Raw genomic sequence first — 57,671 nt, 5'->3', positions numbered from 1 at the left:
GTGAAGATCTCCCGGTGGACGGGGAGGATGTCGTAACTGAGCCCCTGCAAGACCAATTCAGACTTTTCCCGGTTTATCAGGATTGCAGTTGCCTCGGTGAAATGGGCGGGGTCGTTGCGGTACAGGCCGAAGGTCTGCGGGTCGACTCCGGCGAGGATGTCCCCGACCGTGTGCCGGGTGAGGCCGGTCGTCTCCGTGATCTCGCCGATCAGGTCCCGGGTCTCGCCGCAGATCGGATATGTCCGTACTTGTTGACCGGCCTGCACCGCGATCCGCAGTGGATCGACACGCAGCGAGGCATCGAGAGCGGCGACACAGCGGGCGATCAGCTCGGTGGAGTCGAAATCGACCCGGTAGACGGCCCGACGGCTGATCCGCTCCACCGCCGCCTGGAACTCCGGCCGGTGGAAGTTGGCGTTGCGCGCGAGCCGGGTGAGACGACGGCCGTCGGTCACGGCCCCGAAACCGGCCTCCTTCTGCAGTCCGGCCACGAAGGACGCGTAGGACTCGTCGGTCACCACGGTCAGCTCGTTGATCTCGTGCACGACGGCCGGATCGTCCATCCGCTCGCCGTCGCGGTCCACCGCGAGCCGCAACCCCCGGCCCACCTCCTGCCGCCGGGACACGATGTTGTCGCTGCTCTTGAGCATGCCCATGACGAAGACGTTCGGGTTGTCCCACCCTTCACGCAGGGCGGAGTGGGAGAAGATGAACCGGACCGGCTCCTCCGGCGACAGCAGCCGCTCCCGATCCCGCAAGATCAGACTATATGCGTCTATATCGGTTGACGTCGGGTCGACCCAGCGCCGGGTGCGCCGGTCGATCGCGAAGTAGCCCTGGTGGGTCCGCTCCACCGGGATCGACGCCAGGTGGCGCCGGTAGTCGCCGTCCGGCTCGGCCGCGACCAGATCCTGATACTCCTCGACGAAGATCCGGGCGTACTCCCCCAGCTCGTCGTCGGCCGAGTAGTCCCGGTACCGGCTGACCCGGTCGATGAAGAGCAGGGACAGCACCTTGATCCCGCGCGCCCAGAGCTCCCGCTCCTTGTCCAGGTGGGCCCGGATCACCTCACGGATCTGCACCCGCCGGATCGCGGCGACCGGCGCCGACGACGGCGACTCCAGCCCGATCACGGTGATCTTTTTGACAAGCCTTTCCCGGTACGCCTCCCGCGCGTCCAGCCGGTGCACCAGATCGTGGGTGACCCGGTGGGTGGCCGAGTACCGCAGCACCATCAGCGGGTCGAACCGGCTCAGTGACGCGAGCGACCGCGCCGAGCCGATCCGCTGCGGCTCGTCGATGATCACGACCGGTCGCGCCGCGCTGATCACGTCGATCGGCCGCCGGGACCGGAACGCGTCCAGCTCGTCGTAGATGCGCCGGTTGTCACGGGCCGCCGAGTTGAACGCCTGAACGTTGATGATCATCACCTGTACGCCGGCGCCGTCCCGGAACCGTTCCAGTTCGTGCAGCTCCGCGGAGTCGTACACGAAATGCCGCGGCCGCGTGCCGTACGCCTGCCGGAAGTGCTCGCCGGTGACCTCGAACGACCGGCGCACCCCCTCGCGGATCGCCACCCCGGGCACCACCACGATGAACTTCGCCCAGCCGTACCGCCGGTTCAGTTCCATGATCGTCTTGATGTAGACGTAGGTCTTGCCGGTGCCCGTCTCCATCTCGACATCCAGGTTCGGGGTGCCGTCCGGGGCCGCGTCGCTGCGGGCCGGCGCCGTGGAGAGCGGCAGCCCGGCCCGCCTCTGCACGGCCCGGATGTTCGCCAGCAGCCGCTCCGGGTCCAGCCGCAGCGGCGCGTTGCGGTTGCCCGGATCCCGTCGCGGCTGCCCGGCGAAGCAGTCCACCACGGCGGCCACCGCCTCGCTCTGGTACGCCTGCACCTTGAACTGGAGCCGCACCGCTCACAGGACCTTCACGTCGGTGGCCGGCGACACCTCGGCGAACACCTGGCCGGCGTTGATCCGGTCGGCGTCCCCGGCGAACGCCGAGTCCCGGAAGACCGCCCACCGCGGCCGCCGCTCGGCGACCGCCCGGACCGCCGCCGGGCTGACCGTGGCGGCGAAACAGGCGACCAGCTCACCGGCGACCAGGATCTCGCGCCCGTCGGCCGTCGCCACCGTGATCGGCGTGGCCGGGTCCAGACCCCAGTCCAGCTGCACCTGGAGCAGCAGGTCCTCCCCGGTGCGCCCGGGCCGGATCCGGTCCGTGTGCGCGACCAGGCCGGCCTGGTCGAGCGTGTCCGGCGGCACCCGGGCGTCGGCGAGACCCGAGGTGTCCCAGCGCAGCACCCGGAACCCGAGGTCCAGGGCCGTGCCGGGGTGCCGGGCGCGGATCTCGGCGGCCACGTTGCGGACCCGGGTCAGGCCGATCTCGAAGATGGACGCCAGCCCGGCCTCGGCGACCGGCAGCGGCTCCGGGATCTGCACGCCGATGAAGCGCCGGTTGCCGCCGTCCGCCAGGTTCTGTTCCAGGACGGCGTGCGCGGTGGTGCCGCTGCCGCTGAAGAAGTCGAGCACGATGTCGCCGTCACCCGGTTCGCCGGCCAGCTGGAGGATGCGCCGGACCAGCTCGACCGGCTTGACCGAGTTGAGAACGTTCGCCGTGTTCTCGAACGGGACGTAGCGCAGCAGTGCCCGTTTGGCGTCCTGGGTGTGCCCGACCTCGTCGTACGGCCACAGCGTCTGCGGGGTGCGCCCGGCCGCCACCTCGGAGAGGAACCGCTTGACCGCGGGCACGTTGTCGCCGTCCGCGCCCCACCAGATCCGCCCGTCCGCGTCCAGCTCGTCGAACCGCTGCCGGGAGATGCGCCAGTAGCTGCCCCGGGGCGGCCCGTCGATGACCCGGCCGGACGGCGCGGTGATCGGGTAGACACCGGCGTCGTACCGGTTGCGGGCCGACATGTTCTCGGCCTTCCACGGGCCGCGCGGGTCGTCGTCGGGGTTGCGGTAGCGCGCCTCCATGGCCTCGGTCCGGGCCAGCGGCCGGGGCTGCCAGCGCTCCCGGTTCCGCGCGAAGACCAGGATGTAGTCGTGGTCCTCGGAGAACCAGCGGGCCGAGTTCTTCGGGGCGTACACCTTCTGCCAGATGATCTGCGCGACGAAGTTCTGCTCACCGAAGATCTCCGTACCGATCTTCTTGAGGTTGTCGATCTCGTGGTCGTCGATCGAGATGAAGATGACCCCGTCGTCGGCCAGCAGGTTCCGGGCCAGGGCCAGCCGCGGGTACATCATGGTCAGCCAGTTCGAGTGGAACCGCCCGCCCCACTCGGGATTGGCGACCAGCGGCACCCCACCCGCGCCGACCTGCCCGGATCCGGTCAGATACCCGGACCGGGTCTGCGAGAAGTCGTCGTCGTAGATGAAGTCGTTGCCGGTGTTGTAAGGCGGGTCGATGTAGATCAGCTTGATCCGCCCGAGGTACGGCTCCTGCAACAGCCGCAGCACGTCGAGGTTGTCGCCCTCGATGAACAGGTTGCCGGTGGTGTCGAAATCCACCGACTCGGAGCGGACGGGACGCAATGTCCCGAATGCCGGTTCACGCGCCTCGCGTTGCGCCCGCCGCTTGCCCGGCCAGTCCAGCCGGTAACGCTCCCGGTCGCCCTCGACCACGTGGTCACCGAGCCGCCGCCGCAGCTGATCGAAGTCGATGGCCCTGGTCGCCCGGCCGTCCGCGCCGATCACCTCGGTGACGGCCATGGGAAACAGCTCGGCGAGCCGGTCGGCGTCGCGCGCCGCCGGGTCCACGCTGTCCCGCCTCAGGCTGTCCACAGGACCCGGAGCCTACTCGCCCAAGCGGTAAAAACCGGACCTTACACCGCCATTTTCGGTACGCGGGGGACAAAGCCCATCAGGAGGGCGATAACCCGGGGACATCGATACCGTTCCGTTCTATGCGATGATCTTTGAACTCTTCTTTCATTCACGGGGTTGATGGATGTTCACTCTCCTTTCTCGATCTTTGATCACCACGGCCGTCTCCGCGGCCGTCCTCGTCAGCACGGCCGGTTCCGCGGTCGCGGCCACGAACACACTGACCGTCACCGCGATCAACCGCTCCGGCGCCAAGGTGAGCATCGCGGCCACCGTGATCAACGTCAGCTCGAACCGTTCGTACACGATCCGTACCGGGAAGGCGAAGAAGCTGCCGAAAGGCACTTACGCCGTGCTGGCCGCGATCCCGACCGGCTACACCACCACCCTCGGCGGCAAGCCGGTGAAGGTGTCCGGCTCGAGCAGGCTGACCCTCGACGCCCGCTACGGCAAGCCGGTCAACCTGGGTCTCAGCCCCGCGGTCACCGGGCTGGCGAAGTCGACGCAGGCGAGGCTCTGCGTCGACGACTTCCAAAGCTCGGCGGTCGAGGCGTACGGCTCCGACGGCAGCCCGGTGTACGTCATCCCCACCGCCTCGAAGAAGATCCAGTTCGCCGCCATGGGCACCTGGAGCAACGGGATCGGCGCCGGGGACAGCTACGCGGTCGTGCACCGGAGCAACGGCGTTCCGAGCACCCCGTCCCGCGCCTTCAAGCGGACGTCGCTCGGCACGGTCACGATCGACTCCCGGCGCGGCACCGGCCTCGCGAACGACAACGGCATCGCCGTGCAGCCGCAGGAGGGGTGCGCCAACGACCTGTACTCGAACCTGTTCAACAGCGAGGCGCCGACCTACTCGAAGGTCCACCTGACCCCGGGTAAGTGGCACGTGCGCAGCGACAGCCACGCGACCGCCACGAGCGGCGAGAGCTGGAACGTCGACAGCCTGTTCGCGCTGCGCACCGTCAAAGCCGGCAAGTCCGCGTTCGTCCGCTTCAACGGGGCGGTCAAGGGGCCGGGCTACGAGCTGCCGACGGTGATCCGGGGACGGCTGGACTACCCCCTCTACGACATGTTCAACGATCCGGCGTTCCGGGATTACGGCGACCCGGCCAAGGTCGTCGCCACCCTCAAGACCGGCGGCAAGACGGTGAAGACCCGGAAGCTGTCCACCTACGGCGCGTACTCGCCGGTGCTCAGCTACTGGGTCAAGAAGCCGGGCTGGTACACCCTCACCGCCAACGCCACCCGGTACTACCCGGGCATCACCCTGCCGAGCGGGATGCTCTCCACCGCATCCGGCGTCGTCTTCCGCTTCCACGCGAAGCCGAACACCAGCGTGCTGCCCGCGCTCTTCTCCGTGCAGCACTTCCCGTCCGGCCTGAACAACTGGAACCGCGCCAAGGCCGGCAGCACCACCAACGTCGCGATCAGCCTCACCCGGGCCGCTCACGACACCGACGCCAAGAGGATCGCGAACCCGAAGCTCAAGTCGCTGACCACGAAGATCTCCTCCGACGGCGGGCGGACCTGGCGTTCCGTCCCGATTCGGAAGATCAACGGCGTCTGGCACGCGATCGTCCCGAACCCGGCGTCCGGCGCGGTCTCGCTGCGCACCCGGGCCATCTACACCAACGGTGGTTACACCGAGGCGACCGTCTTCCGGGCGTACGCGATCGGTTGACGAAGCCGGCGGCCCGGTCTCACCGGCCGGGCCGCCGCACCACGATCCGGATCAGCGCTCCGATGGCGTAGCCGAGGAGCAGCACCCCGATGCCGGAGGCGGTCACCCGCGCCGGCGGCACGTCCGAGACCAGCCCGGCGATCAGGCCGGCCAGCGCGGCCAGACAGACCGCGCCACCGAGCACCCGCAGCGCGGGATCCCGCAGCACCGGCGCGAGCGGCACAAAGTGCAGCCCGACGACCGCACCGACCAGGACCGGGATGTACTCGGACTGATGGACGACGGCGAGCAGCACGGCTCCGAAACCGGCCGCCGCCAGCTCTCCCGCGAAGATCACCAGATACCGGCGGTCGGTGGTCGTGTTCCGTTCCACCGGGCCCTCCCGGTGGGCCCGCAGCACCACCAGCGCGCCGATGCCGGCCACCAGGATCGAGGTCAGGCTGCCCACCACGAGGTAGGTGCCCAGAGGCGGCCGGCTGTCCGGCACGCTGAACCAGATCATTCCGAAGACACCCAGGTAGAGCGCGGTCAAACCGGCCTGTCGCCGCTCGGCCAGCGATGCCTTCACAGTGGTTCCCCTCCACGGACCGGGACAGCCACCGGTCGGCGGCCCATGGCATCTTACGAACGGGGTCGTCATCCGGTTCGCCGGTGGCTGATGTGGAGGACCGGCGCTCGTCCGAACGTCGATGTTTCACTACCCGTCCGGGTGTGAATTGATGGTGATCTCGATGTGGAACGTGAATGGCCGGGAACCTGTCCGCCAGACAGGGTCATGGCCCAGTACTTCGATTTAGTCATCCGTTGCCCGGCGTGCATCGCCGACGGGCGGGACGGCGGATTGCCCGGTTACTGGTATCACCATCAGTGCGGCGGTGGACTCCAGATCGGCGACGACGCCAACTACCAATGCAAGAGCTGCTTTCAGCGCCACCATGTGCGTAATTGGCGGTATGCCTGCCAGCAGCACGAATCGGATTTCCGGGCGACCACCTCCGCCCATCTGGCCAACGCCGTGTCGACCGCCGGCCAGCTCACCAGCGTCGCCGGTCGCCGCTGGCTGATGACCTTCCTGGAAAACCTCGGCGACTGGTGATCACTTATCACCGCCTCTACTTCCGGTGCCCGGCATGCGTCGGCAGCGGGATGCGAAGCACCGTGGCCAGTTACTGGTACCACGACTGCGGCGGGCCACTGGAGCTCGGCAGCAATGCGTCGATCCGCTGTACGAGCTGCTGGGAGGAGAGCCATGTGTCGAATTGGCGCTATTCGTGCAGCAACCACAGTGGTGACTACCGCGCCACCAATTCAGCGCTGTTCGCCGGCTCGATGAGCATGTCCGCCGCCCTCGTACAGGCCGGCGGCCGCCGCTGGCTGATGAGCGTGCTGACCAACCTCGCGGACTGGTGAGGGCGTACCGAAAGGGGAAATGCATTGCGAGTGGCCCAACCCGGCGTCGTCCTGACCGCCGTGCCGGAGGAGCCGCGGCATCGCGGCATGCATCTGGCCGTGGTGGCGGCCGACGTCGCCCCGCGACTCGGCGTCTCCGGCGGGCACGACGACCGCGCACCCCGGTACGTCCGGCTGGTGAACCCGTCCACCGGAGCGGCCGGATACGCCCGCCTGCACACCGGCGAGCACCTCGCGCCGGGCATCGTGGCGGTGCAGGGATACATCATGGACAACGCCGGGATCACCGCCGGTGAGAGCGTCCGGGTGGAGCGGTGGGATCCGGAGCGGGACGCCCGGCCCGCGACCGAGGTGACGCTGGCCCGGGTCGCCGGTCTCCCGGCCGGGCGGGTGCAGGCCGGTGGGGTACGGGTGCGCCTCACCGACTCCGGGCTCACCTTCCTGCCCGGCCACCGGTTCTCGCTGCCGGCCGGCGGGGCGGACCTGACCTTCGAGGTGGTCGCCGCCGACCCGCCCGATGTGCCGGTCCGGTGCACCCCGGAGACCGTGGTGACCCTCCAGGACGCCACCGGCCCGGACACCGCCGACCGCACCACCGGCCGCCCGGAGGCCGCGGAGGACGTCTTCGCGGACATCGGCGGCCTGGACGCGCCGATCCGGCGGATCACCGAGCTGGTCATCTGGCCGGCCGAGCAGCCGGAGCTGTTCACCCGGCTCGGCATCGGCGCGGCCCGCGGCATCATCCTGCACGGCCCGCCGGGCACCGGTAAGACGCTGCTCGCCCGGGCCGTGGCCAAGCGGATGGGCGCCCACTTCTTCCTGATCAACGGCCCCGAGGTGATGTCCAAGTTCTACGGCGAGGCCGAGCGCAAGCTTCGGGAGGTGTTCGCCGAGGCGGCCGAGAAGCAGCCGAGCGTGGTCTTCATCGACGAGCTGGACTCGATCGCGCCGTCCCGGGACCGGGTCTCCGGCGACCTGGAGGTCCGCCTGGTCAGTCAGCTGCTCACGCTGCTGGACGGGTTGCACGGCCGCGGCCAGGTGGTGGTCATCGGCGCCACCAACCGGCCGGCGGCGATCGACCCGGCCCTGCGCCGCCCGGGCCGCTTCGACCACGAGGTGGAGATCGCCGCACCGGATCAGGCCGGGCGCCGCGACATCCTGCGGGTGCACAGCCGTGGCACCCCGCTGGCCGCCGGCGTGGACCTCGACGACCTGGCCGAACGGACCGTCGGGTTCGTCGGCGCCGACCTGGCCAGCCTGGTGCAGGAGGCGGCGTTCGCGGCGGCCCGGCGCCTGATGGGCAGCGGTCTGGATCCGGCCTCGCTGAGCCGCGCCGAGGTGGGCCCGGACGACTTCGCCGAAGGGCTGCGGACCGTGCAGCCGTCGGCGTTCCGTGAGTTGCGCCCGGCGCTCAGCGGACCGGACTGGGACGATCTGACCGGCCTGGAGGCGGCGAAACAGGCCCTGCTCCAGCTCGTCGACTGGCCGCTCACCCGACGGGAACGGCTGGCCGGGCTGGGCGTGGCCCGGCCCGGCGCGCTGCTGCTCACCGGACCGCCGCTCGGCGGCAAGACCTGCCTGGTCGGGGCGCTGGCCCGGCGGATGTCGGCGACGCTCCTGCGCCTGCCGGCGATCGAGCTGCTCAGCCCGTGGGCGGGTGAGGCCGAGCGGATGATCCGCGACACCTTCGTGAAGGCCCGGCAGACGTCGCCGAGCATTGTGCTGATCGACGACCTCGACCGGCTCACCGCCGGCGATGCCGACCTGGTCCGCCGCCTGCTCGCCCAGGTGGACAACGAGATGACCCAGCTGACGTACGCCACCGCGGCCTCGGTGATCGTCACCGCCCGCACCGGGGGCCTGCCTCCGGCGGTCCGGCACGACCCGCTCTTCTCCGACGTCGTCGAGCTGGGCCCGCCGTCGTCCACGGAGATCCGTACGGTCGTGCAGCGCCGCCTCGCCCCGTACCTGGACGGTGAGGTGACCGCCGACGAGCTGGCCGCCGAACTCCGCGACCGTTCGATCGGCGAGGCGCTGCGGGTCTGCGACGACGCGCTGACCGGCGCGCTGTGGGACGAACCGGATCACCCGGTCGTCCGGAAACAACACCTCATCACGGCTCTCGACCGTGCCACACACACCCGTACCACCAGTCCGGAGGAGGACGAGCTCAGTGTCTGACATCCCCAACGGAGGTCGCCGTCAAGCCGTGCCACGGCAGACCATGGAATCGCCGAAGCAGGTGACCCTCCAGTTCCTCGACGACACCTGGGAGCGGCTGCTCAACTCGCTGGAGCGGCTCGAGCAGGTGAGCGAGGGCTACCGCAATCTGACCGCCACCCGGCTCGACCAGCACCCGGACCGGGACCGGATCACCGAGTCGGAGCTGGACGTCCGGTGGGAGGTCCACCTCCAGATCAAGAGCCTCGAACGGATCGTCAAACCGGTCATCGGGGACGCGCAGTGGATGATCGACGACTTTCTGCGCTGGTTCGGCGGCCGGGCCCGGCGGCCGCTCGCGGTCACCGACGAGTACGCCGTACCGGTGCTGCACTGCATCATGGACCACCCGTACGAGCTGCCGGATCTCGACGAGGTCGTGCCCACCGAGACGGACATCCTGGACGCCGCCGAAGCGCTCGGCCGTGGCCTGCACGAGTCCGACAAGATCGAGGAACGGTTCCTCGCCGACTCCCGGCTGGAGGCCAGCCGGCACCTCCACACCCGCGCCCGCAGCCGGAGCAGCGGTCTGGTCCGGCTCAGCGAACTCAACCGGAAGCTGGCCGTGCACCTGGCCTATCTGATCGACCACCCCCAGCCCGCGAAGGAGGAACCGAGATGAGTCAGTACGACACCCAGGTTCCGGAAGCCGAGTGGTTCAGCCTGGTGATGCGCTGCCCGGCCTGCCTGTCCGAACAGAAGGAGCCCGGCCCGGCGGCGCAGTGGTTCCACGCCTCCGACGACGGGTTCGTGCAGGTGGGCAGCAGTGCCCAGTACCGCTGCACGAGCTGCCGGTGCGTCGAGCACGTGAAGAGCTGGCGGTACGCGTGCGAGGCGCACCAGACCGACTTCCGCCCCACCTCGTCCGCGCACCTGGCGAACGCGCTGTCCACCGCCGGGCAGATCACCAGCGTGGCCGGCCGGCAGTGGATGCAGCGGTTCCTGGAGAACCTGGGCGAGTGGTGAGACCGGCGGAGGAGCCGGGGCAGGGTACGCCACCGGCTCCTTCGTCATCAGAGCACCTGATGAAAGATCACTTGGTGAAGGATCACTTGGTGAAGGTGAAGTAGCCGTACGTCGTGTAGTTGGCGCTGTCGCCGGAGGTGCCCTTGAGGTACGCGGCACGAACCCGGAACTTGACGCCGACCCGGTGCGTGCCGGTGAAGGCGGCGACCGACTTCCCGTCCGCTTTCACCGCGACGAAGCTCTTGCTCCAGGCACGCCACTTCCCGCCCGACCAGTACTCGACGGTGACCTGCTGGCGACGGCCGGGGTAGGCGGTCATCGTGGTGGTGAACTTCGGGGTCGCCTTCTTGTGGAAGTAGAAGTAGGAGACCGAGCCCTTCTTAGCGGTCTTGTAGTGCTTCGAGACCGCGGTGGCGACCGCGACCCGGGTCTGCACGGTGGACGTCACGGTGCGTGCGCCGTACCGCTCGTCGCCGGCGAATGCCGCGGTCAGCGTGGTGTTGCGGGTCACCTTGAGGCTCGCGGTGAGGTAGCCGGAGCTGTTCACCGTTCCCCGCTCGAGCAGCCGGTTCGCCTCCGGCCCGTACGGGTCGGCCCAGATCTCCACGACCCGGTTGGTGTGGGTGGCGCCCAGGCGCGCCGTGAAGTTCACCGTGGTGCCGTACCCGAAGATCCCGCCGTTGCCGTTGAGGGCCAGCGCTGGGGTCTGCTTGACGATCGGGTCCGCCGGGGCGTTGAGCACCCAGAGCCGGAACGCCCTGTCGTACTTCGCGACGGCGAACAGCCGCGGGCCGCCCGGCTGCCACGCGATACCCCGGTCCTGCACACCGTCCCTGACCAGCTCACCGGAGCCCGGTTCGGCCTCGCCACCGGCCTCGGGGAGCCGGATGGTCTGCATGGCGGTGGTGCCCGCGCCCTCGAAGACGTAGATGTCGTCACCGGTCGTCTGGTTGGCGACGGAGACGGCGATCCGGCCGTCGGTGGCGACGTCGACGCCGTTGGCCCGGGCCAGGGCCGGGTAGGTCACGACGGTGGACAGGTCGCTGACCCGGATCTGCTCCCCGAACAGGTCGGCGACGCGCACCAGACCCGTCCCGTCGGCGGTGAAGGCGGTCTCCTTGGCCGCCGTCCCCTCGGCGGAACCCCGAACCTTCTCCACCGCGGTCCCGGAGGAGACGTCATACACCGTGATGCTGCCCTCGCGGGCGAACTGGTCGCCGGACACCACGATCGTTCCGGGCGCGGCGGGGCTGCCGTAGACATACGGCTGGCTGTCGGAGAACCCGTCCTCCTTCGACGGCGGGTCGAGCCAGACGGTGGAGTCCGCCGGATCGACCGACCCGAAACTGCCCCGGTCGTCGCGGCCGTAGCCGAACCACAGCTTGCCGCCGGCCGGCACCACATCGCCCGGGTAGACGGTGTCGCCCAGCGGGTACCGCTTCGCCTCGGCCAGGGTGCCGGTGTCCACCTCGACGATCGCGTGCGACGCCCCGAAGTAGAGCCGGCCGGAGTCGGCGGAGAGGGCCAGGTCGCCGACGTACCCGTAGCCCTCCAACTCGTCGATCGACCAGCATCGAATCAACCGAGGGGACGATCCGGGGCCGACGCGTCGTGAAACTGGGCACGGATGCCCGCCTTCATCGAGATCGCTTCGGGCACGCCTAGACTGTGCCGGCGCCCGAAGACCGATTGACCAGGGGAGATCCGCAGTGAAGCTGGCCAGTGAGGTCTCCGCCGACAAGCTGCGGGGCGGCTTCTACTCACCGGCCGGGCTCGTCCAGGTGTGCCTGGAGCGGGTCTCCGCGCTGGTGACCGACACCGATGCCCTCCGGGTGCTGGAGCCCAGCGCCGGCGACGGGGCGTTCCTGCGCGGCATCGCCGGGCACCCGCTCCGCGAGCGGGTCGGCGACGTGGTGGCGGTCGAGATCCTGGAACCCGAGGCGGCCGCGTGCCGGGACAGCGGCGTGGCCCTCGGCGAAAACCTGCACGTGCATCACGGCAGTTTTCTGGACGACTACGTCCGGTTGGCGCCGGCCTTCGACGTGGTGGTGGGCAATCCGCCCTTCGTCCGCTTCCAGTTCGTCGACGCCGACGAGCGGCGCAAGGCGGAGGCGGTCGCCACACAACTCGGCGTCACCCTCAAGGGCGTCTCCAACCTGTGGATCCCGATCCTGCTGAAGGCCATCTCCTGCCTGCGTACGGGCGGGGTGTTCGCCTTCATCCTGCCCGCCGAGTTCCTCACCGGGATCTCCGCCTCGATGGTCCGGGACTGGCTGCTCACCCACACCACCGAACTGCAGATCGACCTCTTCCCGCCGAATTCCTTCCCGGGGGTGCTACAGGAGGTCGTGGTACTCAGCGGGCGACGGTTGGACGCCTCCGCCGAGACGGCGAGCCTCACGGTCTTCGACCACAGTGGGGAGCGGCCGGCCTGGAGCCATCAGGTTCGCCCGGGCGCGCCCACGTGGACGAACTTCCTGCTGACCCCGGCCCAGGCGGACGCGTACACCGGGGCCTCGCAGTTGCCGGGCTGCATCGGCCTCGGTAACGCGGTGCGGTTCAGCGTCGCCACGGTGACCGGCGCGAACGACTTCTTCTCGGTGGACGAGGCGACCGTCGAGAGGTACGAACTCGCCCCCTGGGCCAGGCCGCTGCTGCCCCGCATCCGCAACGCCCCCGGGCTGGTCTTCACCCAGGAGGATCACGACCTGATCCGCAGCGGTGGCAGCAAGGGCCACCTTCTGGACTTCTCCGGCACGGCACCGGACCCGATGGCGGCATCCGGCCCCACCGACTATCTCGGCCTGGGTGAGCAGGATCTGCTGCACGAGCGGTACAAGTGCCGGATCCGTAGCCCGTGGTATCGGGTGCCCGTGGTCGCGCCCGCCGAGCTGATGCTCTCCAAGCGCTCGCACCTGTTCCCGCGGGTCGTCCTCAACACCGTGTCGGCGATCACCACGGACACGATCTACCAGGGCCGGCTCACCGCGGCGTACGCCCAGCGGGGCCGGGCGGTGGCGGCGTCGTTCCACAACTCGCTGACCATCTTGAGCGCCGAGATCGAGGGCCGCAGCTTCGGTGGTGGGGTGCTGGAGCTGGTGCCCAGCGAGGTGGCCCGCCTGCGGATCTTCGTGGCCGACGAACTCGCCGAGGATCTGGACAAACTGGACGGCATCGCCCGGTCCACCGATCCGGACAAGGACAGCCTGCTGGTCGAGGAGACGGATCGGCGGCTGGCGAAGGTGGTGGACGGCCTGGACGACTCGGTTCTCGCCACTCTCGCCGATGCACGTCGTACGCTGCTCCAGCGCCGCCTCGACCGGAACCGGTCAGTCGCGATCTGAGCCCCGGGAGGTCCGTTGACCGAGCTGCCGTCGGACGCCCTGCGTTCCCTCGTCGACACCTTCACGATCGGCGAACCCCAGTACGTCTCACCCCGGCAGAGGTACCTGGAATCGGACGCGCGCAGCGAGTTCATCGACCCGCTGCTACGCGAGCTGGGCTGGGATGTGGAGAACCGGGCCGGCCTGGCCCCGTCCGTCAAGGACGTCGTCCGGGAGCAGAGCCGCCAGTCCGCCACCGGCAAGCCCGACTACACGCTGCGACGGAAGGGGACAGGCGTCCTCTACGTGGAGGCGAAGAAGCCGTCGGTGGACATCACGGCGGACATGGCGAGCGTCTTCCAAGCGCGGGCGTACGGCTACACGGCCGGCCACCCGATCGTGGTGCTGACCAACTTCCGTGACCTCGTCGTCTACGACACCACCGTGCCGGCCGCGGAGACCGACGGCCCGACCGTGTGCCGGCTGCACCACTGGCGTCACCTCGACTTCGTCGACGACTGGGTCGGCATCCGTTCGGTCCTGAGTCGCGACGCGGTGCTGGACCCGACGTGGTCGACCCGGTTCGGCGTCGCCGGCGCCCAGCGGGTGCCCGCGGACGAGGCGTTCGTGGACCAGCTGAACCGGTGGCGTGTCGCCCTCGGTGACGACATCGTCAGCCGCCGTCCGGACATCACGGTCCCGCTCCTGAACGATCTGGTGCAGCGCCTGCTGAACCGGCTGATCTTCGTGCGCATGTGCGAGGACCGCGGCATCGAGGGCGCCGAGGTCCTGCGGACGGCGTTCAGCGGGCAGCAGACCGATATCGCCCAGCTGTTCAGCAGGCTGGACAAGCGATACAACACGGGCCTGTTCCAGCCCTCGCCGGCGGACCGGGATCCTTCCCTCCAGGTCGACAGTGGCCTGCTGCGCGCCATCGTCGAGAACCTGTACGCGCCGTACTCACCGTTCAGCTTCGCCGTGCTGGACGCGACTTTCCTCGGCCTGGTCTACGAGGCGTCACTGGCCGAGCACCTGACGATCGACCGGACCGGCGCCCCGCGCGTCACACTGAACAAGAAACTGGAGTACGCGCGGCGCGAGGTGGTCACCACCCCCGAGGACGTGGTCGCCACGGTCGTCCGGGACGCGGTCGCCGGGCTACCGCCGGAGAACACCGAGCCGAAGGTCCTGGATTTCGCCACCGGATCGGGCCGGTTCCTGCTGCACGCCTTCGACGTCCTGGCCGACCGGCATGCCCGGCGGCTGGCCGAGGCCCGTTCGACGAAGGTCTACAAGACCGGCGACGACGAGTGGCGTCTGCACTTCACCGAGAAGCGGCGCTTCCTCGCGGAGAACTTCTACGGCATCGACGTCGACTACAACGCCGTCGAAATCGCCCGGTTCGGTCTGCTGGTGCGCCTGCTGGAGGACGAGTCCAGTGCCTCGCTTCCCTCCGGCGACCGGATACTGCCTGACCTGACCGGCAACATCGTGCACGGCAACACGCTGGTCCGGGAGCTGCCCGGCGCCACCGAGGAGCAGCTGGCGCACACCCGGCCGCTCAACCTCGGGGACCACCGGCTGCCGGCCGCGTTCGACCTGATCGTCGGCAACCCTCCGTACATGAAGACGGAGGACATGCGCGCCTTCGATCGGCCGGAGTTCGAGTACCTACGGCTCAACTATCGCCTGCTGCACAAGCAGTTCGACAAGTACTTCGCCTTCGTCGAGTTCGGGCTGGACCGGCTGCGCCCGGGCGGCTGCCTGGGCGTGGTGATCCCGAACAAGTGGATGACCCTGGTGACCGGGGAGAAGCTGCGGGAACGCCTGCGGGACGACGTTCGCCCGGTCCGGCTGGCCAATTTCCGCAACGCGCAGATCTTCCCTGGTAAGTCGATCTACGTGTGCGCCCTGGTCGCGCGGCGCGGCCACCGGGACGGCTTCGTCTACAGCGAGCCCGGCTCGCTCGGGGAGTACGCGGGACCGTCCCCGAACGGCATCCTGGTCACCGACAGTCTGCTGCCGGCCGACCCGTGCGCCGCGTGGGTGCTGCCCGCGGACGAACGGGAGGCTCGCGTGCTGGCCGCGCTCCGGGGCCGGTCGAGGCCGCTCGCCGAGCTGGCCGACGCCCGCAACGGCGTGCAGACCAGCCGGAACAAGGTGTACGTGCTGGACCGCCCGGTGGTGAAGAACGACCTGGTGAGCTTCATCAAGGACGGCCGGACCTGGACGGTCGAGGTCGGCATCACCCGCCCCTACCTGGAGGACTCGCGCACCGTCCGGTCCTACCACGCGGTGCGCTCCGACGCCCGGATCATCTTCCCGTACCGGGGGCTCGACCTCATCCCGGTCGCGGAGATGCGGTCCGTGTACCCGTTGGCCTGGGAGTATCTGTCGGCGCAGAGCGAGAGCATGCGCGGGCGGGACATGGACGAGCGCACCCGTCAGCAGTCCTTCTACGCGTACGGCCGTAAACAGGCCACCGACTACTGCACCCAGTCCCCGAAGATCATCTATTCGGTGAACCAGAAGGGCGACAAGTACGGGCTGGACGAGACCGGTGTCGTCTACTCCTCGGGCGGCACGGCCGGCGAGGTGGCCCTCTATCCGCGGGACACCGGTGTCTCGCTGGACTTCCTCCTCGCCTTGCTCGATCAGCCGCCGGTCGAGTTCTTCCTGCGTAAGCGTGGCAGCCCGTTCCGTGGCGGCTATTTCGCCCGGGGCACCGACGTGATCCCGGACGTACCGGTCCCGGCTCTGGACCTGACCGATCCGGCGGATCGCGCCTTCCACGACTCGGTGACGGCCGAGATGGCCCATCTCCGGAAACTGCATCGCGAGCTGGCCGAGTCCGACGATCGCGAGCGCACCGCGATCATCGGGAGGATCGCCGCCGGCAAACGCCGGATGGATCAGTTCTTCCTGGCCCGATGGGGTCTGACCGAGGCGGACGTCACCTGATCCTTCCGGCGGGAGACCGGGTACCGGTCTCCCGCCGGGACGAGATCAGGCCCTGGCCCACTTCTGGTTGGCGGTGCCGCCGCAGTCCCAGAGCGAGAGCTGGGCGCCGTTGGCGTTGTTCCATCCGGTGATGTCGACGCACCGGTTCGCCGAGATGTTCACCAGGTCGCCGGCGGCCGACAGGGTGAACCGCTGGACCGGATTGCCGTTGCAGGTGACCAGCTGGATCGGGGTGCCGTTGGCCAGCGCGCCGCCGGCCGGGTCCATGCACTTGCCCATGGCGCGCAGGGTGCCGTCACTCGCGAAGGTCCACTGCTGGGCGGCGGAGCCGTTGCAGTCGTACATCTGGAGCCGCGCGCCGTCGACGGCGTTGGCGCCGGGGATGTCGATGCAGCGGCCGTTGAAGTTGCTCTTCAGCGCGTTGCCGGTGGCCGGCGGCGGCGTGGTCGAGTCGTTCCAGGCCGAGACGCGCACGTAGTCGACCAGCATGGTCTGCGGGAACGAGGTGCTCGCGTCCGGGCTGCCCGGCCAGTTACCGCCGACCGCGACGTTCAGGATCATGAAGAACGGGTGGTCGAAGACCCACTGGCGGCCGCCGAGCGAGGCCGGGGTGACGCGGAAGTACTCGGCGCCGTCCAGGTACCAGACGATCAGATTCGGAGACCATTCGACCGCGTACGAGTGGAAGGCGTCGCCGAGCGGGGCGCCCAGGGTGCGGCTGCCCCCGATGGCGGCGCCGCCGGAGTAGCCGGGCCCGTGGACGGTGCCGTAGAGCTTGTTCGGCTCCTTGCCGACGTTCTCCATGATGTCGATCTCGCCGGACTGCGGCCAGCCGACGCTGCCCAGGTTGTCGCCGAGCATCCAGAACGCGGGCCAGATGCCCTGCCCCTTCGGGACCTTGATGCCGGCCTCGAACCGGCCGTATTTCTGTGTGAACTTTCCGGACGTGAGGATCCGGCCCGACGTGTACTGACAGGTGCCGTACCAGCACTGGTAGTTGGCCGGGTTCTCCTTACGCGCGGTGATCGCCAGGTGACCCTGGCCGTCCTGGCGGACGTTGCTGGTGGAGTTGGTGTAGTACTGCAACTCGCTGTTGCCGAAACCGCCACCGCCGACGTCGAAGTTCCACTTCGATCCGTCGATCGCCGCGCCGGCCGCGCCGTTGAACTCATCTGACCAGGTCACCGGGCCGATGGCGGCGTCCGCCGTGTCTCCGCGTGACGTGATGGTCAGCGTTCCGGCGAGGGTGAGCGCGACGGTCGCCGCGCCGAGGAGGGCTCGTAACTTTTGCATGGGGATCCTCCGGGGGAGAGGGAACCTGAACCTTATTTGTAACAATCTTTAAAGTTCGATAGCCGCCAGTCAATGACGACGGGTTCCGGAACCGCCGGATAACAGGAAACGCACAGCGACCTTCGGTGAACCATCGACCGGCCCGTGCCGTGGAATCTCTCAGATAAGGTGTCACCCGCCGCATCGCCCACATCGAGGTTGGAGACAGGGTTGCCAAAGTCCGCGAAGCGCCGCACACCCCTGTGGGCGCGGCTGTGCGCCAGTGCCGGCTGCGCACTCATGGTCGTCAGCGGAGGGACCATGGTCGGCGGCCAGGCCCTGGTCGCCAAGTACACCGGTGGTATCACCAACAACGACCTGCTCGACAACGGTGCGGCGCAGGCGGCGCCGGCCGACAAGGAGATCAAGGGCCCGCTGACGATCCTGCTGGTCGGCATCGACCCGCGGAAGTCCTCGACGCCGCCGCTGTCCGACTCGATCCTGATCGCGCACATCCCCGCGGACATGAGCACGGCCTACCTGTTCTCCATGCCCCGCGACCTGTACGTGGACATCCCGGGCGACTCGAAGTCCGGCGTCCGCGCGCACAGCGGGAAGATCAACTCGGCGATGGCGCTGGGCAGCCAGGTGAACGGCAAGATCGACGTCGTGAACGGCTTCCAGCTGCTCTCCAAGACGGTCCGCAACTACACCGGCATCGACAAGTTCGACGCCGCGGCGATCATCAACTTCGGCGGCTTCAAGAAGATGGTCGAGGCGCTCGGCGGCGTCTCCATGGTCATCGACATGGACGTGAAGTCGGAGCACCTGACGCCCGAGGGCAAGCAGCGGCCGCGCAAGTCGAGCTGCCCGGTCACCAGTGACTGCCCGCACCCGTACACGGGACCGCAGGCGTACTACAAGAAGAGCACCAAGCCGGTCCGGCTCCAGCCGTGGCAGGCGCTCGACTACGTGCGGCAGCGCTACCCCAACGCCGGCGTCCCGATGAGCGACTACGACCGGCAGCGTCACCAGCAGCAGTTCATCAAGGCCATGGCCAAGGAGGCGATGAGCAAGAGCGTCATCACCGACGTCAAGAAGCTCACCAAGATCCTGGACGCGGCCGGCGAATCGCTGACCTTCGCGGGCGGCGGCAGCGACCCGCTCGAGTGGGCGTTCGCGCTCAAGGGCCTCAACGTCGACGACATGACCACGATCAAGCTGCCCGGTGGCGGCAAGTTCGAGTCCGACGGCGACTACCTGGGCGAGGAGTTCCGGCCGGCGACGACCGCCGAGGACTTCTTCAAGGCCGTCCGGGAGGACCGGGTCGCCTCGTTCCTGCTGGACAACCCCGGCCTGGTGAACAAGGACAGCTGACCCACGGCCACCAATTGCATCGATATGTTTCCCTGTGTGATGCCGGGGTACGGCTATCACGAGGTGAACCCTATGCGACGATCCACCAGATTTGGAACCGTCCTCTTCACGTCCCTGCTCGGTAGCCTGATCGTGACGGCGCCCGCGGAGGCCGCCGCAGCCGGTAAGGCCCGGGTCTCCGGGACCCGGGTGCTGTACACCGCCGCGAAGGGCGCGCAGAACCGGGTCGTGGTGACCCGGACCGGCAACAGGATCACGGTCGACGACCGGGTCGCGATCAAGGCCGGCGCCGGCTGCAAGGCCGTCAAGGGCGACCGGACCAGGGTCGTCTGCCGCACCGCGGCCGCGCCGACCCGGATCCGGATCGCCACCGGCGACCGGGTCGACACGATCGTCAACCGGACCGGCCTCGGCATGACCGCCGACGGCGGGACCGGCGGCGACACGATCAGCGGCGGGCCGGGCGCGGACATCCTCCGCGGCGGTTCCGGCAGCGACCGGCTCTACGGATACGGCGGCAGCGACATCTTCTACGGCGGCACCGGCGCCGACCGGGTGAACGGCGGCGGCGGCCAGGACTTCATCCGCGGCCAGTCCGGCGACGACGTCCTTCTCGGGGCCGGCGGTGACGACTTCCTTGCCGGCGAACTGGGTGCCGACCGGCTCGACGGCGGCAGCGGCAACGACTCGCTCCGTGGCGACGACCCGGGCCTGGGCCGGGTGGCCGCCGATGTGCTGCGCGGTGGGCCGGGCCGCGACTCGGCCGTCTACGCGACCTACCTCAACACCGTCACGGTCGACCTCGACGGCTCGGCCCGCGACGACGGCCAGGCCGGCGAGCACGATACGGTCGGCGCCGACGTGGAGGACATCTACAGCGGCTACGGCAACGACCGGCTGACCGGCAACGCCTCCGCCAACCGGTTCGACGGCGGCATGGGAGACGACGTGCTTCGCGGCGGCGCCGGCGACGACCTGCTGATCGGCCTGGACGGCCGCGACAGCATCTACGGCGAAGCCGGCGACGACGAGATCGGCGACTTGGACGTGGACGGCGACCTGCTGGACGGCGGCGCCCACGCCACCCTCGGCGACCGGTGCGTGGTCTCCGGCCCGGACACCACGGTCGGCTGCGAGCGCTGACGAAACAGGGGGAAGCGGCCGTGGCCGCTTCCCCCTGTTCCTAGCCTTCGTCAACGCTCGCAGTTGACCCGGCTGTCGTCGTCACCGGGCGTCACGCAGGTGTCGCCGGCCGTGCCGTTGTCGCCGCCGTCCACGAGGTCGACGTCGTCGTCGTGCCCGGCGTCCAGGTGGTCGTCGCCGCCCCGGCCGTAGATCTGGTCGGCGCCGTTGAAGCCGATCAGCGTGTCGGCGCCGCTGGTGCCGTAGAGCCGGTCGTCGCCGTCACCGCCGAACAGTGTCTCGGCGCTGACGATGGTGTCGCCCTCACCGCTGCGGCCGTCGTCCCCGCGCACCCCGTCGGAGTCGGCGCTGATCCCCTCCGTCCGGCGGACGTAGTAGACCCCGTCGGTGCCGTTGCCGGCGGAGAGCCAGTCCGCGTCCGAGGCGGTGGTTTCCCGGCCCTGGACGTGCACGTCGTCGCCGTCGCCGCCGTACTCCCGGTCGTTGCCGGTGCCGCCGTCCAGGATGTCGTCACCGGCGCCGGCCACGAGCAGGTCGTAGCCACTGTCGCCGGAGATCTGGTCGGCGCCGCCCTGGCCGTAGAGACGGTCCGCGCCGGTTCCGCCGTGGAGCTGGTCGCTCCCGGTGCCGCCGATCAGGGTGTCCTTCCCAGAGCTGCCCAGGGCCAACAGCGGCACGTTGCTGCGGTTGGTGACCCGGTCGTCGCCGGAGCCGAGGAACACGCTCACGCCGAGGATCGCCTTGGGCGTGCACCGGACCCTGGTCCTGTCGCCCTTTACCGCCTTGCAGCCCTTGCCGGCCCGGACGGTGACCCGGTCGTCGATGGTGACCGTGCGGCCGGATCGGGTGACCACGACGGTGTTCCGCCGGCCCGGCCCGGCGTTGTAAACGATCTGCCCGGGGTCGCCCGGCTCGGCGTACCGCACGTACACCTGGCCGGTGGTCGCGGCCTGCGCCGGCGCGGCGAGCACACCGACCGCGGCCGTGGTGCCCGCCAGAGCCGCTCCGACCCTGCTCAGCCATGTGGTCCCGGACATCCGCGCCCCCTTTGAAGATCGTGCACGGATGGTAGAGCACCGCTGCCGCACGGTGAGGTATTCAGATTTAAGGATGTTTAAGGTCGCCACACTCTTTACTTTTACTGTTAACAGTCCTAAAGATTGGAGAATCCCCAGATCACTCGAAAGGACGCCGATGAAGCGCTCCCGATCGGTAATCCTCGCTACGGTCACGGCGCTGGTCGCCGGTGGCGCGGCGACCTGGTTCTCGGGCGAGGCCTCGGCCGCCGCGGCCTGTGCGCCCGCGTGGAGTCCGACCGCCGTGTACGTCAACGGCAACGTGGTCTCGCAGAACAGCCACAACTACACGGCCAAGTGGTGGACGCAGAACGAGTCGCCGGCCGTCCGCAGTGGTCAGTGGGACGTCTGGGCGGACAACGGCGTCTGTGGGGGCGGCACCACGCCGCCCACGACGACGCCGCCGACCACCACCCCGCCCACCACGACGCCACCCACCACCACCCCGCCGACGACCACTCCCCCCACCACGACCCCGCCCAACGGCCCGCTGCCGAAACACTTCCTCACCGGCTACTGGCAGAACTTCGACAACGGCGCCGCGCCGCTCAAGCTCGCCGACGTCCCGGCCACGTACGACCTGATCGCGGTCGCCTTCGCGGACGCCACCGCCACCCAGGGCGCGGTCACCTTCAACCTCGACCCGGGCCTGGCCACCGCGGTCGGCGGCTACACCACCGCCCAGTTCAAGGCGGACATCGCCACCCTGCACTCGCGCGGCAAGAAGGTGGTCATCTCGGTCGGCGGTGAGAAGGGCACGGTCGCCGTCAACAGCGCGACCGCGGCCACCGCGTTCGCCGACTCGGTCCACTCGCTGATCCAGACGTACGGGTTCGACGGCGTCGACATCGACCTGGAGAACGGGCTCAACCCGACCTACATGGCGAGCGCGCTGCGCAGCCTGCGGGCCAAGGCCGGCGCCAACCTGATCATCACGATGGCGCCGCAGACCATCGACATGCAGAACCCGCAGTCGTCGTACTTCAAGCTGGCGCTCGACATCAAGGACATCCTGACCGTCGTCTTCACCCAGTACTACAACTCCGGTTCGATGCTGGGCTGCGACAACAACGCCGCGTACAGCCAGGGCACGGTCAACTTCCTGACCGCGCTGGCCTGCATCCCGCTCCAGAACGGGCTGCGCCCGGACCAGATCGCCCTCGGCCTGCCGGCCAGCACCCGGGCCGCCGGTGGCGGTTACGTCGCCCCGTCGGTCGTCAACAACGCCCTGGACTGCCTGGCCAAGGCCACCAACTGCGGCACCTTCAAGCCGCCGGCCACCTACCCGGGCATCCGCGGCGCGATGACCTGGTCGATCAACTGGGACGTGACCAACGGCAACGCCTGGGCCAACACCATCGACCCGCACCTCGCCACCCTCCCCTGAACGGGAATCCCCATGAAGCTGAGCAGGAAAATCGCACTCGTGACATCGGTCGGGGCGGTCGGCGCGGCCGCCGCGATCCTCCCGATGGCCACCTCGAACGCGGCCGTCGCTTGCGCCCCGTCGTGGAGCGCCTCCGCGGTCTACGTGAAGGACAACGTGGCCTCGCAGAGCGGCCACAACTACACCGCCAAGTGGTGGACCCAGAACGAGTCGCCGGCCACCAACAGCAGCCAGTGGGCGGTCTGGATCGACAACGGCGTCTGCGGGGGCACCACCAACCCGACCACGCCGCCGACGACCAACCCCACCACCAACCCCACGACACCCCCGGCGACCGGTACGAAGATGGCCGCCGCCCCGTACATCTACCCGGGCTGGGGTAACCCGCCGGCCCCGTCCACGGTCGTCAACGCCACCGGGATCAAGGCGTTCACCATGGCGTTCGTCCTGGCCAGCAACGGCTGCAACCCGGCGTGGGACGGCTCGAGCGGACTCACCGGCGGCGCGCACGCCAGCACCATCGCGGCGATCCGGGCGGCCGGCGCCGACGTGGTGCCGTCGATCGGCGGCTGGAGCGGCAACAAGCTCGGCCCGAACTGCTCCACCCCGGAGGCGCTCGCCGGCGCGTACCAGAAGGTGATCGACACCTTCCAGCTCAAGGCGATCGACGTCGACATCGAGAACACCGACGAGTTCGAGAACTACGTGGTGGCCGACCGGATCGTGGACGCGCTGAGGATCGTCAAGCAGCGCAACCCGGGCGTGAAGACCATCCTCACCTTCGGCACCTCGACGACCGGCCCGAACGCGCACGGCGTACGGCTGATCCAGCAGGCCAAGGCCAAGGGTGCGAACATCGACATCTTCACCCAGATGCCGTTCGACTTCAGCGGGCACTCCGACATGTACGCCGCGACGGTCGGCGCCACCGAGGGCCTGAAGAACGTGCTCAAGTCGACGTTCGGCTACACCGACGCGCAGGCCTACTCGCACATGGGCATCTCCGGCATGAACGGTCTCTCCGACCAGCAGGAGGTCACCTCGGTGGAGACCTGGACCCGGATCCGTGACTACGCCACGAGCAAGGGCCTGGCCCGCTTCGCGTTCTGGGCGGTCAACCGGGACCGCGGCTGCGCCGGCGGCGGCGTGGTCAGCAACTGCTCCGGCATCGCCCAGGCGGACTGGGCGTTCACCAGGGTGAGCGCCGGGTTCTGAGGCAACAACGGCTGAGGGCCGGCATCCCGTACGGGATGCCGGCCCTCGTCGTTCCTGTCACTCGCAGTTGACCAGGGTGTCCGGGTCGCTGTTGAGCACGCAGTCGTCGGTGCCGGGGCCGCCGTCCAGGGAATCGACCGTCCCGTCCTGCGCACCGTCGAGGTGGTCGTCACCGGCGTCGCCGAAGAGCTGGTCGGCGCCGGGGCCACCGAACAGCACCTCATTTCCGCGACCACCGCGGATGACGTCGTCGCCCGCGCCGCCGTCGAGCCGGTTCACACCGGCGTAGTCCTCGATCAGGTCGTCGCCGCCGTTGCCGAGGATCACGTCGTTGCCGGCCAGCCCGGACAGGTGGTCGGCGCCGGCCGTGCCGGAGAGCCGGTCGTCGCCGAGGCCGCCGACGATGTACTCGGCGCTGATGATGGTGTCGCCCTCGCCGCTGCGGCCGTCGTCGCCGGTCACCCCGTCGGCGTCGGCGCTGAGCGCCTTCTGCCGGCCGGAGTAGGAGACCATGTCCGACCCGGCGCCACCGGAGAGCCGGTCCGCGTCCGTCGCGGTGGTCTCGTTGCCCTGGCTGAGGGTGTCGTCGCCGTCCCCGCCGTACTCCAGGTCGTTGCCGTTGCCGCCGTTGAGGTAGTCGTTTCCGGCGCCGGCCACGAGCGTGTCGTGCCCGGTGTCCCCGACCAGGAAGTCGTCACCGCCGTTGCTGTAGAGACGGTCCGATCCGGTGCCCCCGAACAGCGAGTCCGGCCCGGTGCCGCCGACCATGGTGTCCCGACCGGGTCCGGCCTTGACGAAGATGCCCAGGCCACTCGTGTCGGTGATGCGGTCGTCGCCCGAGCCGAGGGTGAAGGAGAGCCCGCCGAGGTCCGCCGGGATGGCGCAGCGGACCCGGGTCCGGTCACCCTTGACCGCCTTGCAGCCCTTGCCGGCCCGCAGGGTCACCCGGTCGTCGATGGTGAGTGTCTGCCCGGATCGGCTGACCACGACCGAGTTCCGTTTGCCCGAGCCCGCCTTGAAGACCAGGTAGGGCGCCTCGGCGGCCTTGCTGTAGGTCACCGACACGATGCCGGTGGAGGCGGCCTGGGCGGGCGCCGCGAAGACACCCACCGCCGCCGTGGTGCCGAGCAGAGCCACTCCGGCTCTGCCCAGCGGAGAAAACCTCGACATGTTCGTCCTCCCCCGCCCGAAGATCATTGATCGGGGCCTCGCTCCGGTGAGCCGGTCACTTCTCGCAGTTGACCCGCTCGTCCAGGCGGGTGCCGTTGCACAGGTCCCCGCTGGAGTCGTTGACGCCGCCGTCGAGCAGGTCGGCGACCTGCCTACGGCTGTCCTTGCCGTTCAGCCTGTCGTCGCCGGCACCGCCGTACAGCTTGTCCTTGCCGTTGCCGCCGACGAGCCGGTCGTTGCCGTTCCCGCCGCTCAGGTAGTCGGCGCCCTTCTCACCGCGGAGGACGTCGTTGCCATCGCTGCCGTAGAGGCTGTCGCCGCCGGAGCCGCCGAACAGGCGGTCGTCGCCGGTACGGCCGTTGAGGGTGTCCGTGCCGGCCCCTCCCCAGATGCTGTCGTTGCCGCCCCCGCCGTCGATGTCGTCGTTGCCGGCCTGTCCGGAGAGCCGGTCCCGGTTCGTGCCGCCGAGGATGCGGTCATCACCGGTTCCGCCGTACACGGTCGTCGGCACGTCCGAGTCGTTGACGATCTCGTCGTTCTGGTCGTAGGCCCAGACGGTGACCCGTTCCGGCGTCTCCGCCGTCGTGCAGTACACCGCCCGCTTGTCAGTCTCGTCCGCCTCGCAGCCCTTGCCCGCCTTGAGCGGGGCGAATTCGTCCCAGATCGTGATCCGGTTCCCTGAGCGGAGCACCACCACCCGGCTCTGCTGGCCGGTCGCCGCCTTGAACTGAACCTTGCTCGCGGACGTCACCGAGACCACGCCGACGGCGGCGGCCTGCGCGGGGGCGGTGAAAGCGGTGGCCGAGAGGGCGGCGATCAGGCCGGCCGTGGCGAGGCGCGGAATAGAGGGCATGGCTTCCTTTCCAAGATCGATCAATGTCATGGGTCGGCACGGTACCGACCGCGAGCAACCACCGTTATCGATCCGTGATCAGAATCCGCGAACCACTCCCGCCGGGCCCGCATCGCACCAGATGACCGAGCGACAGCGAGCACAACGGGGGAATCCGATGAACATCTTCAACCGCAAGGCCCTGGCCCTCATCGGCGCGACGGCGACGGCCGTGGCCACCAGCGCCCTCTTCGCCTCCGCGGCACAGGCCGCCACCGTCGGCAAGGCCGAGGTGGTGGGCGTGCACAAGAGCATCGTCAGGTTCACCGCCGGCGCCGGGCAGGCGAACTCCCTGACCATCACCATCTCCGGCCGGACCGTCACCCTCGACGACAAGGTCGCGATCAAGGCCGGCAAGGGCTGCAAGACGGTCAAGGGCGACAAGACCAAGGTCAAGTGCACCACTTCCCGTACGCCCACCGAGTTCAGCATCCTGCTCGGCGACCGGACCGACCGGGTCTACAACCGCACCGGCGTCTTCATGGCGGCCGACGGCGGCACCGGCAACGACGTCCTGAGCGGCGGCTCGGCCAGGGACCTGCTGATCGGCGGTACCGGCAAGGACAGGCTGAGCGGCAACGGCGGCAACGACTCGATCGACGGCGAGGCGGGCAACGACCGCCTCTTCGGCGGCGCCGGCAAGGACTGGCTGCACGGCGGCGACGGCGACGACACCCTCACCGGTGGCGCCGGCAAGGACGAGCTCATCGGTGGCCCCGGAGTCGACCGGATCACCCAGTAAGGCCGTTCGCCGTACCCCGTGATCTGGATTTTGTAGTGTGATCACGGGGTACGGAAGGTGATCTTGTCCCCGATCGAGATTCTGGCGGCCAACGAGGTCCTGCTCTGCGCGATCGTCCTCGGCCTCGGACATCTCCTCGGCAATCTCCGGATCCGTGGCATCGCTCTCGGCGTCGCCGCGGTCTTCTTCGTCGGTCTCGGCATCGGCGCGCTGGACGATCGGCTGCGGCTGCCGGACTTCGCCGACGAGTTCGGCCTGGCCCTGTTCGTCTACCTGATCGGGCTCGCCAGCGCCCCGACCTTCTTCGCGGCGCTGCGCCGGCGCGGTCTGCGCGACAACGCCTTCGTCGCCGCGGTCCTCACCGTCGCGGCGCTGACCGCGGTCGTCGCCGCGGCCGCCTTCCACCTGAATCCCGCCACCGCCGCCGGCGTCTTCGCGGGCGCGCTGGTCAACGTGCCGGCGCTGGGCAGCGCCCAGGAGGCGCTACGCGCCATCGACCCGGCCGAGGGGGGACGGCTCGCCAGCGACGCGGCGGTCGGCATGAGCCTCACCTACGGGTACGGCGTGATCGCCATGATCGGCGCCCTGATCACCTACATGATCTTCGTCCGGGTCGACTTCGGGCGTGAGGCCGCCGAGAACACCCGCCTCGCGCCCGCCCCGAAGAAGCTGGTCGAACGCACCCTGCTCGTCACCCGGGGCGCCGGCACCGGCATCCGCGACCTCACCGACCAGCTCGCCCAGGACGGCGAGGCCCTTCTGGTACGGCTACGGCGCGGCGACCTGATGCACCTGGCCGCGACCGTACCCACCCTGCGTGAAGGCGACCTGCTGTCGGTCGTCGGCACCCGCGACGCCACCCGGGACCTCGTCGCCCGGCTCGGCGAGAACGTCAAACCGGCGCTGTCGCTGGACCGCGGCACCCTCGACTTCCGCCGGATCACCGTCTCCGACCCGTCCCTGGCCGGCATGGCCGTCGCCGAGCTCGACCTGCCGCGCCGTCACCACGCGCTGATCACCCGGGTACGGCGGGGCGACCACGACCTCATCGCGACCCCCGCCACCCGGCTGCAACTCGGCGACCGGGTCCGGGTGGTCGCCGACCGGGACCGCATGCCGGAGGTGACGGCGCTGCTCGGCGACTCCGATCAGTCGCTTACCCGGGTCGACTTCACCGGCCTCACCCTCGGCCTCGCGCTGGGCCTTCTCCTGGGCACCATCGCGATACCGCTCACCGGTAACGCCACCCTGCGCCTGGGCCTGGCCGGGGGCCCGCTCATCGCCGGGCTGGTCCTGGGCCGCGCCGGACGGACCGGCCCGATCACCTGGCACCAGCCCCGCTCCACGATCCTGGTGCTGCGCCAGTTGGGCGTGGCGCTGTTCTTCGCGGGAGTCGGCCTGAAATCCGGCGGCGTGCTCGTACGCGGCTTCTCCGACGGCGACGCCTGGAAGATCGTCGCCGCCGGCGCCCTGGTCGCGGCCGGCACCGCCGTCGTCTGCATCGTCGGCGGCCGGATCCTGCGCATGCCCCTCTCCTGGCTGATGGGCGTCATGGCCGGTATCGACACCAACCCCGCCGTGCTCACCTTCGCCGAGGACCGGACCAAGAACGAACTGCCGGCCCTCGCCTACGCCATGGTCTTCCCGATCGCGATGGTCCTGAAGGTCCTCATCGCCCAGCTGATGATCGTGCTGCTCTGAGCGGCGACCCGCTGGTGGGGGCCCGCCAGAGCCGAACCTTGTCGTCCGCGCCGGCGCTGATCACACGTTTGCCGTTCGGGGTGATCCGCACCGACCAGACCGCCCCTTTGTGCCCGGTCAGCGGCACGCCCACGGGCTTCCCGGTCCGGGACTCCCACACCCGTACGGTCCCGTCGTCGCCCCCGGTGGCCAGCAGCCTGCCGTTCGGGCCGAACCGCATCGCCCGCACCGGCCCGGTGTGACCGGCAAGCGGCGCGGCGGCCGGTCGGCGGGTCACCGTGTTCCACAGCTGTACGGTGTTGTCGCCGCCGGACGAGGTGGCCAGGAGCTTCCGTACCCGGCTGAACGTGAGCGCGTAGACCGGCCCGGACGCGCTGATGATCGGCCTGCCCGCCGACTCGCCGGTGGCCGGATTCCACAGCCGCACGACGTTGTTGCCACCGGAGGTGGCGAAGAGCCTGCCGTCGGGGCTGAAGCTCATCGCGTACACCGGGCCCGGCTTCACGGTCAGCACCTCGCTGACGGGCCGGCCGGTGGCGGTCTCCCACAGGCGTACGACATCGCCGGCGCCGGAGGTCGCGAGCCGTTCGCCGTTCTCGCTGAACACGACCGAGTGCACACCGTCGGGGTTGGCGTCGATGGACCGTACCGGTTCCCCGGTTCGATCCCACAGCCGCACCGTGCCGTCGTCACCGGCGGTGGCCATCAGCCGGGCTGGCTTGCTGAACGCCACCGAGCGCACGGGCCCGGCATGGCCGGTCAGCGACGGCCCGGCCGGCTGCCCGGTGGCGGCGTCCCACAGCGAGACGCCGTCATCACCGGCGATCGCCAGCCGCTTGCCGTCGAAGCTGTACGCCACGGAGTGGATCGGTCCGGTATGGCCGGTGATCGTCGCGCCGACCGGCCGCCCGGTCGTCGCGCTCCACTGCCGCACCGTCCCGTGACTCACGGTCGCGAACACCCGCCCGCCGGGGCGCATGGCGATCTCCCCGTCCTCACCGGGCACGACGACGCGCGCTCTGCTCGCCGCGACGGGCTCAGCGCTCAGTGCGGGTGCGGGACCGACGGCGATGAGCGCGAGCAGCCCGATGAGGGCCACCGCGACAGCGCCGACCGAATGGTCACCCCAGGTACTTTCACGATGCCTCTTGGTAGTCACTCCCGAACCGTAGCGACCCCTTGATCAGCCTTCGCGCCGTTTGACCTTTTTACTTCGATCGGGCTTGGCCGTGCCGCCGGGTCACCGGGTCAGCTTCTGCTTCTTGACCTTCGCCTCCGACTGGTTGCCGTCCTTGTCGACGGCGGCGTAGAAGGCGTAAAGCGTGCCCTTCCTGAGGCCCTTGATCTTGACCTGCCAGGTGTTCTTCGCGGTCGGGCGGACCGTGATCGTCCGCGCCTTCCTCAGCGCCTGGTCGAGCGTCTTGGCCTTGATCCACTTCTTGCCGGTGTAGTAGTACCAGGAGCTGCCCCGCTGCTGGATGAAGGCGGTGCCCACCTCTGTCGTCCCCCGGCCCCGGTCACTGACCTTGCCGTTGACGGTGCGCCAGGACGACACGTACGTCGGCTTCTTCGGCCTGGTCAGCGAGATCTGCGGCGGGGTCCCGTCGTACGGGGTGTAGATGCTGCCGATCTCCCGGCCGTAGGCCTCGCCCGCCGCGTTGGTGAGCAGGACTGTCACATACCAGTGCGTCTCGCTCTTGTAGTAGTGCTTGACCTGCGTGGTCGTCCGGCTGACCGTGGTGTCCGTGCCGTCGCCCCACCACACCCGCACCTTGGTGACGTCACTGGGGATGCCGGCCAGGGTGACGACGGCGGGGTCGCCGATGTACACCTCCTTCTTGGCGATCTTGAAGGTGCCGGGCATCCTCACCACGGTGACCGTGGACGTCGCCGCGAAAACGCCGGACGAGGAGTTGCCCGCCCGGTCGGTGAGCCGGACGGTCACGGTGTACGTGCCGGGGTTGAAGAACTGGTGCCGCTCCGACGTCTCGTCGCCGTCCAGGTACGAGAAGCCCCCGTCGCCCCAGTCGATGTACTGACGGATGTCGGCCTGCGCCGTGACGTCGTCGGAGACCTCCAGCGCGGTCAGGGTGGCGCTCTGGCCGTCCCAGAGCTTGGTGAAGTCGAGCTGGTAGCGCCCGGCCGGCGCGGTGACGTCCGGGTCGTCGGCCCTGGCGGGCGCACCGACGGCCAGGGCCGACATGGCGCCTGTCACCACGGTGATCAGCGCGGACAGCGCGCGGTGTCGCAGGGGTCGCATGGTTCTCCCGGGATTGTCACGAAGGGGATGCCGCACCGGCCAGCCGTGCCACGACGTCCCGACGGCGCAGAGTTCGATCAAGATACTCAACCGACATCGATCTATGCGACGGATCGCTCCCGGTTCGTCGTAACGATTAAGTGTCGCCATGCATTAGGATCCCCGAACAGATCGGGAGCCGCCGATGAACGACGGCTCCGGCGAAACGGGGGAAGACGTGACATTCCTGCGCCCGTTGACCGTTCCTACCGCGCTGCTCGCCGGCGTGGCGGGCGCGTTCATGGCCACCGGCCCCGCATCGGCGGACGCCGACGCCGCCAACGTGGTCCTCGAGGTTCTCGCGAAACGCAACATCCTGCCCACGACCGGCTGGTCCAGCGTGGACGTCCAGATCCGCAACGACGGGACACTCCCCGCCGCCGGAGTGACCGTGGCTCTCACGCTGCCGACCGGCCTGCGCCCGTTCAACGACGAGAGCACCAGCGACTGGGAGTGCGACTGGGCCACCCCGGTCATGACGTGCACCCACATCGGCGACCTCGAACCCGGCGAGTCGAAGCGGGTGATGGTCCGCACCGTCGGCGTCGAAGGCGTTCAGGCCGGCGCCGCGCTCCCGGTCAGCGCGACCGCGACGACGACCACGGCGGAGAGCTCGACCGCCGACAACACGGCGACCAGGACCATTCGCATCGTCGCCACCGGAGAGGTCCGCGGCCGCGTCTTCAACGACCTCAACGCCGACGGCGTCCGGCAGACGAGCGAGCCGGCCGTGACCGACGTGGGCCTGTCGATCCGCTCACAGGACGACGACGACAGCTACGGGTTCTCCAACTCCTACAACGGGACGTACCGGTACGACGTACCGAGCAAGCGCTACCGGATCGACACCACCCTGATCCGGAACAACTGGCGGTTCACCACGCCGAACGTCGGCAGTGACGCCACCGACTCCGACCTGCGGATGACCTCCGAGGGGCAGTACCACCAGACCGGTGAGAGCCCGGTGTTCGCGGTGACCGCCGCGACCCCGGCCGTCGTCGACCTGGGCGTGATCGCGGCCTACCGCCCGACCGGGGTCACCCCCGCGTCCGCCCTCCAGGGCACGACACCCGTGGTGCGGCTGACCGGCGACGCGTTCAGCGAGAGCCTGGAGGTCCAGCTCACCCGTGCCGGCTCCGACCCGATCCTCGGCACCGTCTCGAACGTCGCCGCCGACCGCAGGTCGATGGACGTGACGTTCCCGCTGGGCCAGGCCGCGACCGGGGCGTGGACGCTCACCATCGACCGCCAGTACGGCCCGCACGCCGAACTGGCGAACGCCTTCCGCATCACCCTGCCGCCACTGCGGGCCACCACGGTGCCGTCGATCACCGGGACGGTCGCGGTGGGCTCGACGGTGAAGGCCACGACCGGCGCCTGGAGCCCCGCCGCCACGTCCTACACCTATCAGTGGTCGGCGAACGGCACCGCGATCAAGGGCGCGACCGGCGCATCGCTGACGGTTCCGGCGTCCGTGGCCGGCAAGCGGCTGACCGTCAAGGTCACCGCCATCCGGGCCGGCAACGACAACGGGACCGCGGTCTCGGCGGCGACATCGGCGGTGGCGAAGGGCAAGGCCGCCAAGGCGACCAGGAAGCCCAAGATCTCGGGTACGGCGAAGGCCGGCCGGAAGCTGACCGCCAGTGTCGGCTCGTGGTCGCCGAAGGTGGACTCGTACCGGTACGAGTGGCGGGTCAACGGCAAGGTGATCAAGGGCGCGTCCGCCCGTACGCTGAAATTGAAGTCCGCCTGGCGCAACAAGAAGATCACCGTGACGGTGATCGCGGTGAAGGCGGGCTACGCCGACGGCCGTGCCACCAGCAGCGCGGTGAGGGTCCGCTAGCAGCCCGGCCGGTGATCGACGATCACCGGCCGGCCCGTCTTCACCAGGTGATCCTCAACGCCGGCGCAACTGCTCGGTGAGCTGGCGGAGGAACACGGGGTCGTCGTCCGGCCCGACCGGGCGACGAGCGGCCGCGCCGGCCGGCGCGGCCGCGGCACGACCGCCGAGGAACCACACGACCGCGCCGCTGACCGGGATGAGCAGGATGATCGCGGCCCACGCGGCGCGCGGGAACGACCGGACCCGCGACCGGTCGGTGCGCAGGCAGTCGATCAGGGCCAGCACGCTGAGCGCGACGACGGCGAAGAGAAGAATCGTGAGCAGTCGGGTCATGCCCATTACGGTGGCGGCCGTAGGCGGCAGTGCCGGTCCACCCACGGTGCCGATTGGTTGCCGCACATCCGAGATGCCCACGGCCGTCCGATGATTGCCATTGGCCGCCGGGTCGTCCCGGCGGCCAATTCTCATACGTACGTCAGCCGGCCTGCACGGCCTCACAGGCGACCACGATGTTCGTAGGCAACGCCCCACCGGGCCACCCAGAACCTTCGAAAGGTGACGTTCGGATCGGGTCCGGTCAGCCGGTGTGCCGCTGCCCCGATCCGCAGGGATAGGCGAGCCCGCATTGGGTATCCGGCAGGAATTTCGTCGAGCAGAACGTGGAGGTTTCGCCGTGACGACGACGCAGCAGGACCAGGACGTGATCGACCTGCTCCTCACCCAGCACAACGAGATCAGGGCCTTGTTCGCCGAGGTGAAGAGCGCGACCGGCGAGTCCCGCAAGCGTGCCTTCCATCAACTCGTACGCCTGCTCGCCGTGCACGAGAGCGCGGAGGAGCTGGTGGTGCACCCGGCTTCCCGGCACGACATCAGCAAGGCCACGATCGACGGCTTCCTCCGGGAGGAGGGCGACATGAAGCGGGAGCTGAACAACCTGTACGCGATCGGCACCGACGGACCCGGCTTCGACGAGATGTTCGCCGCGTTCGAGCAGGCCGTGATGGCCCACGCCACGCACGAGGAGCAGCGGGAGTTCCCGATGTTGCGACGCAAGGTGGACCCGGCGAAGCTTCGCCGCATGGCGGGTGCCGTGCGCGCCGCCGAGGCCGTCTCGCCCACCCGCCCACACGCCGGCGTAGGCGAGAGCGGCACGACGATGATGCTGGCCGGGCCGCCGATGGCACTCTTCGACCGGATGCGCGACGCCGTCCGGGACTGGCACCGAACGAACGAGGAGTGAGAAGCGGATCTTGTATTCCGACGTTGTTCGGGATCAGGCTCACAACACTTATCCAGCAACTCGATAGGGATTAACGTCAGAGTTTTCGCCGGGACGTCGATCGGGATGGGTGACCGGACACTTGCCCCCGAGAATGAGAGACGTGCCATGCCTCGAATTCTGAAGTCCCTGACGATGAACCGGATCCTGACCACGCTTCCCATCCGGCGTTCGATGCGCCTGGGCTTCTCCGTGGTGGTGGCGTTGCTGGTCTTGCCGGCCGTGGTGGCAGCGGTCAGCCTCGGGCAGTCGACCGGGCGGGTCAGTTCGCTCGCCGACGCCTCGGTGCCGGGTGAGCAGATCGTCGGCCGCATCAGTGCGCTGATGTACGAATACCGCAAGGAGCAGTGGCAGTACCTGGCGCTGCCTACCGGTGACGAGGGGCGCACCGACACGCTGACCTCCATGCAGGAGGAGGACGCGGAGATGAAGGAGCTCTTCGCGGACTACCGGAAGCTGCCGGTCGAGGACACGAGCATCAAGGCGCTGGCGAATTTCGAGGCGCACTGGAACGAGTACGTGAAAGCCACCGCCGGTGAGGCAGCGCTGGCCGACAGGGGCGACGACGAGGCCGCGCGGGAAGTGTTCGACGACGGCCAGGGCGAGGAGCTGTGGGATGCCCTCAAGGACGACGTGAAGTCCTGGCACGCCACCGCCACGGAGATCGCCAACACGGACCGGGACGCCTCCCAGCTCTCCGCGATCGTCGCGTTCAGCCTGCTCGGGGTGCTACTGGCGATCGCCGTGGCGGTCGCGTTCCTGGTCTGGCGGACGCTGTCACGGCGGATCACCGACGGGCTCGACACTCTGACGGAGGCGGCGGAGGGCATCGCCCGCGGTGATCTGGAGCAGCGGGTGGAGATCACGACCGACGACGAGATCGCCCAGGTCGCCGCCGCCTTCGACCGGATGGTGGAGTACCTGACCGGGATAGCCGAGGTGTCGCAGCGGATGGCCGAGGGCCAGTTGGCCGTCAACGCGCGGCCGAAGTCGGAGCAGGACCGGCTCGGGCAGGCGTTCGCGGCGATGGTGGCGAACCTGAACGACTCGATCGGGCAGGTCCACTCCGCCGTGGACGCCCTGGACGAAGCCTCCCAGGACCTGACCGAGGTCTCCGACGGGGTACGCGGCGCCTCCAGCGAGGTCGTCGACAACGCCGGGCGGCAGGTCGCCCTCGTCAAGGAAGCGCAGAACGCGGCCGAGCAGACCGTCGATCTGGTCACCGGCGGCATGGCGACCGTGCAGGAGCTGGACGGTGTGATGCGGGTGCTCGACATCAAGTCCAAGGAGATCGGCGGGATCGTCGAGGCGATCACCCGGATCGCCGCGCAGACGAACCTGCTCGCGCTCAACGCCTCCATCGAGGCCGCCCGCGCGGGTGTGCACGGCTCCGGCTTCGCGGTGGTGGCCGGCGAGGTCCGCGCGCTCGCCGAGGAGAGCGGCGCCTCGGCGCAGTCCATTGCGGACCTGGTCGCCGAGATCCAGCGGACCAGCGGCGACGCCGTACGGATGGTGGACGAGCACGCCCGCGGCGCCTTCGAGCGGATCGCCACCGGCACCTCCTCGCTGCGGGTCGCACTGGACGAGGTCGGTACGTTCGCCAGCGCGAACGTGCAGTCCACCGAGCGGATGGCCGCCGCGACCGCGGCGACCGCCGACTCCGTACGGAAGCTCGGGTCGACCGCCGACCAACTCCGCGGGGTGGCCGGCAGGTTCTCGGTCCAGCCCTGACAGGCGGCCGGCCCGCCGGCACATTCCTGGACGTATCCGCACAGTCGTGCGGTCAGCAGCGCTCCTCGGTCTCCTTGTGCGCCACGTCGGAGATCCCGCCCATCGCCCGGGTGCACACCGACAGCGTGTTGGCGCCCAGGGACCAGACCTCCTTGCCGCTCGAACACTGCAGGTCGCGCAGCGTGCTTCCGGTCACGATCGAGGTGCACACCTGGTACGAGCCGTGGCTGTCCCGGTACTGCTGCCACACGTACGTGTAGGCGTAGTTCTTGCCGCATCCCTTGTACTGCTTGACCGATGCGGCCGTCATGCCACCGGCGGTGACATACGCCGTCGCGCCGATCTGCACCGAGTCGGCGCAGCGCGGATTGACCTCAGCCGCCTGGGCGGGCCCGGTGAACGCCAGCACCGCGGGCACAGCCAACCCGGCGGCCGCGAGGATGCGCACGCCACGTCGGGAAAGGCTCTTCATCGGTGACCTCCTTCAATGCACCGGAGCCCGTCGCGCCCGGTGTCGTCGCCGATCACATTGATGGCCGACGAGACGTGTTCGGTACCCTCTTACACGCTCTGACAACGTCTGACGAAGACGTCTGACATGGGGGTTGGATGGAAGACCAGCGTGCTGCCACCGAGAAGTTCGCAGACCAGTTGCGGACGCTGCGGGCCGGCGTGGGCAATCCGTCATTCCGGAAGATGGCCGGGCGATCGGGCCGGATCTCACACACGACACTGCACGAGGCCGCCGCTGGGACCAGGTTTCCCTCTTGGGAGACCACACGCGAGTTCGTCCGGGCCTGCGAGGCGGACGAGGCCGAGTGGCGGCGCCTCTGGGAGGACGCTCAGTGCCAGGACGAGGTCGAATCCACCACAGAAAGCAACACTTCCGGCACTGTGGACATGAGGACGTTCCCCGCGGTGGATGCTCCGGCGGTCAGCGGAGCCGTCGTGCCCGGCGTCGCCACGTCGTCGAAAGTCGCGCCGGCGGCTCAGCGGACACCGCGCCGCCGGTGGATCGCGGCCATGGCGGCATCGGTGGTGACGGGCCTCGCCGCCGTGGGCGTCATCGTCCGCGGCCGCGGTGACGACCCCGTGGCGACCCCATCGCCGTCAGGAAGCTTCTCGGACTCGCTGATTCCCGGGGACGCGAGCAGATTCGTCGGCGACATCACCTTTCCCGACGGCGCGAAGGTGAAGGTGAACCAACGCTTCGACAAGGTCTGGGCGCTCGCGAACGTGGGATCGGTCGCCTGGCACAAACGCTTCCTGGCTCCGACCAGCCCCACCGGTGAAGGCGGCTGCACCGTACCGGACCGGGTGCAGATCGGCGACACGCCACCCGGCGAGCAGGTGATGATCACCGTTCCGGTCGTCGCGCCGAGCAACCCGGGAAAGTGCATGGTGAGCTGGAAGATGGTCGACGAGCACGGGCAGCCCTACTTTCCCAGCCGCCGGCCGGTGTATTTCTTGGTCAACATCACCGTCTGAACACCGGCTCCGGCGTCAGTCCCGGGCACCATCCGAACTGACAACGCCGTATCCGCCGAGGTCAGCGCCGGTCTGACGGATCTGACAGGAAAGACGGGGTACCGAACAGTAGGTCCCTTCTCGCAAGGTGATGTCCGTTCCGAACGCGACTCACCACCTTCGAGGAGGTTCGACCATGCGCCGTCCGCGGTTAGCCATCGGGCTCGCCACGCTGTGCTTAGCCGTCGGTCTCCCGGCCCACGCCTGGGCCGGGATGTCCGACACCACAGGGCGGCAGACCCTCACCACGGCCGCCCGGCCGGTCGTGGACATGGAGGCCACCGTCCTGGCCGCCCAGATCGACCCCCGCCGTGCCGACAGCACCCTGACCCCGGGCGCGAAGGCGTCCGTCCTCGCTGTCGAGCAGGCGCTCCAGGCCAAGAGCCTGCTGCCCTCGCAGTGGGTTGACGGCTACTTCGGCACCCAGACCGTCTCGGCGTACGCGGCCTACCAGCGCTCGCTGGGCTACACCGGCCTGGACGCCAACGGGCTGCCCGGAACGACATCGCTGACGAAGCTCGGGCAGGACCGGTACACCGTCAGCAACACGATCAGCACCGGCGCGAAGGTCGCGCGTGACGGATACGTCGTCAACGCCCGTACCCAGGCGATGCTCACCGAGGCCGAACGGCTGCTCGGTTACAAGATCGTGCTCGACCAGGGCTCGTACAACCCCGGCGGTGACCCGACCTCGGCCGGCACCCACGACGGCGGCGGCGTCGTCGACATCTCCGTCACCGGCATGACCGCGGCGAAGCGCACCGCCGTCACCAAGGCCCTGCGCCAGGTCGGCTTCGCCGCCTGGGTCCGCAGCCCGAGCCAGGGCGACTGGCCGTGGCACATCCACGCCAACGCGATCAACGACACCGACCTGTCCACCCAGGCACAGCACCAGGTCGGCGATTACTACCTCGGCCTCAACGGCCTGGCCAACCGCGGCCCGGACGACGGCCCTCAGGTCTCGATCAACACCTGGGAGCAGTACAAGCGCGCCCAGTGACCGCTCCCATCCCTCTCTCATCCGCAAAGGAATGGCATGAACATCCGTAAGAACCTCGCCCTCGTCGGCACCGCGCTCGCCATGACCACCTCCATCCTGAGCTTCGGCTCGCCGGCATCGGCGGCGGGCCGCGACGGGACCTGCGACAGCGGCGAGTTCTGCTACTACTACAACAGTGGCAACGCCGGCTCGATCTCGGACTTCACCGAGTCGATCGAGGACTACGGCACCACCCAGCCGTCCTGCTACGAATTCAAGGGCGACGGCAGCGGCCAGGGCCAGTGCATCAAGAACAACGCCGCCTCGGTGTGGAACCGCACCGGCAAGACCGTGCGTGTCTACTTCAACAGCGACTTCGGCGGTGCGACCCAGGACTTCGCCTCCGGGGCGAAGGGCAACCTCAACGCCACCCTGAAGAACAACAACGCCTCCCACGCCATCGGCGGCAGCACCACCTTCCCGGCCGATTCACGCGCGCCCGAGGCCGTCGCGTTCGCTCGGGCCCGGCTCGGCGCCACCGACTGGAACCGCGAGTGCGAGCTGTTCGTCGAGCGGGCGTTCGGCACCAGCGGCCGGTTCGCCACGGCACGCGCCCACTACGTGTGGCAGCGGGACAACGGGCGCATCCACACCGGCTCGGTGCCGCCCGCCGGTACCGCGGTGTTCTTCACCTCCACCGACTCGGCCGGACACGTCATGCTCTCCATCGGCGGCAACAGCGCCATCAGCACCGGCCCGACGGTCTACCAGACCAACACGTTCCGCGACCGGGCCGACTACCTGGGCTGGGCGTACGTCCCGAGCGGCTGGTGACGACCGCGGTGAAGAGGATTCCGGGAATTCTGGTTGCCGTGCTGGCGGCGTTCGTCAGCATCGCGGTGGCGCCGGGCGCGGCATACGCCGCCGACCGTGACGGCGTCTGTGACAGCGGCGAGTTCTGCTACTACTACAACAGCGGTCAGGCCGGCTCGGCCTCGGACTTCGACGACTCGATCGAGGACTACGGGACCACCCAGCCGTCCTGCTACGAATTCAAGAGCGCCGGAAACGGCCAGGGCTTGTGCGTCAAGAACAACGCCGCCTCGGTGTGGAACCGTACGGGCAAGACCGTGCGGGTCTACTTCAACAGCAACTTCGGCGGAGCGACCCAGGACTTCGCGGCCGGGGCGAAGGGCAACCTCAACGCCACGCTGAAGAACAACAACGCCTCGCACCAGTTCGTGGGCGGATCGACGGGTTGCACCACCGACGGCACCAACAGCACGCTGCCGACCAGCATTCTGGTCTACCGGGTCAGTCTCGGCCGGGTCGACCGGGTCGACTTCAAGACGTACGTCAAGAACGTCCTCCCGAACGAATGGGTGACGAGCTGGCCGGACGCCTCGCTGGAGGCCGGCGCCGTGGCGGTCAAGAGCTACGCCTGGTACTGGGCGCTGCACTCGACCCGGAAGACCCCCGGCGGCCAGTGCTACGACGTAGCGGACAACACCAATGACCAGGTCTACAAGCCGTCGTCGGCGCAGTCCTCGACGTCAGCCGCGGTGGACCGCACCTGGTCGACCCGGATGACCCGGAGCGGCAGCATCCTGCGAGCCCACTACTGCGCGACCACGACGGCGTGCGGTGGATGGGTGACCGGGGACTGGCTGTCGCAGTACGGCTCGCGTGACCTCGCGAACGACGGCAAGGGTTACCAGGCGATTCTGCGGTACTACTACAGCAACGTGGTTCTCTCCTGACGTAACGAACCGACCGAGCCGCCCGCCGCATGTCCGCGGCGGGCGGCAGGGTTGTGTCTCAGCTCTGTTCGGCAAGGTCCTCGGCGAGTTCCTTCTCATCGCTCTCGGACAGCGAGGTCTTGAGGATGGTGCCGCCGAAGGGTTGCAGAGCCTTGGCGAACTTGTCCTCAGTGATCTTCGAAGCCATGATCACGATGGCGGAGTGGCCGGGTTCGACCAGATTCTCGACGCGATTGCGGAACGCGGCATCGATTCCCGACTGGTTGAACTTGCCCATCAGCGCGCCCATCGCGCCACCCAGCAGCGCCATGCCCGGGACGAAGAACAGCAGGCCGAGCAGTAGGCCGAAGAGCGCACCACCGGCCGCGGACGTTTTGACGATCCGCTGAGGTGTGTCGACGTGAGTCTTGCCATCGGCGTCGACGTCGACGATGGCCAGTCCGAGCAACTCGACGACGAAGTCGTTCTGCAGACGCTGCACCTGCTCATAGGCCTGTCGAGCGGTCTGCGGGTCCTCGTACCCGATGATGATCAGTTCGGACATTTTCCCTCCAAGTCGGCATCGGCACGCTCGTCAGCCTGATCCGACTCGGTCACCGTTCCCCTCGCGATGGACCTGACCTTGAAGATCCGCCAACGCCTCCCATCCTGCCGGGTCCAGCGAGGTAAATCTGGTGAATGTGGCCGAAACCGGCGACGATGTGGTCGCGTGGAAACGGGCCGGCTCCGGGACGCCCGCATCGCGGCCAATCTGCGCCACCCGTACAGGAAGGTCACCGGCAGTGACCAACTGACCGGAGTGGGCGGGCCATCCGTGGCATGCTGCTGGGGGTGGCCCATCACGTCCGCCGTGCCGCGCCGCTTGGCGCGGGCCAGGTTCGGATCCGTTGATTCTCTCGCGGGGAGTTCATCACATGACCGGCCGGATCGTCGTCGGCATCGACGGCTCAGAGCAGAGCGGTTACGCACTCGATTGGGCGGTGGCCCGAGCGCGTCTCGGCGGCGAGCAGCTTGAGCTGGTCAACTCCTACACGCTTGTTCCTACCGTCAACTTCTTCGGCTTCCACGGCCTCCCAGCGAGCCAGTCCACGGTAGCGCTCATCGAGTTCTCCGAGCACGTGCTCGACGCCGCGGCGGCGCACGTACGCGAGCTTGCCCCCGACCTGACCTGCACTCAGACCTCGACCATGGGCCATCCCGCCGGCGCGTTGGCGGCGGCTTCGGAGGGCGCAGACGCCGTCGTGGTCGGCCGGCGCGGCCTGGGCAGCACCGCGAGCGCCCTGTTGGGTTCGGTGAGCAACCGGCTGACGATCGAGGCGAGGTGCCCGCTGGTCGTCGTCGGAGAGGGCGAGCATCCGTCGACGGGCCCGATCGTCGTGGGCGTCGACGAGTCGGAGTTCGGCACGAACGCGCTCCGCTACGCCATCACCGAGGCGGCTGTGCGCAAGACTTCGGTAAGAGCCGTCGCCGCCCTGGACTCTCTGCTACCCCGCTCGTTTCCCCAACTCGACCCGGAGCTCCTGGCCCGGATGCGGGCGGGCGCCAAGGCGGAAGCCGCCGAAGCCATCACCCGGACGCTCGACGAGGTGCAGGGCAAGGACGCCGCGTCGGTCAGCGTGAGCCCCGTCGTAGTGGAGGGCCGCGCGGCCGAAGCGATCCTGAAGCACGCCGGTGATGCGCAGCTGATCGTCGTCGGCACGCACGGCAAGGGCCTGGTCCACCGGGTCCTGCTCGGTTCGGTGAGCCGAGAGATCTTGAAAGACGCCGACCGGCCGGTCGCCATCGTCGACCTTCCTGACGCTGATACCCCGCCGGTCACCGCTGAGCACCTCTGACCTTCTGATCCGTGGTCGACGCGGACGGCCCGGCCCCGCCGATGTGCGGGACCGGGCCGTTTCACCGTTCAGGTCAGCGGTGGCACCCGTTCGTCAGGCAGGCTGCGCTCGGCTCTCTGTCTGCCCGGCGAGCAGGGTCGACTGGATGACGTCGAGGAGGACCTGCGGGGTGCCGGCGGTGTTCTCGACCGTCGTCACCGTCTTGACCGTGTTGTCGCTGTAGCGAACCACGACCGTGTAGGTGAACCGGTCGCAGCAGGGGTCGGCCGGCAGGTACGCCGACCGCAGGGCGCGGAACCGGCGGCTCGCCGTCGTGGTCAACACATCGGCCGCGTAGCGGTTCGTGATGGTGCGGTCGACGGTGAAGTGTTCGACCAGACCCGTCAGGCCGCCCGAGCGTCGCATCAGGACCGACTCCGTCCGCGGCTCGTCTGGCCCGGCGGCGACCGCCGGAACCGGCGCGGTGGTGCCGGCAACGCTCAGCAGCGTCACCAGCGCGAGGACGGCTGGAAGGCGGTGCCGGAACAGGCGAGCGATCGAATGGTTCATCTGGTTCTCCATCTTTTCATGTCATCGTCACAAGAATACAAATAATGACTCGACGGAGTCGTTCAGATGTCGAATACGCTGCCCGTGGCGCGCAGCAGAAGGCAATTGTTACCGAAGACCTCACGGTACGACGTCATTCTTCCGGCCCAGAGCCCGACAGCGGTGGCAACCACCGGACGATATTCCCGCGTGCAGATTCCGCCGGTGTCCGGAAGAGCGTGAAAGTCGCCGTCGACGGCGCGCAGGTCCTGGCACGCCGCTACGGCCGACCGGTGGCTTCCGCCATCGGCCTCGCAGTACAGCAGTGCGGTCTTGCTGGGCTGTTCAGGCTCGTCAACGAACCGGACGCTGATCAGGAGGGCGGTGCTCGGCCGGTCGTCGCGCGCCTGTGCCCGCGCCTGCGCCGGCACCGCGACAGCCGCAGCGGTCACCGCGCACAATGACGCGATCGTGACGCCGAATCGACGCAACAATTTCATTTTTCCTCCTCGTGGAAGGGGGGTTGATGCGATCTCGATGCGTTCTCGTGGAACCGCACCCTCGGATCGCTTGCATCGGTCACCGCAAAGCTAATTGCGGCACCGGGTCGAGTCAACAGCTCGGGCATTCGACCCAAGGCGATTTGCTTGTTTCCGGGGGGGCCGCGCCGCACCGGACAACCGAAAGGGTGACGCCGGGGGACGGTGGGCGAGAGTCCACCGGGCCCCTCCCGCTGTGGCGCACATCGATGACCGTACGATCGACCGGCATCGTATCGACGTCCGATGCGGGGAACTCTCGACAGGAGCGGGAATGGTTCGTGGAATGTCGGGTCTCGGTCGCCGGCTGATGGCGGGAGCCACGGTGACGGCCGCGGTCGCCGGAGGTATGGCGCTGTCGGCGGGCACCGCGCAGTCGGTCGAGCAGGATCACATGGCTCACCAGGCGCTCGCCGCCATGGCCGGCGCAGCCCAGGTGACCGTCGGATCCGGCCGGATCGCCCTGAACCAGCCGGCCGACCCCTACCTCGGCAAGATCCTCCCGGGCTCGAACGCCCACGTCACCGGCATGTACTCGTCGCAGGTCGCCTGGCCGCTGGTCGGCATCCACATGGCGCTGCTGCCCAACGGTCACGTGGTCGGCTACGGAACCCCGCCGGGCGAGGCGAGGCAGGGCGGCTTCTCCTACGACGACTGGAATCCGGCCACCGGGGTCGGGACCGACGCGCACCGGCAGACGGCGTCCATGCACTCGTACGACGCCTTCTGCAACTCGCTGGAGCGGCTGCCCGACGGCCGGCTACTGATGGTGGGCGGCAACTCCACGACCGCGACCATGATCTACAACCCGGCCACCGGCGGGCAGACGATGGGCGCCCAGCTCAACCGCCAGCGGTGGTACGCCACGGTGCTGCGCCTGCCCGACGACCGGATGCTGGCCCTCGGCGGCGGCAACTCCTACAACGTCGACGCCTTCCAGAAGCCGAACGACAACACGACCGTCGCCACCACCCCCGAGATCAGCAACGGGACCGGGGCGTGGACCAGGCTGACCGGCGCGGACAGCACGGTGGCGTTCGGCGCGCGGGACAACCGCTGGTGGTACCCGCGAGCGTACGTCGCGCCGGACGGCAAGGTCTTCGGCGTCTCGTACGACCGGATGTGGAAACTCGACCCGTCCGGTACGGGCAAGGTCACCTCGCTGGGCACGCTGCCCGTGGCGATCGGCGTCTCCGGCTCCTCGGTGATGTACGCGCCCGGCAAGCTGCTGTTCGCCGGCGGCGGCCAGTACAACAACGGCAGCAACCAGGTCGCCACCAACCGGGCCACCGTCGTCGACATCAACGGCGCCACCCCGAGGACCGCCGCGACCAGCGCGATGCGGCTCGCCCGTAACTGGCTCAACCTGACGGTCCTGCCCAACGGCGAGGTGCTCTCCAACGGCGGCACCCGGGTCGGCACACAGTCGGGCGCGGCGAACTCCACGTACGATTCGGAGATCTGGAACCCGGTCACCGGTAGGTGGCGTGACGCCGCCAAGGCGCAGCGGATCCGCAGCTACCACTCCACCGCGGTGCTGATGCCGAGCGGTTCGGTGCTGACCGCGGGCGGCGGGGTGCCCGGCCCGGAGGACAACTTCAACGCCGAGATCTACTACCCGCCGTACCTGTTCACCAAGGGCGCCGACGGACGGGTGCGCTGGGCGAACCGGCCGCAGATCACCGGCATCAGCGGCTCGCTGGCCTACGGCGGCACGGTGTCGCTCGGCCTCTCCGACAACCGCAAGCTGTCGTCGCTGTCACTGATCCGGGCCACCAGCGTGACCCACTCCTACAACACCGACCAGCGTCGCGTGCCCCTGTCGTTCCGCCAGTCCGGCAACACCGTGACCGCGACGATGCCGGCCAACGCGAACCTGCTGCCGCCCGGCACCTACCTCCTGTCCGGTGTGGACAGCAACGGTGTGCCGACTCCGGCGCAGTTGGTCACGGTCAAGAGGTCCGGCGCGGGCACGGTCACCGTCTACGAGAAGGACCGCACCGCCGCCGACTTCGCCGGCCCGAGCGTGAAGGTGCGCTTCCCGTTCACCGACGGTTACATCAAGGCGGGGCAGAGTCTCCGTGTCGACGCCAGTGACGCCAACCGGATCACCAGCACCGAGCTGCTGATCAACGGCAAGCGCCAACCCTCGCCGCGCTGGGACCCGGCGGCCAGGAACGGTACGGCGACGATGACCGTCCGCGTCTACGACTCTCTGAACAACGTCACGGTGGTCTCCAGGAAAGTGGTCGTCGACAACACCAAGCCGACGCTGCGGATCACCGGCGCGCCGTCGAACAACAGCAAGCTGCGCACCGAGGTGACCATCACGGCCACCGCCGCGGACAAGTCCGGCATCAAGCGGGTGGAGCTGCTGGTCGACGGCAAAGTGGTCGCCATCGACAAGAAGGCCGCCTACCGGCTGGTCCTGGACCCCAAGAAGTACGGCAAGAAGTTCATCATGCGGCTCCGGGCGTACGACCGCGCCGGAAACGTCGTGTACAGCGCGAAGCGCACCTACCGCCGCTGACCTCCGAGCCATGCCCGGAGCTTGTCGCCGAGCTCCGGGCCATGCGGCCGTCATGCAGGGCGCAGCCGCTCAGGTCCCCTCGATCCCGATCGTCAGCGGCATCACGACGACACTGGCGAATTGTCCGTCGTCGTGCTGCTCGGTCAGCACCAGATATCCGGGGAACGGGTTCGCTTCCCCGTTGAAGTTGGCATTCATGTACCAGTAATCGCCCGGGTCGCCTCTATCCGACCAGCTGGCCAACTCCTTGGAGTTGCGGGCGTCCACCAGGCGTATCCCCGCCCTTTCGTTGATGCTGGGCCGGAAATGGACCGACAGCGGCGGGTTGACCGCACCGTTCGGCTTGGGATGGCTCACGGTGGTTCGCGGCGACTGCATCGCCTGCACGCCCCACGCCCCGCCGCCGGCAGCCCGGCGCAGGCTCACCGTGCCGAGCACGCTCCCATTCCGGTTGGTGACCTTGACCAGCCGCGCCTCGCCCTCGCTGTCCTGCTCGACCGAGAAGGCCAGGTCGGACGTCGGAACGCCGAGTTCGGCAAGGAACCGCTCAGCGGTCGGTCCCGGATCATCGTTCGCCGGTCCCGTTCCAGCCTTCCCGCCCACCAGATCCTGCGGCCAGATGATCGGATAGTCGACGGTCGTGCTCTGCCGCGACGCGGCCGTGGGCATGTCGCTGTCCGAGCGATGGTTCACCGCCACCGCGAGAATCACTCCCAGCGCCGCTGTGGCCGGTATCAGGAAACGCTTGTGCACGACTGCCTTCCGCTCTTGGGTCCGTTCCGCAACTCATGCGCCGCGACTCAACGGTCCGGCCCGCTCCTGTCCGCCCGGTCATGCGCGAAGCCGGCCCAGTCCACGGCATCGGCGCCGTTGACTTTGCGATAGAACTCCTGAGCCTCAGTACGCAGCAGCAGCACGGAGGCCGTGGTCAGGGCGAGGAGCACGCCCGCCACCAGCATGCTGTGTGCCATCGGATACCAGGAGACAAGCAAGTCCTTCAAGAGGTAGTACGCCGGGTTTCCCCGGCTGCCCGAGGTCAGCAACTCCGGCGCTACGGCCAGTCCGCAACCCAGACCCGCCCACGCGGCCACAGCCACCATCCACACGCCGACCTGCACCCAACGCAACCGGAAACGAAGCAACCACGCGAGCCAGCCAGTCGCCAGCAGAACCATGCCGGCGGTCAACATGTCGTAGAGCAGCCGCGCGCGGACCTCCCCCGGCACGTCCCCGACCTTCTCTCCCAGAGCCGCCATCGCCTGCAGGTAGACGTAGTAGGAGTCGTCGGCGACATCGAGATGACGCCTGGCGCCGATCGTAATGATCACCAGAGGTACTGCCAGAGCGACCGCGACCAGCAATGCCACCCGCGCCAGCCGCGCCACCAACGGCGGGCGGTCCCCGGCCTCCACTGCCACGGCGACTCCCTCATCAAGTGATCTCGGCAGGTCACGTTAGGGGACGACGTGCCATTCGCCAACGCCGACTTCCGGTGCCACAGCAGGCACAAACGGGATGATCCGGCCGGCGGCAGCCAGGCGTACGTCATCTAGCCCGATCACGTTGGGCAGCGTCAGTGCGAGCCAGCAGATGGGTTCCGCCGATCCCCGCGGCGCCCGTCATCGCCGTGAACATCGAGCGTGTCGGCCCGCTATCGGATCCGAACATGACGCCCGAACTGGCCTTGCTCTGCTCATCTACCTGAATCTGTCAGGCGGCATTGTCACTACTTGATGATGTACTCGCATCCGACCGTGACGTCGCTGGCCGTGGGGTAGCAGTAGTCGCCGCTGGTGCCATTGGTGCCGGCGTCGAGCAGGTCCTTGCGGTTGCTGTTGCCCCAGTCCTCGCCGGAGAGACTGTCGTCGCCGGCTCCGCCGTACACCTTGTCGATGCCGTCGTCACCGGAGAGCCTGTCGTTACCGCCGAAGCCGTAGATGACGTCGTTGCCGGCCAAGCCCTGGATGACGTCTTGGCGTCCGGTGCCGTAGATGTGGTCGTCGTATCCGCTGCCCCACAGCACCTCGATATCGGCGGCGAGGGTGTCGTGTTCGCCCTTGACACCGTCGTCGCCCTTGACACCATCCGCATCGATCGTGACGCCCTTGTGGTAGAAGGCGTAGTCGGCGTAGTCGGTGCCGGCGCCTCCGGAGAAGTAGTCGGCGTCAGCCTTCTCCTGCTTGTAGGGGTACGAGGCCCGGTAGAAATCGTCTCCGGCGTCCCCGTAGAACCGGTCGTTGCCGGGCTCGCCGTCGAGGACGTCATCACCATTGTTGCCGTGGACGATGTCGTTGCCGAAGCCGTCGGAGATCTCGTCGCCGCCGTCGCCGCCGTAAACACGGTCGTTGTCGTAGCTGGAGTCGATCGTGTCGTTGCCGCCCAGGCCCCAGATCGTGTCGTTCCCACGGTATCCGCGCAGGAGGTCGCCTCGAGGACCGCCGGTGATCCGGTCGTTGCCGGTGCCGCCGTCGGCGGTCATCGCCAGGTCGGACTTGTTGACGATCGAATCGTTGCGGTCGTAGGTGTAGATCCGGACCCGGGTCGGCGCCTTCTTCATGGTGCAGCGAACCTTGGACGAGTCGAGCTTCTTGCATCCCTTGCCGGCCTTGACCGCGACCACGTCATCGATCGTGACGCTCATGCCGGAGCGAGTGACGACGACCTTGCTCTGCTTGCCGCTCGCCGCCTTGTACTGCACCTTGGTGCCGTCAACCGACGCGACGCCGACAGAGGCCGCCTGGGCAGGCGCGGCCAAAGCGCCGACCGCGACAGGGGTGAGCAGCGTCAACCCGACACGAAACAGCCACAGGGACTGGGGCACAACGATTCCTTCCACACGCATGCGTGCACATCAGCGCGTGGGGAGCATCGTAGAACGCTACGGCAACGTTCCGGCCACAATAATCCGCGCCGACGCACTCACTCGTATGTTGACCCGAACTCATCGAGCAAATCGGCGCCACCAGCTCGGTGCGGCTCATTGTTTTCGCAGGTCACGGCCATTCCTGGGAAGCGCGGCCGAAGGGACTCCCCTAACCTTCTGATCAGCGGACAGCGCCGCGATCCGGTCCGTGACATCCACCACCTCTGTGCTCCCCGAGAGCCTGCTGTAAGTATGTTTTTAGACTGACCAGTCAGTCTAAAAAGGGGGTCGCCATGTCGGTGCTCACCGCGAGCGGGGCGGGCGTGCGGCACCATCGCCGCTGGCTCGTCCGCGATCTCGACCTGCGGGTCGACGCCGGCGAGACCGTCGCGGTGATCGGTCCACCGGGCAGCGGCCGAACCAGCACCCTGCTCGCACTGGCGCGACGGCTCCGGCTCACCACCGGAAAAATCGAGATCGGGGGTACGGCGGCGCTCGCTCACGTGCCCGGCGTGGAGGAGCCCGAACCCGTGTTCACGGTCCGTGACCACGTCAGAGAGCGACTGGCATTGCTCGGCCACCCTCGGCGCGCGGCCGCCACGGTCCCGCTGTACGGCCTCGACCCGGAGCTGCGAGGGCGGGATCTGTCGCCCTACCAACGGCACCTTCTCGGGCTGGCCCTGGCCATGCTGACCGACCCGGCGGTGATCGCGCTCGACGGCGTCGACGCCGGGCTCGACCACGCGGAGCAGAACGCTCTCTGGAGGCTGCTCGCCGAGATCGCCACCGGCGGGGCCGCGGTGCTGGTCACGGCCCGGGAGATCGACGCGGCCCTCGTGAACCATGTGGTGCTCCTCGACGATCCCCGCACCGGCACCCCGGGCCGCCCGCTGGTCACCTCGACCCCCGGGACCTTCGCCGAGGTAGAAGGCGGCGAGCAGGGGGGCGGGTCACCCGTACCCCGGAGGGAGCTGGAAGAGGGACCGCCGGAGCGCCCGGAGGATGAGCGGCGACCGTCCGCCGGGACCACGTCCGAGGATGTCGAGGAAGAGGTGTGATGCGGGGCTTTCCGACGCTGTCGCTGGCCGCGATGGAGCTGCGGAGATTTCTGCGCGGACGGCTGACGGCCGCGGCGCTGGCGGTGCTCGCGGTGATTCCGTTGCTGTACGGGGCGTTGTACCTGTACGCGTTCTGGGACCCCTACGGTCGGCTGAACCACATTCCGGCGGCGCTGGTGGTGGAGGATCAGCCGGCGCGCACCTCCGAGGGGAAACCCGTGCACGCCGGGAAGGATCTCGCCGACGAACTGGTGGAACGGCAGATCTTCGACTGGCACGTGGTGAACGCGCAGGACGCCGAGGAGGGCCTGCGAGACGGCAGCTACCAGATCGGACTGCGCATACCCGCGGACTTCTCCGCCTCTCTGGCGACCGCCCCGGAGCCGGACGGAGAACCGCGGAACGCCCAGCTGAAAGCGGTCAGCGACGACGCCACCAACTACCTCTCCGGGGTCTTCGCCCGCACCGCTTTCGACGAGGTCCGGGCGGCCGCGTCGGCGAGCGCGTCGGCCGAGTACTTCGACCGGATGCTGATCGGATTCACCGATCTGAAGGAGGAGACCGGCAAGGCCGCGAGCGGCGCCGCCGATCTGCGGGACGGCGCCCGGAAGGCCACATCCGGTGCGGGACAGCTGGCGAACCGCCTGGACTCGGCGGACGACGGCGCGGGGCGGCTGGCTTCCGGACTGCGCCAGGCCGGCTCCGGTGTGGACGGTCTGGCCGACGGTCTGCAGCAGTTGAAGACGGGCTCGGCCCAGGTGGCGTCCGGCACCGCCGAGGCGGCGCGCGGCACCCGGAAGCTGGCCGACAAGGTCGACGCGGCGGCCGAGACGTACGGCCCGTTCCTGACCGAGAACGCGAAGGAGATCGAAGCCGGGGCGAAGCTGGTGGCCCGGGGCGCCGACAAGCTCGCGAACCACGTCGGGGACATCGAGGAAGCCTCGGACCGGGCCGTCACCGAAGCCCGCAAACTGCGCAAGTACCTCGACGGGTTGCCGAGTGAGACACCCGGGCTGGCCGACGCGCAAGCCCTCGCCGACCGGCTGGTGAGCGACGCCGAGCAGCTGCGACGCCAGATCGACGCGGTGGGTTCGGACGAATTGCGGCGCCGCCTCCGGGAGGTGGCCGACATGGCGCGCGACCTGGCGAAGAACGCTCCGCATCTGGCGGCCGACATCACGAAGGCCCGGGCCCAGGTGAACCGGCTCGCCGACGGCATGGACGAACTGGCGGCCGGTTCGCGGAAGGTGAGCGCCGGCAACGCCGAGGCCGCGAAGGGTGCGACCGAGCTGCGCGGCGGCATCTTCCGGCTGGCGAACGGGGCCCGGCAGTTGGACGGCGGCCTGACGAAACTGTCCAAGGGCGGTCACGAGCTGGCCACCGGTCTCGGTGAGTTGCGCAGCGGGGCGGGTCGGCTGGCCGACGGGCTGGCCGACGGCGCCGCCGAGATTCCCGGCTACGACGACGCCGCCCACCGGGCCGACGTGCTCGCCGACCCGGTCTCGCTGGACCGTGACGTGCGGCATCCGGCCGGCACCTACGGGGTCGGATTCGCGCCGTACTTCCTGGCCCTGGCACTCTGGGTCGGAGCGATGATCAACTACATGCTGTTGCGGCCGCTGAACCGGCGCTACCTGATGTCCGGCGCACCACCGCTGCGGGTGGCCCTCGCGGGACTGCTCCCCGGTGTGGTGATGGGCGCCGTCCAGGCCGGCCTGCTCTACGCCGTGGTGCACCTCGTGCTCGGGCTCACGCCGGTGCACGCCGGAGCGACCCTGGCACTGATGTTCGGCACGGCCGCCGTCTTCGCCGGGATCATGCAACTGATCGGCGCGGCACTGGGGCCGGCCGGGCGGGTCATGGCGCTGGCACTGCTGATGTTGCAGCTCACCTCGTCCGGGGGAACCTATCCGGTCCAGACGTCACCGAGCTTCTTTCAGGCCGTCCATCCACTGCTGCCGATGACGTACGTGGTCGAGGCGATCCGGAATGCCGTCGACGGAGGCACCGCCGCGATCGTGACACACGACGCGCTGGTCCTGGCCGTCTTCGGTGTCGCCGCGCTGCTGTCGACCGTGCTGCTGGCCGCCCGCAAGCGCCGGATGCGCACTGCGGACCTGCACCCGGAACTGGTCCTCTAGGGTTTTACTCGTGGAGACGGACGGACGGAGCCGGCGACGCGAGGACACCCGGCAGCGGCTGTACGAGGCCGCTGTCGAACTCATCGCCGAGCAGGGCTTCTCGGCTACCACCGTGGACGACATCGCGCTGCGGGCAAAGGTGGCGAAGGGGACCGTCTACTACAACTTCAAGTCGAAGACGGATCTCTTCGAGGAGCTGCTGCGGCACGGGGTGGGCCTGCTCACCGAGCAGTTCCGGCTGGCGGTGGAGGGGTTGCCGCCGCGGGAGGCGCTGCGTGCGCTGATCCGGGCCCAGCTGGAGTACATCCGGCGGTATCAGGCGTTCGCTCAGCTGCTGCTCTCCGAGATGTGGCGCACCAACCGGGAGTGGCAGCAGACCCTGATCCTCCTGCGCGAGCAGGCGATCGGGGTGATCGCGCGGACCGTGCAGGAGGGCGTCGACTCCGGTGACCTCCCGGCCGAGCTGGACGTGCGGGTGGCGTCGGCGGCCCTCTTCGGGGTGGGGCTCGTGGTGGCTGTCGACTGGCTGATGTTCCAGCCCGACCGGGCGATCGAGGACGTCGAGGAATCGCTGCTGGCGATCGTGCGCCGGGTGGCGTAGGGCAGTCGCCTGGCAGGCGGCTACGGCGTGAGGTGTCCCTGGTCCTGCCGCGGACACCGCACCACGCAGCCGCCCTCCGGCGGCGCGGGCGTGCAGGCCTCGGCCACGTACGGGATCGCCAAGGTGCAGTTGCTGGTCAACGGCAAGGTCGTGAAGACCGGCACCACAGCCGGCTCCGGTGGAGATTACAGTTGCGTCGCAACGGTACCGTTCTATGATGCGGGCGTACCGCCGTCTATGTCGTGCATTCTTCTCCACGGGGGCTTGTCTCATGATCTTCCTCAATCGTCGCGTTCTCGCAGCTGCGGCCGCCGCCGCCACTGCCGCGGCCGGGTCGGCGACTCTCCTCAGCGCTCCCGCCCTCGCCGCCTCGCCGGGTCTGGCACAGGTGCTGGGCTCGTCCACCGTCCAGTTCCGCGCCTCGTCCGGGCTGGCCAACAACGTCGTCCTCACCGCGGTCAACGCCACCACCGTCGTCGTCGACGACGCCTTCGCGATCACCCCCGGTGTCGGCTGCACGGCCACCGACGGCGACGCCACCAAGGTCACCTGTGTCACCTCGGCCGCGGCCGCTCTGTTCGACGTCCAGCTCGGTGACCTCAACGACCGGATCGTCAACCGGACCGCGGTGTCGCTGAACCTGCAGGCCGGTTACGGCAACGACTACGCGGTCGGCGGCTCGGCCGCGGACACGCTGCGGGGTGGCCCGGGCAACGACACCGTTGACGGCCAGGCCGGCAACGACACCATCGTCGGCCAGACCGGCAACGACAAGCTCTACGGCCACTTCGGCAACGACAAGGTCTACGGCGACTCGGGCAACGACAAGCTCTACGGCCAGCCCGGCGACGACAGCCTCTACGGCGCCTCGGGCCGTGACCAGATCTACGGCCTGAGCGGCGACGACAGGATCCACGGCGGCACCGGCGCTGACGTCCTGTACGGGGCCACCGGCGCCGACACCATCTTCGGCAACGACGGCAACGACAGCATCCATGCCGGTTCCGGCGGGGTCACCAACGACTCCGAGTCCACCGGTGACGAGGTCTACGGCGGTCGCGGCAATGACAAGATCTGGGGCGAAGGCGGGACGGACTTCATCCAGGGTCAGTCAGGCAACGACACCATCGAGGCCGGCTCCGGCGACGACCTCGTGATCGGTAACTCCGGCCACGACAAGCTGACCGGCAACAGTGGCTCGGACTTCCTGCTCGGGCTCTCCGGCAACGACACCCTGAGCGGCAACTCGGGTGACGACGTGCTCATCGGCGAGTCGATCAACGAGGACCTGGAGCCCAAGGGCAACCCCCGGGCCAAGGACAAGGCCTACGGCGGCTCCCAGAGCTCGGTGGGCGACCTCTGCCTGGTGACCAAGGGCGGCCGGACCTCCGGCTGCGAGTACACCGAGGTCCCCGCCGGCGACTTCGGCGTGGCGTCCTCCAGCTTCACCAAGTTCAAGGCTCGGCTTGCCGAACTGCTGTCCTGATCGGCGATGACATCGGAACAACACCATCCACGGGGAGGAACACCCATGTCTCGCATCATCTGGCCGGCCCGTGTCGCCGTCCTCCTGATCGGCGGCACCGCCCTGGCCACGATCGGCGCACCCGCGCAGGCCGCGTCCACCGGCATTGCCTCGGTCGACAGCACCAAGGTCCAGTACAAGGCCGCCACCGGCAAGCAGAACCGGGTCGTGCTGACCCGCACCGGCAACACGATCACCATCGACGACGTGGTGGCGGTCAAAGCCGGCAAGGGCTGCAAGGCGGTCTCCGGAGACAAGACCAAGGTGCGGTGTACGACCTCCAAGGCGCCGACTCGGATCGGGGTCTACACGTACGACCGTAACGACACCGTCGCCAACAACGCCGGCGTCCGGAGCACGATCGACGGCGGTTCCGGCAGCGACCGGATCTTCGGCGGCACCGTCGGCGACCGGCTGACCGGTGGCACCGGCAGCGACCTGCTCAACGGCCGCGGCGGCAACGACACCCTGCACGGCCTCTCCGGAAACGACGTCCTCTACGGCGAGACCGGCAACGACGACCTGTTCGGCGAGACCGGCAACGACCGGATCCACGGCGGGGCCGGCGACGACACCCTGTTGGGCTACGAGGGCCGCGACCGGCTCTACGGCGATGCGGGCGTGGACATCATGTCCGGTGACGAGAACGACAAGAACGTGTCGGCGGACGTGATCATGGGCGGCCCGGGCGAGGACTGGGTTCAGTACGGCGGCTACATGAAGGGTGTCCGGGTCGACCTGGACGGCGCCTCCGGCGACGACGGGCGGCCCGGCGAGGGCGACACCGTCGGCGCGGACGTGGAGGTCATCCACGGCAGTTTCGGTAGCGACGTCCTGATCGGCAACGCGTCGGCCAACAACATCCACGGTGACGTCGGCAACGACAAGATCTACGGCCTGGGTGGCAACGACACCCTGTTCGGCAGCAGCGGCAAGGACGCGCTCTACGGCGGGTCCGGCGACGACGTCCTGCTGGGCGACGAGGAACCGAAGACCTCCGACCGTCTCGACGGCGGCACGAACGGCTCGATCGGTGACGAGTGCCAGGGGTTCAAGGGCGACACCGAGGTCGGCTGCGAGCGCTGACCCACCGAAAGAACGAAAATGGCCGCCGGGACGACCCGGCGGCCATTTCTCTACACGTACGTCAGCCGGCTTGCCCGACCGCACCGTCGCTCGTCGAGGTCAGCGCAGCCGCAGGTAGACCTGGTGCCAGAAGGCGTCCCGCGGTGCCAGCCCCGGCGCGTTGGAGGTGAAGACCACCGCCCGGCCGTCGTGGCTGATCGACGGCGGCGCGGTGACGGAAGCGGCGACCTGGGCGCCGATGTCGGACACCGTCACGCGTTCGATCGTGCCGGTCGACAGGTCGGTGACGAACACGTCGCCGCCGTTGTTGGTGTCGCCCTCGACCAGGTTCGACGCCATCGAGGTGTAGGTCACGTGCCCCCCGTCGGCGCTGATTGACGGGCTGCTCGATTCGCCGTTGGCCTCGACCGTACGGCTGGGCGCCGAGACGCGCACCGGCCGGCTCAGCTGCCGGTCGTAGACGAACACGTCGGCCTTGCGGTTGGTGTCCCCGGCGACCAGGTTGGTGCTGGTGGACGTGAAGCTGACGTACCGGTTGTCGGCGCTGATCGTGGGGTCGGACGACGACCCGTTGCCCTGAATGCCGCCCTCGGCCAGCGAGATCCGGGACCGGGTGTTCGCCTGCCGGTCGTAGAGGACGATGTCCGACTTACGGTTCGTGTCGCCGGGCACCTGCCGTGGCGAGTCCGACGCGTAGAGAACGAACTGGCCGTCCGGGCTGATCGTCGGCTGCGCGGTGTTGTACTGCTCGACGGCGTCTACGGCCGGGACCGAGACCCGGGTGGTGGTCCCGGACTCCCGGTCGTGCACGTACACGTCGGCGGTGACCGATGCCCCGCCGCCCGGCGCCAGGTTCGAGGCCCGGGTCACGAAGGCGACGTAGCGGCCGTCGGCGCTGATCGACGGGCTCTGCGAGAAGCTGTCGGCCTGGGTGCCGTCATCGGCGACGGAGACCCTCGTCGTCACGCCGGCGCGCAGGTCGCGTACGAAGACGTCGGCCTGATCGTTGGTGTCGCCGGCGACGAGATTGGTGGCCCCGGACGTGAAGGCGAGGTAGCGGCCGTCGGCGCTCAGCGCGGGTGACCGCGAGTCGCCGTTGCCGGCCGTCCCGTCGGGTGCCACCGAGGCCAGACTGGTCGTGGTGGCGTCCAGGTCCCGGACGAACAGGTCGGTTCGCATCCGGTCGGTCTTGCCGGCGACGAGGTTCGAGGCGGTGGAGGCGAACGCCACGAACCGGCCGTCGGCGCTCATCGACTGCATCACCGAGCCGCCGTTGGCGGGGCTGCCGTCCGGGGCGACGGACACCCGCAGCGTGCCGCCCTGCGCGGCGGCGGCCGCGGCCCCTTCGCCGAGCAGCGCACCGGTCGACGCCGCCAGCAATGCCGCCGCGACGAGGGTGCGTTCTCGTGCGAACCGTCTCATGTGTACACCTTCCCCGAGGTCGCCTGGTTTGCGACGTTCCGGGTGAGGATAACGATCGTCGTCGACGTCTCGGATCACCGCCCTGATCCGAGGTGGTACCTGCCGACAGCAGATCGGCCTGGTGTGCCGCGGTCGGCGTTTCCATGGTGGATAGAACAGTCCGGTCCGCTCACCGTGCCGAGTACGCTCCCGTCCCGGTCAGTGACCTTGACCAGCCGTGTCTCGCTCCCGCTGTCCTGCTCGACCGAGAAGGCCAGGTCGGGCGTGGGGACCCCGAGTTCGGCGAGGAACCGCTCGGCTGTCGGTCCCGGATCATCGGTCGCCGGTCCGAATGGTCTCTCAGAGGGAGGCCCGCTGTCATTGCCGGCCACTTGTCACCAGGGCTGGAACGTCTCGCAGGAGATCAGGGTGACGGTCTCGTATCGGCCGTTGCACACGTCGTTGTTCGCGCCGCCGTCGAGCAGACCGACACCGTAGTAGACGAAGAGAACGTCGTCGCCTGCTTCCCCGTAGAGCTTGTTGTCGCCGTCGCCGCCGCGCAGGTCGTCGTTACCGCTACCCCCGAGGATGGTGTCGTTGCCGCCGAAGCCGTCGATCTCGTTGGCCGCCGCATTGCCGACCAGGCGGTCGTTGCCCGCTCCGCCGGTGAGGCGTTCGACGTCGGCGCCGACGGTATCGTGCTCACCGGCCACGCCGTCGTCACGGGACACGCCGTTCAGGGAGACGGTGAGGGGCTTCCGGTAAAGCTGGTACTCGACCACGTCCCGGCCGGTGCCACCGAGCAGCACGTCGGCGGAGACCTTGCGGTCGTCGGGGTCGCCGTGCAGCTGGTCGTCGCCGGCGCCACCCTCGATGCGGTCCGCGCCGTACCAGGCCCTGAGGAAGTCGTTGCCGTTGTTGCCGTACAACTTGTCGTTACCGTTGTCACCGAAGAGGTCGTCGTCACCGTTGCCGCCGTGGATCACGTCGTTGCCGGCGCGGTCGGGCGCGGTGACGCAGTCGCTGTCGCCGAGGACCTGGTCGTTGCCGTCACCGGCGGAGACGTAATCGGATCCGTCACCCGCGTAGATGAGGTCGTTGCCGCCCTGACCGTAGATCCTGTCGTTGCCGGCTGACTCGGCGCAGAGGTCCTCGCCGTGCAGGACATCGGACTTCGGGCCACCGACGAGGCTGTCGTTGCCCCGGCCGCCGTACGCCTCCATCCTGAGGTCGCTCTTGTTGATCACCGAGTCGTTCCGGTCGTAGAGCCGGACGATCACCTTGGCGGGTGTCTTCGTGGTCCTGCAGCGGACCCGGGTCCTGTCACCCTTGACCTGCTTGCAGTTCTTGCCGGGCTTCACAGCCACCCGATCGTCGATCGTGACGGTCCGCCCGGAGCGGGTGATCACGATCTTGTTCTTGGCGTTGGAATCCGCCGAGAACGAGACCGTCACGGCGCCCGCGGACACCCATCCGTAGCTCGATGCCGCAGCAGGGCCGGCTACGGCCGTGGCGGCAATGGTGGTGGCGACCGCGAGAAGAAGGGCCGACCAGACTTTGCGCGACATCGAAAGACTCCCCTATTCAAGTACCGGCTGCATCATAGGGGGCAACACTGCCCCGCGGCTGGCGTGACCGCCTGACTGCTCAGGTCACTAGGACCTGTATCAAAGTCGGTTACAGCCATTCGTTGATCGCGGCGATGGTCACGGTGGCTTCGTAGCGGACGGCGAGTTTGTCGTACCGAGTAGCGACGGCGCGGTTGCGTTTGAGCCTGTTGATG

The 57,671-nt window shown here is 68.9% G+C and carries 48 protein-coding genes and 1 pseudogene (1 of these 49 running past the window's edge); 28 read left to right on the top strand and 21 right to left on the bottom strand.

Annotation, left to right across the window (positions count from 1 at the left end; genetic code table 11):
- Positions 1 to 1,913, bottom strand: partial view of a DEAD/DEAH box helicase family protein gene (locus tag KZ829_RS44675; RefSeq protein WP_220147503.1) — the 5' portion only. It extends 373 nt beyond the left edge of the window; only the first 1,913 of its 2,286 coding nucleotides appear in the window; its start codon is at positions 1,911 to 1,913; its stop codon lies beyond the left edge, outside the window.
- 3 nt (positions 1,914 to 1,916) lie between these two features.
- A complete protein-coding gene (locus KZ829_RS31545) occupies positions 1,917 to 3,782 on the bottom strand; it encodes a site-specific DNA-methyltransferase (RefSeq protein ID WP_308285740.1) in 1,866 nt (621 codons plus the stop codon).
- Positions 3,783 to 3,948: 166 nt separating this feature from the next.
- Here KZ829_RS31545 and KZ829_RS31540 point away from each other — a divergent pair, with 166 nt between their 5' ends.
- Positions 3,949 to 5,508, top strand: coding sequence for a hypothetical protein (locus KZ829_RS31540; protein WP_220147502.1), 1,560 nt, complete (start codon positions 3,949 to 3,951; stop codon positions 5,506 to 5,508).
- Positions 5,509 to 5,527: 19 nt separating this feature from the next.
- On the opposite strand, the gene KZ829_RS31535 is transcribed toward KZ829_RS31540, so the two are convergent.
- Positions 5,528 to 6,076, bottom strand: a complete 549-nt coding sequence (locus KZ829_RS31535) for a hypothetical protein (protein ID WP_220147501.1) — start codon at positions 6,074 to 6,076, stop codon at positions 5,528 to 5,530.
- Positions 6,077 to 6,283: 207 nt separating this feature from the next.
- On the opposite strand from KZ829_RS31535, the gene KZ829_RS31530 reads away from it, so the two are divergent.
- Genes KZ829_RS31530 through KZ829_RS31510 form a run of 5 tightly spaced genes read left to right on the top strand, consistent with a single transcriptional unit; the run spans position 6,284 to position 10,104 of the window.
- On the top strand, positions 6,284 to 6,604 hold the full coding sequence (locus KZ829_RS31530) for a hypothetical protein (RefSeq protein WP_220147500.1): 321 nt from the start codon (positions 6,284 to 6,286) through the stop codon (positions 6,602 to 6,604).
- A gap of 50 nt (positions 6,605 to 6,654) precedes the next feature.
- Positions 6,655 to 6,918, top strand: a complete 264-nt coding sequence (locus KZ829_RS31525; RefSeq protein WP_220147499.1) for a hypothetical protein — start codon at positions 6,655 to 6,657, stop codon at positions 6,916 to 6,918.
- Positions 6,919 to 6,948: 30 nt separating this feature from the next.
- The gene (locus tag KZ829_RS31520; protein ID WP_308285747.1) at positions 6,949 to 9,099 is read left to right on the top strand and encodes an AAA family ATPase; all 2,151 of its coding nucleotides are present in this window, start codon (positions 6,949 to 6,951) and stop codon (positions 9,097 to 9,099) included.
- A gap of 28 nt (positions 9,100 to 9,127) precedes the next feature.
- Positions 9,128 to 9,760, top strand: coding sequence for a hypothetical protein (locus KZ829_RS31515; protein ID WP_220147497.1), 633 nt, complete (start codon positions 9,128 to 9,130; stop codon positions 9,758 to 9,760).
- The gene (locus KZ829_RS31510) at positions 9,757 to 10,104 is read left to right on the top strand and encodes a hypothetical protein (RefSeq protein WP_183224100.1); all 348 of its coding nucleotides are present in this window, start codon (positions 9,757 to 9,759) and stop codon (positions 10,102 to 10,104) included. The genes KZ829_RS31515 and KZ829_RS31510 overlap by 4 nt, the downstream gene beginning before the upstream one ends.
- 82 nt (positions 10,105 to 10,186) lie before the next feature.
- On the opposite strand, the gene KZ829_RS31505 is transcribed toward KZ829_RS31510, so the two are convergent.
- Positions 10,187 to 11,686 carry an LVIVD repeat-containing protein gene (locus KZ829_RS31505; RefSeq protein WP_220147496.1) on the bottom strand — a complete coding sequence of 500 codons (1,500 nt, stop codon included), beginning with the start codon at positions 11,684 to 11,686 and terminating at the stop codon, positions 10,187 to 10,189.
- 127 nt (positions 11,687 to 11,813) lie between these two features.
- Here KZ829_RS31505 and KZ829_RS31500 point away from each other — a divergent pair, with 127 nt between their 5' ends.
- On the top strand, positions 11,814 to 13,448 hold the full coding sequence (locus tag KZ829_RS31500) for an Eco57I restriction-modification methylase domain-containing protein (protein WP_220147495.1): 1,635 nt from the start codon (positions 11,814 to 11,816) through the stop codon (positions 13,446 to 13,448).
- A gap of 15 nt (positions 13,449 to 13,463) precedes the next feature.
- On the top strand, positions 13,464 to 16,388 hold the full coding sequence (locus KZ829_RS31495) for an Eco57I restriction-modification methylase domain-containing protein (protein WP_220147494.1): 2,925 nt from the start codon (positions 13,464 to 13,466) through the stop codon (positions 16,386 to 16,388).
- A 45-nt stretch (positions 16,389 to 16,433) separates the two neighbouring features.
- On the opposite strand, the gene KZ829_RS31490 is transcribed toward KZ829_RS31495, so the two are convergent.
- Positions 16,434 to 17,681, bottom strand: coding sequence for a glycoside hydrolase family 16 protein (locus KZ829_RS31490; RefSeq protein ID WP_220147493.1), 1,248 nt, complete (start codon positions 17,679 to 17,681; stop codon positions 16,434 to 16,436).
- 279 nt (positions 17,682 to 17,960) lie between these two features.
- Between KZ829_RS31490 and KZ829_RS31485 the strand changes: the two genes are divergently transcribed.
- Entirely contained in the window at positions 17,961 to 19,037 is a 1,077-nt protein-coding gene (locus KZ829_RS31485) for an LCP family protein (protein WP_220147492.1), read from the top strand.
- Positions 19,038 to 19,109: 72 nt separating this feature from the next.
- On the top strand, positions 19,110 to 20,180 hold the full coding sequence (locus KZ829_RS31480) for a calcium-binding protein (RefSeq protein ID WP_220147491.1): 1,071 nt from the start codon (positions 19,110 to 19,112) through the stop codon (positions 20,178 to 20,180).
- A 50-nt stretch (positions 20,181 to 20,230) separates the two neighbouring features.
- Here KZ829_RS31480 and KZ829_RS31475 read toward each other — a convergent pair whose 3' ends face one another.
- Positions 20,231 to 21,217 carry a calcium-binding protein gene (locus tag KZ829_RS31475; protein ID WP_220147490.1) on the bottom strand — a complete coding sequence of 329 codons (987 nt, stop codon included), beginning with the start codon at positions 21,215 to 21,217 and terminating at the stop codon, positions 20,231 to 20,233.
- Between the two features lie 157 nt (positions 21,218 to 21,374).
- Between KZ829_RS31475 and KZ829_RS31470 the strand changes: the two genes are divergently transcribed.
- Both KZ829_RS31470 and KZ829_RS31465 read left to right on the top strand, forming a co-directional pair.
- On the top strand, positions 21,375 to 22,643 hold the full coding sequence (locus KZ829_RS31470) for a chitinase (protein WP_220147489.1): 1,269 nt from the start codon (positions 21,375 to 21,377) through the stop codon (positions 22,641 to 22,643).
- A gap of 39 nt (positions 22,644 to 22,682) precedes the next feature.
- Positions 22,683 to 23,858, top strand: coding sequence for a glycosyl hydrolase family 18 protein (locus tag KZ829_RS31465; protein ID WP_308285739.1), 1,176 nt, complete (start codon positions 22,683 to 22,685; stop codon positions 23,856 to 23,858).
- A 57-nt stretch (positions 23,859 to 23,915) separates the two neighbouring features.
- Here the strand turns inward: KZ829_RS31465 and KZ829_RS31460 are convergent, their stop codons facing one another.
- The gene (locus tag KZ829_RS31460; RefSeq protein ID WP_220147487.1) at positions 23,916 to 25,028 is read right to left on the bottom strand and encodes a calcium-binding protein; all 1,113 of its coding nucleotides are present in this window, start codon (positions 25,026 to 25,028) and stop codon (positions 23,916 to 23,918) included.
- A gap of 55 nt (positions 25,029 to 25,083) precedes the next feature.
- A complete protein-coding gene (locus tag KZ829_RS31455; RefSeq protein ID WP_220147486.1) occupies positions 25,084 to 25,881 on the bottom strand; it encodes a calcium-binding protein in 798 nt (265 codons plus the stop codon).
- 157 nt (positions 25,882 to 26,038) lie between these two features.
- Here KZ829_RS31455 and KZ829_RS31450 point away from each other — a divergent pair, with 157 nt between their 5' ends.
- Together KZ829_RS31450 and KZ829_RS31445 are read left to right on the top strand one after the other, a co-directional pair.
- The gene (locus KZ829_RS31450) at positions 26,039 to 26,662 is read left to right on the top strand and encodes a calcium-binding protein (protein WP_220147485.1); all 624 of its coding nucleotides are present in this window, start codon (positions 26,039 to 26,041) and stop codon (positions 26,660 to 26,662) included.
- A 57-nt stretch (positions 26,663 to 26,719) separates the two neighbouring features.
- On the top strand, positions 26,720 to 28,363 hold the full coding sequence (locus KZ829_RS31445) for an aspartate:alanine exchanger family transporter (protein WP_220147484.1): 1,644 nt from the start codon (positions 26,720 to 26,722) through the stop codon (positions 28,361 to 28,363).
- Here the strand turns inward: KZ829_RS31445 and KZ829_RS31440 are convergent.
- The gene (locus KZ829_RS31440; protein ID WP_308285738.1) at positions 28,332 to 29,522 is read right to left on the bottom strand and encodes a WD40 repeat domain-containing protein; all 1,191 of its coding nucleotides are present in this window, start codon (positions 29,520 to 29,522) and stop codon (positions 28,332 to 28,334) included. The genes KZ829_RS31445 and KZ829_RS31440 overlap by 32 nt on opposite strands.
- A gap of 81 nt (positions 29,523 to 29,603) precedes the next feature.
- On the bottom strand, positions 29,604 to 30,623 hold the full coding sequence (locus KZ829_RS31435) for a PKD domain-containing protein (RefSeq protein ID WP_220147483.1): 1,020 nt from the start codon (positions 30,621 to 30,623) through the stop codon (positions 29,604 to 29,606).
- A gap of 217 nt (positions 30,624 to 30,840) precedes the next feature.
- On the opposite strand from KZ829_RS31435, the gene KZ829_RS31430 reads away from it, so the two are divergent.
- Positions 30,841 to 32,505, top strand: coding sequence for an SdrD B-like domain-containing protein (locus tag KZ829_RS31430; protein ID WP_220147482.1), 1,665 nt, complete (start codon positions 30,841 to 30,843; stop codon positions 32,503 to 32,505).
- 54 nt (positions 32,506 to 32,559) lie between these two features.
- Here the strand turns inward: KZ829_RS31430 and KZ829_RS31425 are convergent, their stop codons facing one another.
- Positions 32,560 to 32,838, bottom strand: coding sequence for a PLDc N-terminal domain-containing protein (locus KZ829_RS31425; protein WP_220147481.1), 279 nt, complete (start codon positions 32,836 to 32,838; stop codon positions 32,560 to 32,562).
- 340 nt (positions 32,839 to 33,178) lie between these two features.
- Between KZ829_RS31425 and KZ829_RS31420 the strand changes: the two genes are divergently transcribed.
- A complete protein-coding gene (locus KZ829_RS31420; protein ID WP_220147480.1) occupies positions 33,179 to 33,745 on the top strand; it encodes a hemerythrin domain-containing protein in 567 nt (188 codons plus the stop codon).
- 147 nt (positions 33,746 to 33,892) lie between these two features.
- A complete protein-coding gene (locus KZ829_RS31415; RefSeq protein WP_220147479.1) occupies positions 33,893 to 35,515 on the top strand; it encodes a methyl-accepting chemotaxis protein in 1,623 nt (540 codons plus the stop codon).
- Between the two features lie 52 nt (positions 35,516 to 35,567).
- On the opposite strand, the gene KZ829_RS31410 is transcribed toward KZ829_RS31415, so the two are convergent.
- Positions 35,568 to 35,987 (bottom strand): hypothetical protein, encoded by a 420-nt coding sequence (locus tag KZ829_RS31410; protein ID WP_183224068.1) that lies wholly within the window; start codon positions 35,985 to 35,987, stop codon positions 35,568 to 35,570.
- 179 nt (positions 35,988 to 36,166) lie between these two features.
- Between KZ829_RS31410 and KZ829_RS31405 the strand changes: the two genes are divergently transcribed.
- From KZ829_RS31405 to KZ829_RS31390, 4 genes are all read left to right on the top strand, one after another.
- Positions 36,167 to 37,003 (top strand): NBR1-Ig-like domain-containing protein, encoded by an 837-nt coding sequence (locus KZ829_RS31405; protein WP_246636588.1) that lies wholly within the window; start codon positions 36,167 to 36,169, stop codon positions 37,001 to 37,003.
- 175 nt (positions 37,004 to 37,178) lie between these two features.
- On the top strand, positions 37,179 to 38,042 hold the full coding sequence (locus KZ829_RS31400) for a peptidoglycan-binding domain-containing protein (RefSeq protein WP_220147477.1): 864 nt from the start codon (positions 37,179 to 37,181) through the stop codon (positions 38,040 to 38,042).
- Between the two features lie 36 nt (positions 38,043 to 38,078).
- Positions 38,079 to 38,855: a peptidase inhibitor family I36 protein gene (locus tag KZ829_RS31395; RefSeq protein ID WP_220147476.1), complete on the top strand. Its 777-nt coding sequence runs from the start codon at positions 38,079 to 38,081 to the stop codon at positions 38,853 to 38,855.
- Positions 38,852 to 39,781: a SpoIID/LytB domain-containing protein gene (locus KZ829_RS31390; protein ID WP_220147475.1), complete on the top strand. Its 930-nt coding sequence runs from the start codon at positions 38,852 to 38,854 to the stop codon at positions 39,779 to 39,781. Before KZ829_RS31395 ends, KZ829_RS31390 begins: the two co-directional genes overlap by 4 nt.
- Before the next feature lie 58 nt (positions 39,782 to 39,839).
- Here the strand turns inward: KZ829_RS31390 and KZ829_RS31385 are convergent, their stop codons facing one another.
- The gene (locus tag KZ829_RS31385; RefSeq protein ID WP_220147474.1) at positions 39,840 to 40,325 is read right to left on the bottom strand and encodes a DUF1269 domain-containing protein; all 486 of its coding nucleotides are present in this window, start codon (positions 40,323 to 40,325) and stop codon (positions 39,840 to 39,842) included.
- A gap of 370 nt (positions 40,326 to 40,695) precedes the next feature.
- Here KZ829_RS31385 and KZ829_RS31380 point away from each other — a divergent pair, with 370 nt between their 5' ends.
- A complete protein-coding gene (locus KZ829_RS31380; RefSeq protein WP_220147473.1) occupies positions 40,696 to 41,616 on the top strand; it encodes a universal stress protein in 921 nt (306 codons plus the stop codon).
- 93 nt (positions 41,617 to 41,709) lie between these two features.
- Here the strand turns inward: KZ829_RS31380 and KZ829_RS31375 are convergent, their stop codons facing one another.
- A complete protein-coding gene (locus KZ829_RS31375) occupies positions 41,710 to 42,165 on the bottom strand; it encodes a hypothetical protein (protein WP_220147472.1) in 456 nt (151 codons plus the stop codon).
- A 62-nt stretch (positions 42,166 to 42,227) separates the two neighbouring features.
- Positions 42,228 to 42,644, bottom strand: coding sequence for an SSI family serine proteinase inhibitor (locus KZ829_RS31370; protein ID WP_220147471.1), 417 nt, complete (start codon positions 42,642 to 42,644; stop codon positions 42,228 to 42,230).
- Positions 42,645 to 42,969: 325 nt separating this feature from the next.
- Between KZ829_RS31370 and KZ829_RS31365 the strand changes: the two genes are divergently transcribed.
- Positions 42,970 to 45,213: a galactose oxidase-like domain-containing protein gene (locus tag KZ829_RS31365; RefSeq protein ID WP_220147470.1), complete on the top strand. Its 2,244-nt coding sequence runs from the start codon at positions 42,970 to 42,972 to the stop codon at positions 45,211 to 45,213.
- A 69-nt stretch (positions 45,214 to 45,282) separates the two neighbouring features.
- Here KZ829_RS31365 and KZ829_RS31360 read toward each other — a convergent pair whose 3' ends face one another.
- From KZ829_RS31360 to KZ829_RS43425, 3 genes are all read right to left on the bottom strand, one after another.
- On the bottom strand, positions 45,283 to 45,966 hold the full coding sequence (locus tag KZ829_RS31360; protein WP_220147469.1) for a hypothetical protein: 684 nt from the start codon (positions 45,964 to 45,966) through the stop codon (positions 45,283 to 45,285).
- A gap of 47 nt (positions 45,967 to 46,013) precedes the next feature.
- On the bottom strand, positions 46,014 to 46,631 hold the full coding sequence (locus KZ829_RS31355) for a hypothetical protein (protein WP_220147468.1): 618 nt from the start codon (positions 46,629 to 46,631) through the stop codon (positions 46,014 to 46,016).
- Positions 46,632 to 46,939: 308 nt separating this feature from the next.
- Positions 46,940 to 48,034 (bottom strand): calcium-binding protein, encoded by a 1,095-nt coding sequence (locus KZ829_RS43425; RefSeq protein WP_220147467.1) that lies wholly within the window; start codon positions 48,032 to 48,034, stop codon positions 46,940 to 46,942.
- Positions 48,035 to 48,369: 335 nt separating this feature from the next.
- Here KZ829_RS43425 and KZ829_RS31345 point away from each other — a divergent pair, with 335 nt between their 5' ends.
- The 5 genes from KZ829_RS31345 (at position 48,370) to KZ829_RS31325 (ending at position 54,487) form a co-directional block, all read left to right on the top strand.
- Positions 48,370 to 49,134 (top strand): ATP-binding cassette domain-containing protein, encoded by a 765-nt coding sequence (locus tag KZ829_RS31345; protein ID WP_220147466.1) that lies wholly within the window; start codon positions 48,370 to 48,372, stop codon positions 49,132 to 49,134.
- Positions 49,134 to 51,275, top strand: coding sequence for a YhgE/Pip family protein (locus KZ829_RS31340; protein WP_220147465.1), 2,142 nt, complete (start codon positions 49,134 to 49,136; stop codon positions 51,273 to 51,275). Before KZ829_RS31345 ends, KZ829_RS31340 begins: the two co-directional genes overlap by 1 nt.
- A 10-nt stretch (positions 51,276 to 51,285) precedes the next feature.
- Positions 51,286 to 51,876: a TetR/AcrR family transcriptional regulator gene (locus tag KZ829_RS31335; protein WP_208468644.1), complete on the top strand. Its 591-nt coding sequence runs from the start codon at positions 51,286 to 51,288 to the stop codon at positions 51,874 to 51,876.
- 271 nt (positions 51,877 to 52,147) lie between these two features.
- Positions 52,148 to 53,362, top strand: coding sequence for a calcium-binding protein (locus tag KZ829_RS31330; RefSeq protein ID WP_220147464.1), 1,215 nt, complete (start codon positions 52,148 to 52,150; stop codon positions 53,360 to 53,362).
- A 45-nt stretch (positions 53,363 to 53,407) separates the two neighbouring features.
- On the top strand, positions 53,408 to 54,487 hold the full coding sequence (locus KZ829_RS31325; protein ID WP_220147463.1) for a calcium-binding protein: 1,080 nt from the start codon (positions 53,408 to 53,410) through the stop codon (positions 54,485 to 54,487).
- A gap of 99 nt (positions 54,488 to 54,586) precedes the next feature.
- On the opposite strand, the gene KZ829_RS31320 is transcribed toward KZ829_RS31325, so the two are convergent.
- From KZ829_RS31320 to KZ829_RS43420, 3 genes and pseudogenes are all read right to left on the bottom strand, one after another.
- Positions 54,587 to 55,909: a TolB family protein gene (locus KZ829_RS31320; protein WP_220147462.1), complete on the bottom strand. Its 1,323-nt coding sequence runs from the start codon at positions 55,907 to 55,909 to the stop codon at positions 54,587 to 54,589.
- A gap of 374 nt (positions 55,910 to 56,283) precedes the next feature.
- A complete protein-coding gene (locus KZ829_RS31315) occupies positions 56,284 to 57,456 on the bottom strand; it encodes a calcium-binding protein (RefSeq protein ID WP_246636587.1) in 1,173 nt (390 codons plus the stop codon).
- Positions 57,457 to 57,565: 109 nt separating this feature from the next.
- Positions 57,566 to 57,671 (bottom strand): annotated as a pseudogene (locus KZ829_RS43420) (IS5 family transposase); the annotation flags it as partial.

Origin of the sequence: Actinoplanes hulinensis (assembly GCF_019429605.1) — a bacterium.
Classification (GTDB): Bacteria; Actinomycetota; Actinomycetes; order Mycobacteriales; family Micromonosporaceae; genus Actinoplanes; species Actinoplanes campanulatus.
The sequence above is the reverse complement of the archived record's forward strand: the minus strand, read 5'-3'. Positions and strand labels throughout refer to the sequence as shown.

Bases quoted from the DNA above. Each gene is read 5' to 3' on its own strand.
- KZ829_RS31345 (WP_220147466.1), top strand. From the start codon at position 48,370: ATGTCGGTGCTCACCGCGAGCGGGGCGGGCGTGCGGCACCATCGCCGC.
- KZ829_RS31425 (WP_220147481.1), bottom strand. From the start codon at position 32,838: ATGACCCGACTGCTCACGATTCTTCTCTTCGCCGTCGTCGCGCTCAGC.
- KZ829_RS31455 (WP_220147486.1), bottom strand. From the start codon at position 25,881: ATGCCCTCTATTCCGCGCCTCGCCACGGCCGGCCTGATCGCCGCCCTC.
- KZ829_RS31540 (WP_220147502.1), top strand. From the start codon at position 3,949: ATGTTCACTCTCCTTTCTCGATCTTTGATCACCACGGCCGTCTCCGCG.
- KZ829_RS31470 (WP_220147489.1), top strand. From the start codon at position 21,375: ATGAAGCGCTCCCGATCGGTAATCCTCGCTACGGTCACGGCGCTGGTC.
- KZ829_RS31400 (WP_220147477.1), top strand. From the start codon at position 37,179: ATGCGCCGTCCGCGGTTAGCCATCGGGCTCGCCACGCTGTGCTTAGCC.
- KZ829_RS31415 (WP_220147479.1), top strand. From the start codon at position 33,893: ATGCCTCGAATTCTGAAGTCCCTGACGATGAACCGGATCCTGACCACG.
- KZ829_RS31485 (WP_220147492.1), top strand. From the start codon at position 17,961: ATGGTCGTCAGCGGAGGGACCATGGTCGGCGGCCAGGCCCTGGTCGCC.
- KZ829_RS31365 (WP_220147470.1), top strand. From the start codon at position 42,970: ATGTCGGGTCTCGGTCGCCGGCTGATGGCGGGAGCCACGGTGACGGCC.
- KZ829_RS31410 (WP_183224068.1), bottom strand. From the start codon at position 35,987: ATGAAGAGCCTTTCCCGACGTGGCGTGCGCATCCTCGCGGCCGCCGGG.
- KZ829_RS31380 (WP_220147473.1), top strand. From the start codon at position 40,696: ATGACCGGCCGGATCGTCGTCGGCATCGACGGCTCAGAGCAGAGCGGT.
- KZ829_RS31320 (WP_220147462.1), bottom strand. From the start codon at position 55,909: ATGAGACGGTTCGCACGAGAACGCACCCTCGTCGCGGCGGCATTGCTG.
- KZ829_RS31460 (WP_220147487.1), bottom strand. From the start codon at position 25,028: ATGTCGAGGTTTTCTCCGCTGGGCAGAGCCGGAGTGGCTCTGCTCGGC.
- KZ829_RS31375 (WP_220147472.1), bottom strand. From the start codon at position 42,165: ATGAACCATTCGATCGCTCGCCTGTTCCGGCACCGCCTTCCAGCCGTC.
- KZ829_RS31525 (WP_220147499.1), top strand. From the start codon at position 6,655: ATGCGAAGCACCGTGGCCAGTTACTGGTACCACGACTGCGGCGGGCCA.
- KZ829_RS31385 (WP_220147474.1), bottom strand. From the start codon at position 40,325: ATGTCCGAACTGATCATCATCGGGTACGAGGACCCGCAGACCGCTCGA.
- KZ829_RS31325 (WP_220147463.1), top strand. From the start codon at position 53,408: ATGTCTCGCATCATCTGGCCGGCCCGTGTCGCCGTCCTCCTGATCGGC.
- KZ829_RS31435 (WP_220147483.1), bottom strand. From the start codon at position 30,623: ATGCGACCCCTGCGACACCGCGCGCTGTCCGCGCTGATCACCGTGGTG.
- KZ829_RS31450 (WP_220147485.1), top strand. From the start codon at position 26,039: ATGAACATCTTCAACCGCAAGGCCCTGGCCCTCATCGGCGCGACGGCG.
- KZ829_RS31480 (WP_220147491.1), top strand. From the start codon at position 19,110: ATGCGACGATCCACCAGATTTGGAACCGTCCTCTTCACGTCCCTGCTC.
- KZ829_RS31530 (WP_220147500.1), top strand. From the start codon at position 6,284: ATGGCCCAGTACTTCGATTTAGTCATCCGTTGCCCGGCGTGCATCGCC.
- KZ829_RS31475 (WP_220147490.1), bottom strand. From the start codon at position 21,217: ATGTCCGGGACCACATGGCTGAGCAGGGTCGGAGCGGCTCTGGCGGGC.
- KZ829_RS31340 (WP_220147465.1), top strand. From the start codon at position 49,134: ATGCGGGGCTTTCCGACGCTGTCGCTGGCCGCGATGGAGCTGCGGAGA.
- KZ829_RS31510 (WP_183224100.1), top strand. From the start codon at position 9,757: ATGAGTCAGTACGACACCCAGGTTCCGGAAGCCGAGTGGTTCAGCCTG.
- KZ829_RS31395 (WP_220147476.1), top strand. From the start codon at position 38,079: ATGAACATCCGTAAGAACCTCGCCCTCGTCGGCACCGCGCTCGCCATG.
- KZ829_RS31315 (WP_246636587.1), bottom strand. From the start codon at position 57,456: ATGTCGCGCAAAGTCTGGTCGGCCCTTCTTCTCGCGGTCGCCACCACC.
- KZ829_RS31330 (WP_220147464.1), top strand. From the start codon at position 52,148: ATGATCTTCCTCAATCGTCGCGTTCTCGCAGCTGCGGCCGCCGCCGCC.
- KZ829_RS31490 (WP_220147493.1), bottom strand. From the start codon at position 17,681: ATGCAAAAGTTACGAGCCCTCCTCGGCGCGGCGACCGTCGCGCTCACC.
- KZ829_RS31370 (WP_220147471.1), bottom strand. From the start codon at position 42,644: ATGAAATTGTTGCGTCGATTCGGCGTCACGATCGCGTCATTGTGCGCG.